This is a genomic window from Streptomyces sp. HB132, assembly GCF_016909575.1.
In the GTDB taxonomy this organism is placed as follows: Bacteria; Actinomycetota; Actinomycetes; order Streptomycetales; family Streptomycetaceae; genus Streptomyces.
This window is the reverse complement of the sequence record NZ_JAFBGA010000003.1, coordinates 54,964-112,347: the sequence shown is the minus strand read 5'-3', so window position 1 is coordinate 112,347 and position 57,384 is coordinate 54,964. Positions and strand designations below refer to the sequence as shown.

Genomic DNA, 57,384 nt, shown 5'->3' with positions numbered 1-57,384 from the left:
CAGGTGCTCAGGGCGCGCACGCGGTGTGCGCGGACGGTGCTGTGCTGCGCGGGGCCGGATGTGCGGACGGCAAGGTACGCGTGGCACGCAGATGTCACGCAACCGCCCGGTGCGGCAACTGCGTGGTCGGCATTCACATGCGTGGACAAGCTAAGAACTCGTGGCGGGCTCCGTCAAGTGTCGCTCCATGTGGGTCGCTCCGCCTCGGGGTTGGCTGTTCGTCTCTTGACCGGCGCCGCGCGACTGGCTTAGCGTGGCGGCGTTCAGAAATATGGACACCGATCATAATTGTGCACGCTGGATCTGCCCAGGGAGCGCCCGTGACCTCAGCCCCCCTTGCCGCCCGACTCACCGATGTCGCCGGGCCGCTCTTCTTCCCCGTCACCGCCTACGGGCCTGACGGCGCCGTCGACCCCGACGTCTTCCGCGCGCACGTGCGCAAGGGGATCGACGCCGGGGCCGCAGCCGTCTTCGCCTGCTGCGGTACCGGCGAGTTCCACGCCCTGGCCCCGGACGAGTTCCGGACCGTCGTCCGGGCGGCCGTCGAGGAGGCCGCGGGGCAGGTGCCCGTCGTCGCCGGTGCCGGCTACGGCACCGCGCTCGCGGTCCAGTACGCGAAGATCGCGGAGGAGGCGGGAGCGGACGGTCTCCTCGCCATGCCGCCCTACCTCGTCGTCGCCGGCCAGGAGGGGCTGCTGGCCCACTACGCCGCCCTCGCCGCCGCCACCTCGCTGGAGACCATCGTCTACCAGCGGGACAACGTGCTCTTCACCCCGGAGACCGTCGTCGCACTGGCCCGGACCCCCGGGATCATCGGACTCAAGGACGGCCACGGCGACCTCGACCGGATGCAGCGCATCGTCAGCGCCGTGCGCACCGCGCTTCCGGGCGAGGACTTCCTCTACTTCAACGGGCTGCCCACCGCCGAGCTCACCGGGCTCGCCTACCGGGGCATCGGCGTCACGCTCTACTCCTCCGCCGTGTTCGCCTTCGCCCCCGACATCGCCCTCGCCTTCTACCGGGCTCTGGAGTCGGGCGACGACGGCCTGGTCAACGCGCTGCTCGACCACTTCTACCGGCCGCTCGTCGAACTGAGGGACAAGGGCCGCGGCTACGCGGTGTCGCTCGTCAAGGCAGCCGTCCGGCTCGAAGGCCTGGAGGTCGGCCCGGTGCGCACCCCGCTCACCGAGCCCCCGGCCGCGCACGTCGAGGAGCTGGCCGCGATCATCGCCGCCGGACGCGCGCTGCTGGAGAAGCACGCGGGGGACGTCAGGTGAAAGCCTCCGCCTTCCTCTACCCCTGGGACGTCGTGGGGGACCCGGGCGCCGCGGACCGCCTCGCGGGTCTCGGCGTCCAGCAGGTGACGCTGGCCTCCGCCTACCACTCCACCCGGGCCCTGACTCCGCGCCACCCCGGCCGCCGGATCGTCACCGCCGAGCACGCGGCGGTGCTCTACCCGCCCGACGCCACGCGCTGGGCGGGGCGTGAGCTGCGGCCCCGCACCCAGTCCTGGGTGGCGGGGGAGGACCCGTACGCCGAGGCCGCCGAGGCCCTGGCGGGCGCCGGCCTCCAGGTGCACTCGTGGGTGGTCCTCGCGCACAACTCCCGCCTCGGCGCGGAGCATCCGGACACCTCCGTCGTCAACGCCTACGGCGACCGCTACCCCTGGGCGCCCTGCATCGCGCGGCCCGCCGTCCACGCCTACCTGGTGGACCTGGCGGCGGAGGCGGCCGTGCGCCCTGGAACGTCGGGCACCGAGCTGGAGTCGTGCGGCTGGTACGGCTTCGCCCATCTGCACGCCCACGACAAGGTCTCCGGGGTCGCCCTCGGGGACGCGGCGCAGTACCTGATGTCCCTCTGCTTCTGCGGGGACTGCCGGGCCGGATACGCCGGTGTCGGGCTGGACGCCGAGGAGCTGCGCGCCGCCGTGCGCCACGCCCTGGAACCAGTCTGGGCCGAATCCGGTTCCGGCGGGCAGGGATGGGCCGGGGTGGAGGAACTGCTCGGCGCCGGCCTGGCCGACGCCACCCTGCGGTGGCGCCGGCAGGTCGCCAGGGGCCTCCAGGAGGCCGCCGTGGCCGCCGTCCGCGCCGCGGCGGCACCGGCACCGGGCTTCCAGGTCCTGCTGCACGCCGACCCGGCCCCCCACCGCACCGGCGCCAACGTCGGGACGGATCCCGCCCACATCCTGGCCGCCGCGGACGGTGTCGTGCTGCCCTGCACCGGCGGCGACGCGGCACGTGAGGCGGTGCTCGGGCCGTTCGCCGGACTGTCCGGGGTGCTGGCCGCGAACTTCAACGTGGTCACCGGCATGGGCGGCAGCCCCGGCACGCTGGCGCGGGACGCCGCGCACGCGGCCTCGCTCGGCGCGAACGAACTGCGCCTCTACCATGCGGGCCTGGCCTCCGGGCCGGACCTGGACGCCGTCACGAAGGCCCTGGCAGCCGTCCGCGGCGGCTGATCCCCGGGCGCCCGGCGCCCCCCAGAAGCGCAGGTCCCCGGCGAGCGGCCGGGGGCCTGCGCCGTTCGCGTCCCGGGCGCCGCGCGGGCGCCCCGGGAGCGTCACGGTTCCGCGTTCGCCGAACTTCTTTCGCCAGAAGCGTTGACGAAACATTCCCACCGCTCTAGCTTCATCGCGTCGTACTTCGTACGTCATATATGAGACGCCATACGCGAGATGCGAGAGCTCTTCACCCATGACCTTTGCGCCTGCCCCGATTCCGTCCAGGACCCAGTACGTGCTGGAGGCGATCAAGCACGCGATCCTCACCGCGCAGCTGAAGCCCGGTCAGGCGCTCGTGGAGACCGAACTCGCCGCGCAGTTCGGGGTGTCCAAGACACCCGTACGTGAGGCGCTGAAGACGCTCGCCGGTACCGGGCTCGTGGTCATGAGCCAGTACAAGGGTGCCACCGTACGGCTCGTGGACGCGACCATGGCGCGGGAGGTGTACGACGTGCGCCTGCTCCTCGAGCCCGAGGCGCTGCGCCGCTCGATCACCCGCAAGAGCTCGCTGGAAGCGGCCCAGGAGGCCCTGGAACGCGCCGACTCGGCGATCGACAAGGCGGACCGGTCGCTCGCCAACCGGGACTTCCACCGGGCCCTCTACCTGCCCTGCGGCAACCCGCTGCTCGCCCGGATGCTCGACGAGATCCGCGACCAGGCGGCACTCGTGTCGACCGTGGCCTGGACGGCCATCCCCACCTGGGAACGCGAGGCGGCGGAGCACCGCGAGATCCTGCGGCTCGCTCTCGCCGACGACGCGGAAGCCGCCGCAGGTGCCCTGCACGACCACATCGCATCGTTCGTACGCCGTGCCTTCCCCGACGAAGAAGACGGGGGTGACACGGCGTGAACCACCAGCTGGACACGGATCACCAGCACCTCGACGAAAGGTCAGTCCGCATGGACTTCTCCCCGCTGAAGGCGGCCCTCGCAGACGTAGTGGCGATCCCGGTGACCCCGTTCGCCGAGGACGGCACCATCGACGTCCCGGCGCACCGCGCCCTGCTGCGACGGCTGCTCGACGGCGGTGTCCGCATCGTCACCCCGAACGGCAACACCGGTGAGTTCTACGCGCTCACCCCCGACGAGCGGCGTACCGTCACCGAGCTCACCGCCGAGGTCGCCGGTGGCCGCGCCACCGTCCTGGTGGGGGTCGGGCACGACGTACCGACCGCCGTCGCCACCGCCCGGCACGCCAGGGATATCGGCGCCGAGGCGGTGATGGTGCACCAGCCGGTCCACCCCTACGTCTCGCAGGACGGCTGGATCGACTACCACCGGGCCATCGCCGAGGCCGTCCCCGAGCTCGGAGTCGTGCCGTACATCCGCAACCCGCTGCTCGCCGGGGAGCGCCTCGCCGAGCTCGCCGACAGCTGCCCCAACGTCATCGGCGTGAAGTACGCCGTCCCCGACGCCGCCCGCTTCGGGGCGTTCGCCCGGGACGCCGGACTGGAGCGGTTCGTGTGGGTCGCCGGCCTCGCCGAGCTGTACGCCCCCTCCTACTTCGCCACCGGCGCCACCGGCTTCACCTCCGGACTCGTCAACGTCGCCCCCGGTGTATCGCTTGCCATGCTGGAGGCGCTGCGGGCGGGCGACTACCTCGCGGCGATGAAGGTCTGGGAGCAGATCCGCCGCTTCGAGGACCTGCGCGCCGACCGGCAGTCCGCCAACAACGTGACCGTCGTCAAGGAGGCCCTGGCCTCCCTCGGCCTCTGCCGACGCGACGTACGCGCACCGAGCCGGGAACTCCCCGAGGAGCAGCGCGCCGAGGTCGCGAGCCTGGTCGCCGGGTGGTCGATGTGACCGGCACCGGCGCGGCGGACCGCCGCATCACCCCCGAGGAGCTGCGCAGCCACCAGTGGTACGGCACGGACGGCCTCCGCTCGTTCAGCCACCGCGCCCGCACCCGGCAGCTCGGCTACCTCCCCGAGGAGCACCTGGGCAAGCCGGTCATCGCGATCCTCAACACCTGGTCCGACATCAACCCCTGCCACGTCCACCTGCGCGAGCGGGCGCAGGCGGTCAAGCGGGGCGTCTGGCAGGCGGGCGGCTTCCCGCTCGAGTTCCCGGTCTCCACACTCTCGGAGACCTTCCAGAAGCCCACCCCGATGCTGTACCGCAACATGCTGGCGATGGAGACGGAGGAGCTGCTGCGCTCCTACCCCGTCGACGGCGCCGTGCTGCTGGGCGGCTGCGACAAGTCGACGCCCGCGCTCCTGATGGGCGCCGCCTCCGTCGACCTGCCGACCGTCTTCGTGCCCGCCGGGCCGATGCTGCCGGGCCACTGGCGCAACGAGGTCCTCGGCTCCGGCACGGACATGTGGAAGTACTGGGACGACAAGCGGGCCGGCCTGATCGGCGACTGCGAGATGGCCGAGCTGGAGAACGGGCTCGCCCGCTCTCCTGGCCACTGCATGACGATGGGCACCGCCTCGACCCTGACGGCCGCCGCCGAGGCGCTCGGCGTCACGGTGCCGGGAGCCTCCTCCATCCCGGCCGTGGACTCCGGTCACGACCGGATGGCGGCGCAGTCCGGGATCCGCATCGTCGAACTGGTGTGGCAGCAGCTGAAGCTGTCGCGGATCCTCACGGCGGACGCCTACGAGGACGCGGTCGCCACCGTGCTCGCGCTCGGCGGCTCGACCAACGCCGTCATCCACCTGATCGCGATGGCGGGCCGCTCCGGGGTGAAGCTCACCCTGGACGACTTCGACCGCATAGCCCGCACCGTGCCCGTCCTCGCCAACCTCCGCCCCGGCGGCAAGTACCTGATGGAGGACTTCCACTTCGCCGGAGGGCTGCCCGGATTCCTGGCCCGGCTCACCGACGTACTCCACCTGGACCGGCCCACCGTCACGCACGGCACGATGCGTGAACAGCTCGACGGGGCGCTCGTCCACAACACCGACGTCATCCGGGAGCGCGACAACCCGCTGGCCGAGGAGGGTGGTGTGGCGGTCCTGCGCGGCAACCTCTGTCCGGACGGCGCGGTCATCAAGCACATCGCCGCCGAACCGCACCTGCTGCGCCACACCGGGCCCGCGGTCGTCTTCGACGACTACAAGGAGCTTCAGCGCACCATCAACGACCCGGCCCTGGCCATCACACCGGACCACGTGCTGGTACTCCGCAACGCCGGCCCCAAGGGCGGCCCCGGCATGCCCGAGTACGGCATGCTGCCGATCCCGGACTACCTGCTGAAGCAGGGCGTACGGGACATGGTCCGGCTCTCCGACGCCCGCATGAGCGGCACCAGTTACGGAGCCTGCGTCCTGCACATCGCACCCGAGTCCTTCGTCGGCGGACCGCTCGCCCTGGTCCGCACCGGTGACCTGATCACGCTGGACGTCGAGGCACGGCTCCTCCACCTCGACGTGTCCGACGAGGAGCTGGAGCTCCGCAGGTCCCGGTGGACCGAACCGCCCGCCCGCTACGGGCGCGGCTACGGGGCGCTCTACCAGGACCAGATCACCCAGGCCGACACCGGCTGCGACTTCACGTTCCTCGCCCGCCAGGGAGAGGTGCCCGACCCGTACGCGGGCTGAACCGGGCGAACAGCATTCAGCGCGCCGCCCCGTCCGGAATACCGAACGGCATGCGGTAAGCGCTTGCACCATGCACCGAAAGAACGGCACATCCAGCACTTTCCAGAGATCGGAGACGCGTCATGGCCCAATCCGCAGCCGTGGCCACACCGCCCCCCAAGGGGCAGGCACCCAAGCGCCGCTCGGCGACCCCCCGCCGTCTGCCGTATCTGCTGATCGCGCCCGCGGGCCTGCTGATGCTGGGCTTCATCGCCTATCCGGTGGTCAGCGTCTTCTACTACAGCCTGCAGAACTACAACGTCACCAAGCCGTGGCGGAACGGCTTCGCCGGCCTCGACAACTTCACCCGGATCTTCACCGAGGACGAGCAGTTCTGGCCGACGCTCGGCTTCAGCGCCCAGTGGGTCTTCACCCAGGTGACGCTGCAGCTCGCACTCGGCCTCGCCCTCGCGCTGATCGTCAACCAGACCTTCATCGGCCGCGGCATATCGCGCGCCATGGTCTTCTCGCCCTGGGCCGTCTCCGGCGTGCTGACCAGCACCATCTGGATCCTGCTCTACAACTCCTCGACCGGCTTCAGCCGCTACCTCGCGGACGCCGGCATCGGTGAGTACGGCACCTCGGTCCTCTCCGACACCGGGACCGTCTTCTGGGCCGCCACCGTCTCCGAACTCTGGCGCGGAGTCCCCTTCTTCGCCATCCTCATCCTCGCCGACCTGCAGTCCGTCTCCAAGGAGCTGTACGAAGCGGCGTCGGTGGACGGCGCCGGCCGGCTGCGGCAGTTCTTCCACATCACGCTCCCGCACCTGCGCGACGCGATCATCCTGGCCACCCTGCTGCGCGGGGTCTGGGAGTTCAACAACGTCGACCTGCTCTACACCCTCACCGGCGGCGGGCCCGCGGGTGAGACCACCACCTTGCCCCTCTACGTCGCCAACACAGGCATCGAGGGCCACGACTTCGGGTACGCCTCCGCGCTCACCACCGTCGCCTTCGTGATCCTCCTCTTCTGCTCGATCGTCTATCTGCGCCTGAGCAAGTTCGGAGGCGACAACAAGTGACCGCCGCACTCGTGGAGAAGAACGACGCCCGCACGCCGGGACCGTCCGGGGGAACCGACCTCCCGCCGCCCTCCTCGCCCCGCCGCACCAAGCGCGAGCGTGCCTTCGACGACGTACCGCGCTGGCAGATCTATCTGCCGCTCGGCATCTACCTGCTCTTCACGCTCATCCCGTTCTACTGGATGTTCCTCTTCGCCGTCCGGCCCGCGGGATCCACCTCGCTGGTGCCCTGGCCGATGACGGGGGACCACTTCTCCAAGGTCTGGAACGAGCGCAGCTTCGCCGTCTTCTTCCAGAACAGCATGCTCGTCGGCGTCGCGACGCTCATCGCCACGACCCTCGTCGCGCTGGCCGGCGGCTACGCCCTGGCCCGGTTCGACTTCAAGATCAAGGGCGCCTTCATGCTGGCGCTGCTCTGCTCGCAGTTCATCCCGGGCGCCCTGATGCTCGTGCCGCTGTTCGAGATCTTCAAGAATCTCCAGATGATCAACTCCCTGGGGAGTGTCGTCATCGCGGAGACCGTCTTCCAGCTCCCCCTGTCGATCATCCTGATCAGCGGCTTCATCAAGAACGTGCCGGTCTCCCTCGAAGAGGCGGCCTGGGTGGACGGCTGCTCACGCTTCAAGGCCTTCTGCTCGGTCGTCCTGCCGCTGCTGCGCCCCGGGCTGATCGCGGTCGGCTCGTTCGCCTTCGTCCACAGCTGGAACCACTTCCTGTTCGCCCTGATGTTCCTCAGCGAACAGGACAAGCAGACGATCCCGGTCGGCCTCAACACCCTGATCGGCGCCGACAGCGTCGACCTGGGCGCGCTGGCCGCGGGCGGTGTCATCGCGGCGGTGCCCGTGGTGATCGTCTTCGCCTTCATCCAGAAGTGGCTCATCACCGGCTTCAGCGCCGGAGCCGTGAAGGGATGACGGACATGACCAGGAAGCTTCGCTGCGGAGAGGGGAGGGCGGACCGTTGAACACCACCACCCCCGTGCCCCTCGTCCTGGCCGGCGCCCGCGGCCACGGCCGCTGGCACCTAGCCAACATCCGCCGGCTCCAGCACCAGGGCCTGGTCAGACTGGCCGGAATCTGCGAACTGAACCCCCTGACCGACGGTGAACTCGACCTGTTCGCCGAGGAGATGCCCGAGCAGTCCGCCGACTTCGGGGCCCTCCTGGACTCCACCGGCGCACGCGCCGCCGTCATCTGCACCCCCATCCCGACGCACACCACCCTGGCCCTGACGGCGGCGGCCCGCGGCGTCCACCTCCTCCTCGAGAAGCCGCCGGCGGCGACCTGGGCCGACTACGCCCGCATGGCCGACGGGGTCCGGGAGGCCGGCATCGCGTGCCAGATCGGCTTCCAGTCCTTCGGCTCGCACGCCGTGCCCGCCATCAAGGACCTCGTACGCTCCGGGGCGATCGGCACGGTCCGGGGCATCGGCGCCGCGGGCGCCTGGGTCCGCGACGACGTCTACTTCCGGCGGGCACCCTGGGCCGGACGCCGCAGGATGGGCGGCACCGACGTGGTCGACGGAGTGCTGACCAACCCGCTGGCACACGCCGTCGCCACGGCGCTCGAACTCGCCGGTCCGGGAACCTCCGAGGACGTGGCCTCCATCGAGACCGAACTCTTCCGGGCCCACGACATCGAGTCCGACGACACCAGCTGTGTCCGGGTCACCACCACCGCGGGGACGCCGGTGACCGTCGCGGTCACCCTCTGCGCGGAGGAGGCCGGCGAACCCTATGTGATCGTCCACGGCGACCGCGGCCGCATCACCTTCTGGTACAAGCAGGACCGGGTCCTCGTCCAGCGCGCCGGACACGGCCCCGAGGAGGCCGTGCACGGGCGGACCGACCTCCTGGAGAACCTCGTCGGCCACCTGGAGCACGGCACCGAGCTCCTCGTACCGCCGGAGCGCACCGGCGCGTTCATGCGGGTCCTCGAAGCGGTGCGCACCGCCCCCGAGCCCACCGCGCTGCCCGCCACCGCCTGGCACACCCGGCCCGCCGACCGGGGCGACGGCGTACGGCGCATCGTGCGCGGCATCGACGGCACCGTCGCCTCCGCGGCCGACACCCTCAGCCTCTTCTCCGAACTAGGCGCCTCCTGGGCGCGCCCCAGCGAGGTGAGCACACCATGAGCACCGCAGTCCTCAGCTGCGCCGGACGCCCCGTCGGCCGCTACAGCTACCGGCCCGGGACGGACGGCCGGCCCTACCTCCACCCCGTCACCACCCTCGCGGGCACCCCCGTCACCGAGGAGCGACCGGCCGACCACATCCACCACCTGGGCGCCTCCGTCGCGGTGCCCGACGTTGCCGGGCACAACTTCTGGGGCGGGCGCACCTTCGTCCGCGACCAGGGCCCCACCGAGCTCGACAACCACGGGACGCAGCGCCACCTCGGCTGGAAGCTCCGCGACCCGGACGGCTTCGTGGAGGAGCTCAGCTGGGAGGCCGACGGCACCGAACTGCTGCGCGAGCACCGCACCGTCGCCGCGAGCGGACTCTCCGACACCGCCTGGGCGCTGGACTTCTCCTTCTCCCTCACCAACCGGGGCGGGACGGACCTCTCCATCGGCAGCCCCGCCACCAACGGCCGCCCCGGCGCCGGCTACGGCGGCTTCTTCTGGCGCGCGCCCAAGGAGGCCGCGCCGCCGGCGGTGTTCAGCGGCACCCTCGACGGCGAGGAGGCCGTGCACGGCAGGGCGGCCGACTGGCTGGCCCTCACCGGGGACGGCTGGACCCTGGTCTTCGCCGGCGCGACCGACGAGACGCGGCGCGACCCGTGGTTCGTACGGACCACCGAATACCCGGGGGTCGGCTCCTCCCTCGCCGCCGACCGCCGCCTCCCCGTCGCCGCCGGAGCCACCGTCGTACGCCGGATCATCACCGTCGTCGCCGACGGACGCCTCGGCCGGGACGCCGCGGCCGCCCACGTCCGCAAGGCGGTCGCCGCATGACGATGCCCTGGAGAGCCGACCTCGGGAACGGCACCTACCGCAACCCGGTCCTGAACGCCGACTGGTCCGACCCGGACGTCGTCCGCGTCGGCGACGACTACTACCTCACCGCCTCCAGCTTCGGCCGCGTCCCCGGACTGCCCCTGCTGCACTCCCGCGACCTCGTCAACTGGGCCCTCGTCGGCCACGCCCTCGAACGGCTCGGCCCGGACGCCGACTTCGCCGTGCCTCGCCACGACTGCGGGGTGTGGGCGCCGTCGCTGCGCCACCACGCCGGACGCTTCTGGATCTTCTGGGGCGACCCCGACCACGGCATCCAGCAGATCAACGCCGAGAACATCCGCGGCCCCTGGAGCGCCCCGCACCTGGTCAAGGCGGGAAAGGGCCTGATCGACGCCTGCCCCCTGTGGGACGAGGAGACAGGTGAGGCCTACCTGGTGCACGCCTGGGCGAAGTCCCGCTCCGGCATCAAGAACCGGCTCACCGGCCACCGCATGAGCCCCGACGGACGCGAGCTCCTCGACGAGGGCACGACCCTCGTCGACGCCGACACGATCCCGGGCTGGTTCACCCTGGAGGGCCCCAAGGTCTACCGCCACGACGGCCACTTCTGGATCTTCGCCCCGGCCGGGGGAGTGGAGACCGGCTGGCAGGGCGCCTTCCGCTCGCGGACGTTCGCCGGCCCCTACGAGGAGCGGGTCGTCCTCGCGCAGGGCAGCACCGAGGTCAACGGCCCGCACCAGGGCGGCTGGGTCCGCACCGCCGCGGGTGAGGACTGGTTCCTGCACTTCCAGGCCCGCGGAGCGTACGGCCGCGTGGTCCACCTCCAGCCGATGCGCTGGGACGGCGAGGGCTGGCCCGTCATCGGCGACGAAGGCGAACCCGTCCTCACGCACCGCCGCCCCGAGGCCCCGGAGCAGCCGGCCGAGGCACCGGCCTCCAGCGACGACTTCCCCGGTGGGCGCCACGGCCGTCAGTGGCAGTGGACGGCCAACCCGCGACCCGGCTGGACGGTCGGCCACGGAGGCGACGGGCTGCGCCTCAGCTGCGTGCGGACCGCTTACGCGCACGATCTGCGCGCCCTGCCCAACGTCCTGGTACAGCGGCTTCCCGCCGAGGAGTTCACCGTCGAGGTGGGCATCGCGCTGGACACCCGCGAACCGGGGGCCAAGGCCGGGCTCGCCGTGCTCGGGGACGCCTTCTCGTGGATCGGCCTGGAGGCCGGGGCCGACGGGGCGACAAGCCTCGTGCACCGGTACGCCGAATCCGTGGCCGAGCACGAGCGGGACGCCGGCCATCCCCGCCCCGCGCCCGACGCCGCCGTCCGCGTCCGGATCGAGGTCACCCGGGGCGCCCGATGCCGCTTCTCCGCGGACACCGGGGACGGGACCGGCTTCCGGCCGACCGGCCAGGTCTTCGCCGCCACCCCCTGGCGCTGGGTCGGCGCGCTGCTGGGCCTCTTCGCCACCGCACCGGCAGGTGGCGGGCCCTCCGGCACAGCAGGCTTCACCACGTTCCGCACCACCGCGAGACCTCGCAGCATCTGACCCCGCACCGCTGGATGGGAGAGCCGCAATGACGCACCTCCGTACCGAGCGCACCAGAGCGAGAACACCGTTCACGGCCGTCGCCCTTGTCATGCCCGCCGCATCGGGCGAGGCGTCGGCGGCCGCGAGGACACAGCCCGTCGCGCACCACGGCGGCGGACCACCCGGCACGCCCCACGGATTCGCCTCGCCGGCGCGCGGCACCACCGGGGGCCGCGGCGGCGAGGTGGTCACCGTCACCGACCGGGCGGGCCCGGAGAGGTACGCCGGTGCGCAGCGGCCCCACGTCATCCGGGTGGCGGGTTCCGTCGCCGTCGAACCCTTCGGCGCGGACATCGACGTCACGTCCGACAAGACCATCCGCGAGGACAGCCAGTACACCGCCGCGCCGCACCGCACACACCACTGACCTCCCCCCACGTACGCGTACAGATCCGAGAGAGAAGAGCCGACATGAACATCTCGAAGACGCTCCGGGGGCGTGCCGCGACCGCGGTGTCCCTCACGGCGGTCCTGGCCCTCGGCGCCACCGCCTGTGGTGACGACGGCAGCAGCTCGGGCACGGAGGGCAGCGGAAAGGGCGAGATCACCTTCTGGGACAACAACGGCGGTCCACGCACCGCCATCTGGACCGAGATCATCAAGGACTTCGAGAAGGAGAACCCTGACATCGAGGTCAAGTACGTCCCGATCCCGATCGCCGACGTCCAGTCCAAGTACGACACGGCCATCGCGGGCGGCGGGCTGCCCGACGTGGGCGGCGTCGGCACCGCGTACCTGGCCGGCATGGTGTCCCAGGAAGCCCTGGAGCCGATCAGCGACCGGCTGGACAAGTCGCCGCTGAAGGGCAAGCTCGTCGACAACATGGTCGAGAGCGTCAGAGCCGCGGCCGGCCGGGGCGAGGACATGTACACCGTGCCGACCTCCGCGAACAACGGTGCGCTGTGGTACCGCACCGACCTGTTCGAGCAGGCCGGCCTGGACGCGCCGACCACCTGGCCCAAGTTCTACGAGGCCGCCGACGAGCTGACCGACGCGAAGAACAACAAGTTCGGCTACACCATCCGCGGCGGCGCCGGCTCCATCGCGCAGGCCCTGGACGCGATCTACGGCCAGACCGGCATCACGGAGTTCTGGGACGGCGAGAAGACCACCCTGAACGACCCGAAGAACGTCGCGGCGCTGGAGAAGTACGCCGCCCTCTTCAAGAAGACGACGCCGGCCGCCGACGTCAACAACGACTTCACCAAGATGGTCGCCCAGTGGGACACCGGCACCATCGGGATGCTCAGCCACAACCTGGGCTCCTACCAGGACCACCTGAAGGCCCTGGGCGAGGACAAGTTCGCCGGGATACCCGCCCCGATCGGTGAGGGCGGTACACGCGTCCAGGTCTCCAACCCCGTCGACGGCCTCGGCCTGTTCCGGTCCAGCAAGAACAAGAACGCGGCCTGGAAGTTCATCGAGTTCGCCGCGTCCCACGAGTCGAACAGCAAGTGGAACGAGTCCGCGGGAGCCATCCCGGCCAACACCGAGGCCGCCAAGGACCCGTGGATCAACGAGACCGAGCCGACCGCGCTCGCCGCGAAGGCCCTCACCGACGGTTCCACCAAGATCGTCGACCTGCCGTACTACCTGCCCGACTGGAACAACATCAGCAAGGCCGACAACGAGCCGGAGTTCCAGAAGCTGCTCCTCGGCAAGGTCACGTCCAAGGACTTCCTGGACAAGATGGCCGATGAGCTGAACGCCGCCCAGAAGGAATGGACCGAACTGGGCAACGGCTGACCCGGTCGTACCACCACGGCGCGGCCACCCCGATGACCGGGGGACCGGCGGCGGTCCGGGTCGCACCCCGCCGCCGGCCCCCCTCCCCACGCACCACCTCACGTGTGTCACCGAGAGAGGCAGTCATCCTGTGTCACTCACCCGCAGACGGACGGCAGCCGCGCTCCTCGCGCTGCCCCTCGCCCTCAGCGCCACCCCCGCGGTCGCACACGGCGGCGGTGGCGGGGGCAGGCCCCGGCCCCGGACACTCCACATCGCGGGCGACTCCACGGCGGCCCGGAAGTACGCCGGTGCCGCGCCCGAGACCGGCTGGGGCATGGCCCTCCCCTTCTTCCTGAGCCGTGCGCTCACCGTCGCCAACCATGCGGTGAACGGACGGAGTTCCAAGAGCTTCATCGACGAGGGCCGCCTCACCGCCCTCCTGGACGGCGTCCGCCCCGGCGATCTCGTCCTCATCCAGTTCGGGCACAACGACGAGAAGACCGAGGACCCCGCCCGCGGCACCGACCCGTACACCACCTACCAGGACTACCTGCGCCAGTACGTCCAGGGCGCCCGCGCCCGGCGCGCGGAGCCCGTCCTGATCACCCCGGTCGAGCGCCGCCGCTTCGCCGAGGACGGCACCGCGAAGCCCACCCACGGCGACTACCCGGCCGCCATGCGCGCCCTGGCGTCCGAGGAGGGCGTCACCCTGCTCGACGTGCAGGCGCTCTCCCTGGCCCGCTGGCAGCAGCTCGGCCCCGACGGGACCCTGGCGTACTTCAACTGGCTCGAGCCCGGCGAGTCGCCGAACTACCCCGACGGCAAGCAGGACAACACCCACTTCCGGCCCGACGGCGCCGTCGACGTGGCCCGGACGACCGCCCGCGCCCTGCTGGACGGGCGCGTACTCGCCCCGCGCGACCTGCGCCGCCTCGACGAGCCGGTGCCCGGAGCGTGGATCACCTGGCCGCAGGCCTGATCGCCTCCGCACCTCCCGCCGTTGCCGCGCCGCCTTCCCCCGCTCACCCGAGCATCTTCCGCGTACGACAGTTAGGGATCCGCCATGCCCGCACGCATGAGACATGTCCGCGCCATCGCCGTCGTGACGGGCTGCGCCTCACTGGCCCTCGCCGTGAGCCTCCCCGCCCAGGCCGCCACCCACCACGGCAAGGGCATCGAGCGTTCCGTGCTCCCGGCCGGTGACGGCTGGGCCTCCGCCGGCGGCGCCACGACCGGCGGCGCCGCGGCCGGCCCCGAGCACGTCTACACCGTCACCGACCGGGCCGAGCTCATCGCCGCCTTCGAGGACGCGGGTGACGCGCCCAAGATCGTCAGGATCGCCGGTACCGTCCACGGCAACTCCGACGCCGCAGGCACCCCGATCGGCTGCGAGGCCTACCAGCAGGACGGCTACACCCTGGAGAAGTACCTCGCCGCCTACGACCCGGCCGTCTGGGGCACGGACGAGGTCCCGGCGGGCCCGCTGGAGGACGCACGGGCCGCGTCCGCGAAGCTGCAGGCGGCGGCGGTCAACGTCAACGTCCCCTCCAACACCACGCTCGTCGGCGTCGGCAGGGACGCCACGATCATCGGCGCCAGCCTCCAGGTGAAGAACGTCTCGAACGTCATCGTCCGCAACATCGCGTTCGAGGACACCTACGACTGCTTTCCCCAGTGGGACCCCACCGACGGTGACCAGGGCGCCTGGAACTCCGAGTACGACAACCTCGTCGTGTACGGCTCCAGGCACGTCTGGGTCGACCACAACACGTTCAGCGACGGCGACCGGCCCGACGCCGGGCAGCCCTCCTACTTCGGCCAGATCTACCAGCAGCACGACGGCCTCTTCGACATCGTGCGCGGCGCAGACCTCGTCACCGTCTCGTGGAACGTCCTCAAGGACCACGACAAGACCATGCTCATCGGCAACAGCGACGGCGCCGGGGCGAGCGACCGGGGCAAGCTCCGCGTGACGCTGCACCACAACCTGTTCAAGGACGTGAAGGAGCGCGCGCCCCGCGTCCGCTTCGGTCAGGTCGACTCGTACAACAACCACTTCGTCGCCACCGCGGGCGCGGCCTACGGCTACACGTACGGCATCGGCGCCGAGTCCGCCCTCGTCGCGGAGCACAACGCGTTCACCGTGCCCAAGGGCCTCGACAAGGCGAAGATCCTCAAGAAGTGGTCCGAGTCCTCCCTCACGGCGGAGAACAACTACGTCAACGGGCGGAAGACCGACCTGATCGCCGTGCACAACGCGGGCGTGCCCGCCGAGCAGCTCACCGAGGGCGCCGGCTGGACCCCGGCGCTGCGCACCGCGGTCAACCACCCGCTCGTCGTCCCGCTGCTGGTGGGCCTGGGCGCGGGCGCCGGCAAGCCGTCCCTCCGCTGACCCCCACCCCGAGACCGGCCGGAGCGGCACCGCACCCTTCCACCACCCCGGAAGGCGCCGCTCCGGCCCGCCCCTCCTTGCAAGGAGTACCGCCATGCCCAGCAGACGCAGTGCGCTGACCCTGTTCGCGGGGGCGGGCGCAGCCCTGGCCCTCGGTGCACCCGCCGCACACGCCCGGCCCGCCCACTCCCGCCCCTTCGGCCGTTACGGTTCACCGTCCCGGCGGCTCGACGCCCGGACGCTGTACGTCGACCCGCACGGCAGGGGCGACCACACCGACGTACGGTCCGCCGTCGAGGCCGCGTCCGGCACAGGCCACACCCTGGTGCTCGCGCCCGGCACCTACCGCGGCACGGTCCTCGTCACCGCGGACCGGACCGGTCTCACGCTGATCGGCGCGAGCGGCGACCCCCGCGACACCGTCGTCGTCCACGACAACGCGGCCGGTACGCCCAGGCCCGACGGCTCCGGCACCCACGGCACCAGCGGATCGGCCACCGTCACCGTCCAGGCCGCGGGCTTCACCGCCCGCGACGTGACCTTCGCCAACGACTGGCTGCGCTCCGACAACCCGGAGTACACCGGCACCCAGGCCGTCGCGATCAAGGTGCAGGGCGACCGCTCGGCCTTCTTCGGCTGCCGCTTCCTCGGCCACCAGGACACCCTGTACGCCGACTCCCCCGCCCTCACCGCCTTCGCCCGCCAGTACTACCGCGACTGCTACGTCGAGGGAGACGTCGACTTCGTCTTCGGCCGCGCCACCGCCGTCTACGACCGCTGCCACTTCCGCGCGCTGACCCGCACCGACCTCGCCTCCGCCCCGTACGGCTTCGTCTTCGCGCCCAGCACCGCCGGAGCCAACCCGCGCGGCTACCTGGTGCTGCGCTCCCGGGTCACCAGCACCGCCCCCGACGCGTACTACAAGCTGGCCCGCCCCTGGGTGCCCTCCTCGGACCTCACCGCTCGTCCCATGCTGACGGTCCGCGACAGCCACCTCGGCGCGGGCATCGACGCGGTCGCTCCGTACGGCACGATGTCCGCGGGTTTCCCCTGGCAGGACCAGCGCTTCGCCGAACACCGCAACACCGGCCCCGGCGCGCGCGTCACCGTCCCCGGCAACCGTCCGCAGCTGTCCGCGTCGGAGGCCCGCGCGCACACCCCGGCCGGCTGGCTGGGCGACTGGCGTCCCTACGCGTGAACCTGGGCATCACCCATCGGGTACTCCCCGCCTTCTACGAGCGGCTCAGGGACGAACTCACCTTCCCGCTCTCCTGGGAGAGGTCCCCGACCCGAGACTTCCCGGCATGGCGCGCCGAGGCGCGCGCCGTGGCCGGGGAGTCGCTGATGCAGCCGGTGACGCCCGGCCCCGAGCCGTTCGACCCGGTGACCGTCGACGAGTCCCCCGCCGGTCCGTACACCGCGCGCACCGTGGAGTTCGCCCTCAGCCGCTACGGGCGGGCGCGCGGCTCGCTGCTGGTGCCCCGCGGGGCGGGGCCCTTCCCCGCGGTGCTGGTCCTGCACGACCACGGGGCCGAGTTCACGATCGGCCGGGAGAAGACCGTACGGCCCCGGTCGGATCCGGACCGCCTCGCACGCGCGACCGCATGGGCGGACCGGCACTACGACGGCCGGTTCATCGGGGACGAACTGGCCGCCCGCGGCTACGCCGTGCTCGCCGTGGACACCCTCGGCTGGGGTGACCGCGGCCCGCTCGCCTACGAGGACCAGCAGGCCCTGGCCGCCAACCTCCTCCAGCTCGGCACCTCGCCCGCCGGTCTCGCCGCCCACGAGGACATCCGCGCCGCGGCCTTCCTCGCCTCTCTGCCCGAGGTGGACGAACTGCGCGTCGGCGCACTGGGTTTCTCCATGGGCGCCTACCGGGCGTGGCAGCTCTCCGCCCTGTCCGACGGGGTCCGGGCCGCGGCTGCCGTCTGCTGGATGACCGGGCTCAAGCAGATGGTGGTGCCGGGCGACAACACCTTGCGCGGCCAGTCCGCGTACTTCACGCTCCACCCGGGGCTGCACCGCCGGCTCGACATCCCGGACCTGGCGTCACTCGCCGCCCCCAAGCCCGCGCTCTTCCACGCCGGTGGCCGCGACCACCTCTTCACCGCGGCCGGTGTGACGGCGGCGTACGCGAAACTGCGCGCGGTCTGGGAGTCGCAGGGAGCGGGCGACCGGCTCGACACCACCGTCTGGCCGGACGTCGGCCATGCCTTCACGTCCGTGATGCAGGACGAGGTGTTCAGCTGGCTGGACACCTGGCTCGCCTGAGATCCGACAGGGCCCCGAGGCGGCCGGCCGCTTCCCACGTCCTACGCGAGGGGCACGCACCCCCCGCGGGCTCCTCGGCCATCGCAACAGCACGGCCGGCAACGCGGATACACATCACGCGGGGGCGCGGACACCACGGTGTCCGCGCCCCCGCACCGCTACCTCCTAGTCGTAGCTGAGGTCCGACGCGGTGTAGCGGCAGTACGTGCCGTCCGGGCCGCTGCCCGTCTCCTTGGGCTCGGCACCGGTGTTGTTGCCGGTGTAGCGGACGCACGGCTTGATCTTCTTGCTGCTGTCACCGTGGATCCGCACCGAACGCAGCGCCGCGGTGTCCCCGTAGTTGGTGTTGATGCCGACCAGGGACTTGCCCGGCGCCGTGATGTCGACGTCGTTCACGATGATCTCGCGCTTGTACTGCTTGGAGCAGTTGCCGCAGGAGCGGACGAGCTTGCCGAAGTCCGCGACCTGGAACTTCGTGACGACCAGCTTGCCCGCGCCGTTGAACTGGAAGACCTTGTCGGAGGCCTTCTTCGCGCCGCCGCCGTACACCGTGTAGACGGAGCCGCTCGACGTGCCCTTGAAGGACGCGGCGTCCTCGCCGACATCCTCCCACCAGACGTTCTGGATGGTGCAGCTGCCGGAACAGTGCACGCCGTCGGCAGCCGGCGAGCCCAGGATGACGTTCTTGAGCGTCGCTCCGTCGGCCAGCTTGAAGATCGGGTCCTGGCCCTCGTCCTGGCCGCCCCCGCCGAGGTCGCCGCTTCCGTGGAAGCGCTTCAGCGAACCGTCGTACGTCCCCGAGACCGCGATGGTCTTCGAGACGGCCTGGGTGCCGGTCGCACTGGGCCAGGCGGGTACGGCGGCCGTCGCCGCGCCCGCGGGCTGCAGCATCACATTGGTCGCCAGAGCGGCACCGGTGAGACCCAGGGCCGCGGTGAGGGCGGCAGCCATACGGCGCCTGCCGGGCCTGCGCCGGTGCGTGTGCGCTCGTTCGCTCATGTTCTTCGGTCCGTTCCTTAGGGGGTGGGGGAGTGTTTCGCGCTCTTGGGTCGCCACCGCCCGGGAAAGGGTTGCCGTGTTCCTCACCTGTTTTTCGCCGCGGACCCATCCGGCCCCCGGCGGGGCCGCCCCGCCACGCCGCCGTCCGCGAGCCGCGCCGCCGTGCGATCAGCGCGTCCTCGCGAAGCCGCCGCCCACCGAGGTCTGTTCGCCCGGGGTCTGCCCATGTGCCGTGTAGTCGTCCCGCTCCGTGCCCCGGTCGCCCTCCGCGTGGTTGTACTGCCCCGCGAAGGTGTGCGTACCGGCCGGCACGCTCCGTCCCGGTTTCAGGTTCCAGCGGTAGACCAGGAAACCGTCCTCCTCGCGTGCGGACGCCGTGAAGTCCCGCTCGGGCAGGGAACGCCAGGAACCGGTGGAGTTCACCCCGCCGGTCAGCGCGACCCTGAGCTCGACGGTGAGCCCGGACAGCGGCCGGGTGGTTCTGATCGTCACCTCGCTCTGCGCCCAGTAGCCGTTGCTGTTCGGATTCACCGAACCGTCCGACCGCAGCGGACCCTTGGCGGCGGGCAGTGCGACGCCGCGGCCCGGGGGCGGCGACGCCGGGGCGGGCGACGCGGGCCCCGCCGCCACCCGCTGCCCGTCCTTCGGCCCCACCCGGTCCGTGGACGTGACCGCGAAGGCGCCGGCCGTGAGCACCCCGCACACCGCCGCCGTCGCCCCGGCGATCCGCAGCCACGGCATCGGCGTGCCGGGGGCGCGCGCGCCCCGGGCGGGCGGTTCCCGGGTCATGCCGCGCTCGATCCGGGCCAGCATCCGCTCCCGGTCGGGGCGGTGCGAAGCGGCAGCCGTGCGCAGCCGCTCCCGCAGGTCCTCGTCCATCACTGCCTCTCCGCGGTGGGCCGCCCGGCGGCCGCCACCTGTACCTGGGCCGCCGGGGTCTCGGGACCGAGCAGCCGCTGCAGTTCCGCCACACCGCGCGAGGTCTGGCTCTTCACCGTACCCACCGAGACCCCGAGGACCAGAGCGGTGTCCCGTTCGGACAGGTCGAAGGCGTGGCGCAGCACCACACACGCGCGCTTGCGGAACGGCAGCCGGCGCAGGGCGCCTTGGACGTCCACCACGGCCGAGACGTCGGGGCCGTCCACCGCGTAGCCGTCCCCGGTCCCGCGGGGCGCCCAGAACAGCGCGATCCTCCTGCGCTCACGCACCGCGCTGCGGATACGCGTACGGGCGAGGTTGGCTACGACGCCCCTCGCGTACGCCGCCGGGTGGTCGGCGCCCCTGACACGGTCCCAGCGGTGCCAGAGCGCCATGAGCGCGTCGGCGGCCAGGTCGTCCGCCGCATCGGCCTCGCCCGTCAGCAGATGGGCGAGCCGGGCGAGTTCGGCATAGTGCGCCTCGAAGAACGCACGGAACTCGGCGGCAGCAGCATCATCCACGACTGTGCCCACGGGTACCTCTTCTCTGCACGGGATCCCTGCGCGCTCGAACGGGTTGTGTACGTTCCCAACTCCGTTCGCGGGGCGAGAGCGTACCAACGCGCACCCCGGAAGCGCTTCGACGCGTGTGCCTTTCCCAGTAAGGCGTAACGCGGCGAAAACGTGAACCCCTGGTGCCGGAGCAACCGTTCCGTTCGCGCGGAACCGGCCTCGGCGAGCCACCGGGCGCGCAGCGCGCCGTACGGGCGGTTGCCCCCGCTCCGTCAGCGTCCCAGGGCCGCCTTCATCATCTTCTGCGCGATCGGCGCGGCCAGGCCGTTGCCGCTGACCTCGGAGCGGGCCGCCCCGGAGTCCTCGACGACCACCGCGACCGCGACCTGCTTGCCCGTCGAGTCGTCCTTCGCGTACGAGGTGAACCAGGCGTACGGGGTGTTGCTGTTGTCCACGCCGTTCTGCGCGGTTCCCGTCTTGCCGCCCACCTCGGCGCCGTCGATCCGCGCGTTGCTGCCGGTCCCCTTGTCCACGACGGTCACCATCGCGCTGCGCAACTGCTCGGCCGTCGACTCCTTCACCACCCGCTCGGTGTCTCCGTCCGGGTACTGCTGGAGCGTCGAGCCGTCGGAGTCGGTCACCTTCGCGACCATGTGCGGTGAGGCGAGCTCGCCGCCGTTGGCCAGGGCCGCCGAGACCATGGCCATCTGCATCGGGGTCGCGGTCACCTCGAACTGGCCGATTCCGGTCAGGGCGGTCTGGGCCTCGTCCATACCGGTCGGATACACACTCTCCGAGGCCCGCACCGGTACGTCGAGCTTCTCCGTGTCGAAGCCGAAGGCGTCCGCCATCGCCTTCAGCCTGGCCTGTCCGAGATCGGCCGCCACCTTCGCGAAGACGTTGTTGCAGGAGTACTGCAGCGCGGTGCGCAGCGTGGCGTTCTCGCAGGGGGCCGAGGGGTTCTCGTTCGACAGGACCGTGCTCGTGTTCGGCAGGGTGTACGGATCCGGGCTGTCCGTGGGTTCGTCCACCGATCCGTACAGGCCGTTCTCCAGCGCGGCCGAGGCCACCACCAGCTTGAACGTCGAGCCGGGCGGCAGCGGCTGCCTCAGCGCCCGGTTGACCAGTGGCTTCTTCCCGTCGTCGAGCAGCTTCTGCCAGGCGTCGCCGTCCGACGTCCCGCTGATGCCGGACGGGTCGTACGAGGGCGAGGACACCATCCCCAGGATCCGCCCGGTCTCCGGATCCATGGCGACCGCGGCACCCTGGTCGTCCCCGAGCGCCTGGAAGGCGGCCTTCTGCACGTCCGGGTCGATGGTCGTCAGGACGTCGCCGGGGGCCGCCTGCTCGCCGGTGAGAAGATCGGTGGGGCTCTTCAGGCGGTCGTCGGTGCCGTCGAGGACATCGCTGTAGATGCCTTCGAGCTGGGTTGCGCCGTAGGCCTGCGAGCTGTAGCCGGTGACCGCCGCGTACAGCTCGCCCCGGGGGTAGGTGCGTTTGTAGCGGAGGTCGTCGTCGTCCGTCTCCTTCGAACCGGTGACCGGGGAGCCGGCCACGATGATGTCCCCGAGCGGCTGCGCGTACTGCGCGATGGTGTTCCGCCGGTTGTGTTCGTCGTCTGCGAGCGCCTTGCCCTCGTACGCCTGCACCCAGGTCACCCGCACCAGCAGGGCGAGGACCGTCAGCAGGCAGAAGACCGAGGCGCGCCTGATCGTCTTGTTCATCCCGCTGGAGGACGAACGGGGACACCGGGGGCGTTCCCGTCCGTGTTCCTTCTCACCGTATTCGAGGGTGGGCTCTTCGAAGGTGGGCGGGCGGCGGTGCGAGAGGTGTCCCTGCCGTGCCCCGGCCTCCAGGGTGAGGACCTCCGGTGCTCAGAGCCTGCGGGTCGCAAGGGTGAGCCGGTCGCGGGCGTCGAACAGGGCGTCCTTGACCATCTGCTCGTGCGCCGGTGTGAGCCGGGCGACCGGGACCGAGCAGCTGATCGCGTCGCGCGCCGGAGTGCGGTACGGGATCGCGACGCCGAAGCAGCGCAGCCCCAGCGTGTTCTCCTCGCGGTCCACGGCGTACCCCTGCTCGCGGATGACGTGCAGTTCCTCGATCAGTTTCTCGCGGTCGGTGAGCGTGTGCTCCGTCAGGGCCGGGAGCGTCTCGGGCAGCATCTTGCGGACCTGCTCGTCGCTGTGGGTCGCCAGCAGCGCCTTGCCGAGCGAGGTGGAGTGCGCGGGCAGCCTGCGGCCGACGCGGGTGAAGGGGCGCAGGTAGTGCTGGGACTGCCGGGTGGCGAGGTAGACCATGTTCGTCCCGTCCAGCCTGGCCAGGTGGATGGTCTCCGTGGTGTCGTCGGAAAGCCGGTCCAGGGTCGGCCGGGCGGCGGCGACCACCTCGTCGCCGTCGATGTACGAGGTGCCGACGAGCAGGGCGCGCACACCGATGCCGTACCGCGTGCCCGTGGCGTCGGTCTCCACCCAGCCGAGCTCCACCAGCGTGCGCAGCAGCATGTAGAGGCTGGACTTGGGGTAGCCGACGGCTTCCTGCACGGCGGCCAGCGAGTGCATACCGGGCCGCCCCGCGAAGTATTCGAGGAGTTCCACCGTCCGTACAGCGGACTTGACCTGCGCCCCACCGGACTCGCCAACCGACATGCCTGATGCCCCTTCCAGCCTTCTTGTACGACCCTGCGACTTCTTGCCAACACCGAGCGCCCGGAAATAGAGTTCCCGTGTATTCACGATCAGGAACTCTGTTCAGAATACCGAACAACTTCTCCTGTGTGGCAGTGGACCGGAAAGGAAACACGGTGGCAGCAGCACCAGTCTGGAGCGTCGACCCCCGAACCGGGAACCCGCGTGAGCAGGTTGCGGTGGAGGCTACAGCGGAGGAGGTCGACCGCGCGGTCCGGGCGGCGAACTCCGTGCGCGGAGCGCTGGCCGACCGCACCGTCCGCGCCGCGTTCCTCCGTACCGCGGCCGACCTGCTCGCCGAGGCCCAGGAACACGTCATCGAGGCCGCCGACGCGGAGACCGCGCTCGGCCCGGCCCGGCTGACCGGCGAACTCGCCCGCACCGCAGCCCAGCTGCGTGCCTTCGCGGAGGTCGTCGACGAGGGCGCCTACCTCGACATCCACATCGACCACGAGGACGGCAGCCGGACCCCGCCCTGGCCCGACCTGCGCCGCTACAAGATCCCGCTCGGTGTCGTGGCCGTCTACGCCGCCAGCAACTTCCCGCTCGCCTTCTCCGTCCCCGGCGGCGACACCGCGAGCGCCCTGGCCGCGGGCTGCCCGGTCGTCGTCAAGGCGCACCCCGACCACCCGGCGACCTCCGAGATCTGCGCCTCGCTCCTGCGCAGGGCCGCGGCGCAGCACGGTCTGCCCGAGGACGTCCTGACCGTGGTCCACGGCTTCGAGGCGGGTGTCGAGCTGGTGAAGCACCCGCTCGTCTCCGCCGCCGGTTTCACCGGTTCGATCCGCGGGGGCCGCGCACTGTTCGACGCCGCGGCGGCCCGGCCCACGCCGATCCCCTTCCACGGCGAGCTCGGCTCCCTCAACCCCGTCGTCGTCACCGAGGCGGCCGCGGCCGAGCGCGCCGAGCAGATCGGCGCCGGACTCGGCGGCTCGATGACCATGGGCGCCGGACAGTTCTGCACCAAGCCCGGCTTCGTGTTCGCCCCTTCCGGCGAGGCGGGCGACCAGCTGCTGAAGTCGCTGACCGAGACGGTCAGCGGCACGGGCGCCGGGGTCATGCTCGACCACCGGATGCGTGACGCCTTCGTCCATGGAGTGGCCGAACGGGCCGCGCTCCCCGACGTCGAGGCCCCCGTCACCCCCGGCGCGGGCGGTGAGCACACTGTCTCCGCGGGGTTCCTCACCGTGCCGGCCCGGCGCCTGGCCCAGGAAGGACCGCACGACGCGCTCCTGGAGGAGTGCTTCGGCCCGGTCACCGTCGTGGCCCGCTACGACTCCGCGGACGAGATCACCGCCGTGCTGTCCCGCCTGCCCGGGAACCTCACCGCCACCCTCCACATCGCCACGGAGGAGGCCGACGGCAGCGCCGCCGGCGTGCTGGCCGAACTCACCCCGGTGGCCGGACGCGTCCTGGTCAACGGCTGGCCGACCGGCGTCGCCGTCGCCCCCGCCCAGCACCACGGCGGCCCCTACCCGGCCACCACCTCCACCTCCACCTCGGTCGGCGCCACCGCGATCGAGCGCTGGCTGCGCCCCGTCAGCTACCAGTCGACGCCCGAGGCACTGCTGCCGGCTGAGCTCCGCGAGGACAACCCGCAGAACCTGCCGCGCCGGGTCGACGGGCGCCGGGCATGACGGCGCTGCGGATCGACGAGCTCCCCTTCCCCCTGGAGCCCTTCGGGCCCGAGGGCGGGTGGGTGTACGAGGAGGGCGCGCTGACCGGTTCGGCGGGCCCGAAGCAGGACCGTTTCGTCCCGCCGGGCGGCGACGCCCTGGAGCCCGCCTCCGACGCCCCGCGTCTGCTGGGCGCGGCGCCCGAGGGGGACTTCCAGCTGATCGCCCGGGTCAAGGTCGGTTTCGCCGGCGCCTTCGACGCGGGCGTGCTCTACCTCCATGTCGGCGAGCGGGAGTGGGCGAAGCTCTGCCTGGAGCTCTCCCCGGAGCGTCCGACCGTCTGCACCGTGGTCACCCGGGGGCAGTCCGACGACGTGAACTCCGCCGTCGTGGACGGCGACACCCACTGGCTGCGGCTCAGCCGCACCGGGGGTGCCTTCGCCTTCCACGCCTCGGCGGACGGTGAGCGGTGGACCTTCGTCCGGCTGTTCACCCTCGGCACGGAGGAGGAGCGGGCGGCGGCCCGTATCGGCTTCCTCGTCCAGTCACCCACCGGTGACGGCTGCACGGTGACGTTCGACCGGATCGCTTTCCGGCCCACCGGCCCCGGCGACCTCCGCGACGGCGGCTGACGGAGCCATCCACCAGCGGGGCGCGCGGACCCTCCCGGATCCGCGCCCCCGCTCGGAGGTCATGAGCGAGCAGCACCCGCCTGTCCTCGGTGCGCCCGCGTACGCCGTCGCGTGTCAGTTCTCGGCGGCGTTCGCGGGCGCGGGGCGCGCGGCCGTCCCACGTGCCCCGGTTCGCAGGCGAGAACTCCGAGGAGTGCCGCGACTCCAGGCGTCCCTCGCGTCAGTGATTCGTTCCCGCGGCCCAGAGCACGACATCGCCGTCGACGACGGTGATGTTCCCGTCGCTCTGGAGTTTCAGCACCGCGTTCTCGTGCCCATCGGTCTGGCTCGCCCACACGGCCTGCTCCTCCGCGTTGTAGAGGACGAAGTTTCCGTCGGGCTGGAAGTCGGCCCGCGTGCCGGGGCCGCTGGCCCAGGTGTCCCAGCGCGCCTGGTTCGCCTCGTCGTAGGCGACAAGACCGCCGTCGCGCTGGAAGACCAGCCGGATCCTGGCCGCGGAGATCTCCTCACCGGGCTGCAGTCTCATCAGCGAGTCGATCACCCGTTCCTCGGGCAGTTCCTCTTCCTTCTCGTCCTCCGCAACGTTGTCAGCCGGCGCGTCCGCGTTGTCGTCCGGGGCGGCGGCCGCCGCCTCCGACGGCGTCGCTCCTGCCTTCGCCCCGGCCTTCGTCCCGTCGGTCCCTTCCGTGCCGTGCCAGGGCTGAAACACCTGCAGGGCCGCGCCGACCGCGCACACGACCGCGACAGCGGCCACGGCCACGGCGATCCCGCGTCGCCGCCGACGGTTTCCGCCGGCCTCGCCGGGCGGCACGACGGGGGGCGCTGACTGGGGGGATGCCACCACGATGTCGGTCGGCTGCACTGCCGTCGGCACCGGCGGCGGTGTGGGTGCCGAACGAGCGGTGGCCGGGTGTGTCGGAGCCACCGCGAGTGTGACGCCCGGGGAATCCGAAGGGGCGTCCAGGACCGTGGAGGCAGGGGGGAGAGCAGGCGGGCCGTCCGTCGGGTCGGAGGCGGCGATCCGTCGGTAGGCCGGATCATTCGCCAGGGAGGTGTGCGACTGGCACATCTCCACGATCTCCTCAGGCGCCGGCCTGCGGGCCGGGTCCCGCTGTGTGCAGGCCGTGATGATTTCGGCCAGTCCGGCGTCGACCCCGCCCATGTCGCCGTGCACGGTGCGGTAGGCGATCGCCGGGAAGGACCCGTCACCGTACGGGGGGCGGCCGGTGGCCGCGAAGGCCAGGGTGGCACCCAGCGCGAAGACGTCGGCGGCCACGCCGACTTCCTCTCCCTGCAGCGCCTCGGGGGATGTGAAGCCCGGACTCCCGGCAGTGTGGCCGACCTGGGTCAGAGCGGCCTGCCCGGTTTCCCGGGCGATGCCGAAATCGATGAGCTGCGGGCCGACCGGAGAGAGGATGATGTTCTGCGGCTTGACATCCCGGTGCAGGATTCAGTGGACGTGGATGTCCGACAGCCCCTCGGCCAGCGCGGCCATGAGACCGCGGCAGAGCTGGGCGGGCAGCGCGCCGGACGCACGCACGGCGGAGTGCAGGGTCCGGCCGGGCACGTACTCGGTGGCGAACCAGTACGGCGGGGCGTCCAGACCGGAGTCGATGAGCGAGGCGCTGTAGGCGCTGCGCATGGTGCGCAAGGTGCCCACCTCGCGGCGGAACCGCTCCAGTGCCTGTTCCTCGTACTGGAACTGGTCACTGATGACCTTGATGGCGACCGGTCGGCCGCCGGGTGTGCTGCCGAGGTAGACGGAGCCCATGCCTCCCGCCCCGAGGCGGCCGGCGAGACGGTAGCGACTGATCCGGGCCGGATCTGAGTCGGTGAGGGGTTGCACTGAGCGGATTCCTCCTGGGTACCCTGCCGGAACGCACCGCTACCGCCCGGGTCTCGGACGGGCCGGGTGCCTTCGTGGAGAGCGGGCCACCCGCGCTGCAAGCTGCGTGGCTGTCGGGCCGCACCCTCGCGGAGCGGCCATTTCAACGGATCATACGACAGCGTTCGGCACCCGAAGTCCCCACCGCACGGGGGGCGGTGGCACGGGCCCCGGGTGAGTGGTACCCGACAGGACCCGTGCCGGCGCGGACAACTCCGCCCGCGCACCGGTACTCGGCGTAAGGCCTGCGTCGAGGCCCCGGTGACGTTCCGGTGTGCCGTTCACCTTCCTGATGATCTTCGTCCGCACCGCGCGTGCCCGTCCCCTTATGCTCGTCACGACGGGCTGCCGTCCCCGAGCGGCCCGGTACGGACACGCGTGTGTGGCCCAGGCCGGCCTCGGGAATCCCGAACGGCAGCGGAAGGTTGAATGACGCACGGAGGGTCCTCCGTCCCGTGCGAACCGGAGTGGGAGAGTAAGAAGAGTCATGCGCGTCGAGATATGGAGCGACATCGCCTGTCCGTGGTGCTATGTCGGAAAGGCCCGCTTCGAGAAGGGGCTCGCCGGGTTCGCCCACCGTGACGAGGTCGAGGTGGTGCACCGGTCCTTCGAGCTCGACCCGGGCCGGGCCAAGGGCGACACCGAGCAGGTGATCGACATGCTGGCCCAGAAGTACGGGCGCACCCCCGAGGAAGCCCGGGGCATGGAGGCCAACGTCGCGGCGAACGCGCAGGCCGAAGGGCTCGGCTACCGCACCGAGGGCCGCGACACCGGCAACACCTTCGACATCCACCGGCTGCTGCACCTCGCCAAGGCCCGCGGCCGCCAGGACGAGCTGCTGACCCTCGCCTACCGGGCGAACTTCGCGGAGGAGCGCTCGGTCTTCGACGGCGCGGTGCTCGCCGACCTCGCTGTCGAGGCGGGGCTCGACGGCGACGAGGCCCGTGCGGTGCTGGCCGACCCCGAGGCGTACGCGGACGACGTACGGGCCGATGAGCGCGAGGCCGCCGAACTCGGCGCCAACGCCGTGCCGTTCTTCGTGTTCGACCGGCGGTACGGCATCTCCGGCGGGCAGCCCGCCGAGGTCTTCGCCCAGGCGCTGGAGCAGGCGTGGAAGGACCGCCAGGTGCCCGGTCTGACCCAGGTCGGCGGGGACGCCGCCGCCTGCGACGCGGACGGGGCCTGCGAGGTGCCCGGAGCCGGGGTGTCCGACCAGCGAGTATAAGGATTTCTTTGGCGGGCGCTCAAGTCTATGTCGTTGACGTGGAGGTAAGCGCCCGTCAGGCTGTTCCGCATGGAGACTTCTGCGATCGACCAGGCCAGGGCCACCGAATTCGCGCCCGGGACCACCTACCTGAACACCTCCACCTGTGGTCTGCTGCCCCGTCGGGCCGTCGAGGCCGTCAAGGCGCTGGCCGACGACAGCTCCGCGGGCGTCCGCGGCGGCGTGGGCCGCTCCTCGTCGGTGGCGTCGGTCCGTGCCGCCTTCGCCGGGATCGCCGGCGTCGCGCCCGCGCGGGTGGCCCTTGGCGGCTCGGTCGCCGCGCATGTGGGGATCGTCGCGGCCTCGCTCCCGGCGGGCTCCGAAGTCCTGGCGCCGACGGGGGAGTTCAGCTCTGTCGTCAGCCCCTTCGCGGTACGTGGCGACCTGAAGATGCGCTACGTCCCGCTGGCCGGGCTGGCCGAGGCGGTCCGGCCCGGCACCGCGGTCGTCGCCTTCTCGGCTGCGCAGTCCTCGGACGGCCGGGTCGCCGACCTGGACGCGGTCCGTGCCGCGGCGGCCGCGCACGGCGCGCGGACGATGCTCGACGCCAGCCAGTCGGCCGGATGGCTGCCGCTGGACGCCGGTGCGTACGACTACACCGTCACCGCCGGGTACAAGTTCCTGATGTGCCCCCGGGGTACGTCCTTCCTGACGGTGACCGAGGAGGCGCAGGGCACCCTGCCGGCGCTCTACGCGGGCTGGGTCGCGGCCGAGGACCCGTGGAACAGCACCTACGGCCCGGTCGAGAAGCTCGCTGCCGACGCCCGGCGCTTCGACGAAGCCGTCTCGTTCTTCTCCTACCACGGGGCCGAGCAGTCCCTCGGTCTGCTGGCCGAGGTCGGGGTCGACGCGGTGTACGCCCACGCCACCGGGCTCGCCGCGCGCTTCAGGGAAGGGCTCGCGTCCCTCGGGCACGAGGCGGTGCCCGGAACCTCCTCGACCGTCGCCGTCCCCGGCCTCGGTGACAGGGAGCCCGACCTGGCGGCCGCCGGGGTGATGGTCTCGGCCCGTGCCGGGAATCTGCGGGCGGCCTTCCACCTCTACAACACCGGCGCGGACGTCGACCGCGCCCTGGACGTGCTGTCCGGCTGAGCCGGACCGGGCCGGGGCGGCCTCGCACCCGGCCCGGTCACGTTCCGGGCGGCAGGGGCTGCAGCTCGACCGGCTCAGTTGACAGGGCCGGTGAACCGAGGGCCCGCGTGATAAGGCGAAAGCTGGATTTCCTGAACCCCAACCTCCAGTCGATGAGAGTTCGCATCCGTGTCCAGTGGGGACATCGAAGGAGACCGCCGTGCGGAAGGCCTGGATCGCCCGCACCGACACCTTCCTGTCCGGGACCTGGCCGGGCCAGGGTGCTCGCCCGCGGGGTCGGCTGACACCCCGGCCCCGCTCACGCCGAGTCCGGGGCGTCCGGCCCCGCTCACGCCGAGTCCCGGCGTACCAGCTCTGTCGGAAGGATTACCGCGGCCGGGTCCTCCCCACCGATCTGCGCCAGCAGTACCCGCACCATCTCCGCGCTGATCCGGTCCCACGGCTGACGCACCGTCGTCAGCGCGGGACGTGCCGCGAGCGCGGCGGGGGAGTCGTCGAAGCCGCCGACCGCGATGTCCTGCGGCACCCGCCGGCCGGCCCGCTCCAGCGCGGTCAGCACCCCTTGTGCCATCAGGTCCGAGGCGACGAACACCGCGTCCACGTCGGGCGCCCGCTCCAGCAGCAGTGTGGCCGCCGCCTCCCCGCCCGCCCGGCTGTAGTCACCCGGCACGATCAGAGCCCCGTCGGCCGGCAGCCCGCACTCGGCGAGCGTCTCGCGGTAACCCGCAAGCCGGTCCACACCGCCCGGGGTGTCCAGCGGTCCGGTGACCGTGGCGATCCGGCGGCGCCCCGACCCGTGGAGGAAACGGACCATGTCACGGGCGCCGTCGCGGTCGTCCGCCGCCACATAGCTGACCTTGGACCCCTGCCCGAGTGGCTTCCCGCAGGCCACCAGCGGTACGCCGGCCTCGTGCAACTGGGCGGCCACCGGGTCGCCGGAGTGGTTGGAGACCAGAAGCACCCCGTCCACGTGCCCGGCGATGTACCGCATGTTGCGGCGCCGCTCCGCCTCCGTACCCGCGATCATCAGCAGCAGCGGGATGTCGTGCGCCGCGAGCGCGGTGGTGCAGCCGCGCAGCAGCACATTGAAGTTCGGGTCCTCGAAGAAGCGTTCCTGGGGCTCGGTCAGCAGGAACGCCACCGAGTCGGAGCGCCCGGTGATCAGGGACCGGGCATGCCGGTTCACGGTGTAACCGGTCCGTCTGATGGCGGTCTGAACCGCGTCGAGCGCGGCCGGGCTGACGTTGTGACCGCCGTTGAGCACCCGGGAGACCGTGCCCCGGGAGACCCCGGCCTCCCGTGCGACGTCGTGGATCGTCGGCGGCCGGCGGCGTCCCGTGCCGTTCTGTTCTGTGCGGCTCATGAAGCATGATCTTTCATCAAGGGAAGCCCTGTTGAGGAGCTGTCAGGACTTTACGGCGCCGGAGAGCAGGTCGAGGCTCCAGAACCGCTGGATCACGAGGAACAGCGCGATCAGCGGGATGATCGCCAACAGCGCGCCCGTGATGACCAGTGTGTAGAGCGCCGGGGTGTTCGAGCCCTGCTGCAGCAGCGTGTAGAGCCCCAGGGTCACCGGGAACTTCTCGTCGTCGCCGAGCATGATGTACGGCAGGAGGAAGTTGTTCCAGACCGCCACGAACTGGAACAGGAAAACCGTCACCAGACCCGGCAGCATCATCGGCAGCGCGATGGTCCGGAAGATCCGCCACTCGCCGCCGCCGTCCATCCGGCCGGCCTCGATCACGTCGGCCGGCACGGCGGCCGACGCGTAGATCCGGGCGAGGTAGACGCCGTACGGGGAGAGGATCAGCGGCAGCAGCACCGAGAGGTAGGAGTCGGTCATGTCCACCTCGGCCAGCAGCAGGTACTGCGGCACGGCGAGGATCACCGGCGGCATAAGGACCCCGGCGAGCAGGATGTTGAAGACGGTCTCCTTCCCGCGGAAGCGGTACACGGCCAGCGCGTACCCCGAGACCGCGGACACCGCGGTGGAGAGCAGGGCGCCCGCCCCGGCGTAGAAGGCCGAGTTGGCCATCCACCTCCAGTACACCCCGTCCCGGTACTCGGTCAGCTCGGCGACGTTGTCGGTGAAGCCGGAGCCGGGCAGGAAGGTGAAGGTGGAGAACAGCTCGCTGCCGGACTTCGTCGAGGCGACCAGGACCCAGGCGACGGGCAGCAGGCAGTACAGGGCGCCGAGGAGCAGCGCGGCCGTGGGGACGAGCGGCCGGCGCCGGCGGCCGGGGGCGGCGGGGGACTGCGTACTCATCGGGAGTCTCCCTGCTTCGTACGGGAGTTGGCCGCCTTGAGGAAGCCGAAGGACAGGGCGAGGGTGGCGACGGCGATGATGACCGCCTGGGCCGCCGCCGCGTGGATGTCGTTGTTGACGAAGGCGTCCTGGTAGACCTTCATCAGCGGACTCCACGTGGTGGAGAGCGAGTTGGTCAACGGCTTCAGGGTGGTGGGCTCGCTGAAGACCTGGAGCGTCGCGATGATCGAGAAGAAGAAGGTCAGGATCAGGGACGGCGCCACCATCGGGATCTTGATCCGCAGCGCGATCTGCAGCTGCGAGCAGCCGTCGATCCGCGCGGCCTCGAAGATCTCGGCGGGGATCGCCCGGAGCGACGTGTAGATCACGATCATGTTGAAGCCGGTACCGCCCCACACCGCGATGTTGGCGAGTGAGAGGTACAGCGGCCCGCCGTCCAGCAGATCGGGCTGCGGAAGCCCCATCGCGTCGAGCAGGTACAGGAAGGGGCTGACGTCCGGCAGGTACAGGAAGCCCCACATCAGCGCGGCGATGACGCCGGGGATCGCGTACGGCAGGAAGATCGCCAGCCGGGTGAAGCCACGCGCCCGGAGCCCGTCGGTGTCCAGCAGCAGGGCGAAGAGCAGGGCGAGGCCGAGCATCACCGGGACGACGATCGCGCCGTAGCCGAGGATGCGCAGCGCTCCGTCCAGCAGCTCCGAGTCGCTCAGCGCGTCGGTGTAGTTGGACAGGCCGGCCCAGACCTCGTCCCGCGCGTCCTTGCCGAGGCCGAGTCCCTTGACCTCGGTCCTGCGGAAGCTGAGGTGGACCGCGTAGCCGATGGGCAGGGCGAAGAAGAGCAGGAACAGGAGGGTGGCGGGGACCAGGAAGGCGTACGGGGCGCTCTTGACCCCGTACGCCTTCCGGCGCGGTGTGCGTGTCACTCCGAGACCCCGAAGCCCTGCTTCTTCAGGTCCGCGACGGTGGCGTCCTGCATGGCGGTCAGCGCGGGGCCGAAGTCCGACTTGTTCTTGGCGGCCGCGGCGAAGTTGTCCTTGAAGGCGCTGTACGCGACGTTGACGTTCGGGCCCCAGGCCGCGGGGGCGGTGCCCTGGGCGATCTTGGCGGCCTCGGTGTAGAAGGCGGGCTGGTTGGAGAAGTAGTCCGGAGCCTTCGACAGGGCACCACCGGTCTGGGCGGCCGTGGCGGCGGGGTAGATGCCGCCCTCCTTCACCAGCGCGGCGAGTGCCGTCGGATCCGTGTTCAGCCACTTCGCGAAGGTGGCGGCGGCCTTCTTGTTCTTGGAGTCGTTGGTGACGGCGGTGGAGGAGCCGCCCCAGCTGCCGGTGACGTTCTCACCGGTGTTCCACTGGGGGAGCGGGGCCATCGCCCACTTGCCCTTCGTCTCGGGAGCGGCGGTGGTCAGGGTGCCGGGCGCCCAGACGGCGCTGACCCAGGCGACCTGCTTGCCCGTGTTGAGCGCCTTGTTCCAGGCGGGGGTGTACATCGGCTGGTTGTCGATGGCGCCCTCCTCGACCAGACCGCCCCAGAAGTCCGCGACCTTCTTCGTGGCCGGGTCGTCGATCGCGACCTTCCACTTGTCGCCGCCCGTGGTCCACCACTTCGCGCCCGCCTGCTGGGCGAGGCCCGCGAAGAGGCCCGAGTCGTTCGAGGAGAAGGTGGTGAGGTCCTTGTCCGGCGCCTTCTTCTTCAGCGCGCGGGCGGTCTCGGCGAACTCGTCCCAGGTGGTGGGCACCGTCAGGCCGTACTGCTCGAACAGGTCCTCGCGGTAGTAGAACATCAGCGGGCCGGAGTCCTGCGGCAGGGCGTACAGGGCGTCCGAGCCGAGCGTCGCCTGCTGCCAGACACCGTCGGCGAACTCGCCCTCGACGTCGCCCGCCTCCTCGGATATGTCCGCGAGGACGTCGTTGGAGACCAGGGTGGGGAGCGCCTGGTACTCGGCCTGGACCAGGTCAGGGGCCTTGTGGGCCTTCGCCGCCGTGATGATCTTGGTGACCAGGTCGTCGCCCGAGGCTTGCTTCTTCACCGTGACGGTGATGCCGGCCTCCTTGCCGGGGCCCTCGTTCCAGATGTCCGCGACCTTGTCCAGGCCGGGCGCCCACGCCCAGTAGGTCAGCGAGGCGGGCCCGGACGCGGCCGGCCCGTCGCCGCCGTCGTCCGTGCCGCACCCCGAGAGCAGGGCGGTGGCGGCGAGAGCGGCGGCGGTGGACACCGCGACGGTGCGGTATTTCATGGTTTCTCCCCTGACGAGACGAACAGACGCATCGGCGGACTGGCCGGAAGGCGCTGTGAGCGTTCACAGTAGAGAAACGAAACCGACACTTGTCAATGGTTGTTGCTGTGCGGTTATGTTGGGCCTGCGCCGCCGAGAATGTGTGTGCACGTTCCCAGAAGTTGTCCCGAAGAGCCAGGAGCTGTCCATGCCGCACCCAGAACCCGCTCCCTACCCGGTCGGCCTGTACAAGCTCGCCTTCGGTGGCGACTACAACCCCGAGCAGTGGCCCGAAGATGTCTGGCACGAGGACGTGCGCCTCATGAGGGAGGCCGGCGTGACCATGGTCAGCGTCGGGATCTTCTCCTGGGCGCTGCTGGAACCCGAGCCGGGCACCTACGATTTCGGCTGGCTCGACCGCCTCCTGGACCTGCTGCACGTCAACGGCATCCGCGCCGACCTCGGAACGCCCACCGTCGCCCCGCCGGCCTGGTTCTACCGCGCCCACCCCGAGGCCCTGCCGGTCAGCCGGGACGGGGTCCGCTACGCCTTCGGATCACGCGGCGCCATCTGTCACAGCTCCGTCCCCTACCGTGCGGCGGCGGCGAACATCACCGAGCAGCTCGCCCGCCGCTACGCGAAGCACCCCGCCCTCGCGATGTGGCACGTCCACAACGAGTACGGCGTCCCCGTCAGCGCCTGCTACTGCGACAGCTGCGGCGCGCACTTCCGCCGCTGGCTCGCCGCCCGGCACGGCTCCGTCGAAGCGGTCAACAAGGCCTGGGGCACCGCCTTCTGGGGCCAGCGCTACCGGAGCCTCGACGACATCGACCCGCCCCGGACCACGCCGACCGTCGGCAACCCCGCCCAGCAGCTGGACTACGCCCGCTTCGCCGACGCCACCATGCGGGAGAACTTCACCGCCGAACGCGACGTCCTGCACCGGCTCGCCCCCGGCATCCCGGTCACCACCAACTTCATGACCGCCCTCAGCCAGTGCGAATCCGTCGACTACTGGGCCTGGGGCCGCGAGGTCGACCTCGTCACCAACGACCACTACCTGATCACCGACGGCCGCCGCACCCACGTCAACCTGGCCATGGCCGCCGACCTCACCCGCTCGGTGGCGGGCGGCGCGCCCTGGCTGTTGCTCGAGCACTCCACCAGCGGCGTCAACTGGCAACCCCGCAACCCCGCCAAGCGTCCCGGCGAGATGGCCCGCAACAGCCTCTCCCACGTCGCCCGCGGCTCCGAGGGCGCGATGTTCTTCCAGTGGCGGCAGTCCCGGCGCGGCGCCGAGAAGTTCCACTCCGCGATGGTCCCGCACGCCGGCACCGACTCGCGGATCTGGCGCGAGGTCAGCGCGCTCGGCGCCGGACTCGGCCTGCTGGAGGGTGTCCGGGGCACCCGGACCGTCGCCGACGTTGCGATGCTCTGGGACTGGCAGTCCTGGTGGGCGCAGAGCCTGGAGTGGCGCCCCAGCGAGGAGCACGACGCCCGCGAGCGCGCCGACACGTTCTACGCCTCGCTCTTCGACCGCCACCTCACCGTCGATTTCGCCCACCCCGACGCCGACCTCTCCGGCTACCCCCTGGTCGTCGTCCCCGCCCTCTACCTCGCCACCGAGGAGACCGGACGTAACCTGCGCCGGTACGTCGAGGAGGGCGGCACCCTCGTCGTCTCGTACTTCTCCGGAATCGTCGACGCCGACGACGCCGTGCACCCCGGGGCCTACCCGGGCCCGCTCCGGGACGTGCTCGGGCTGACGGTCGAGGAGTTCTCCCCGCTCGGCGAGGGCGCTACCGTCCGCCTGATCACCCCCGGGGGCGCACCCGAAGGCCCCGAGCTGACCGGCGACCTCTGGTCGGACGTCGTGATCCCGCGCGGCGCCGAGACCCTCTGGTCGTACGCCGACGGCATCCCGGCCGGCCGGCCCGCCGTCACCCGCAACCGCCTCGGCCGGGGCACGGCCTGGTACATCTCCACCCGGCTCTCCGGTCCGGACCTGGACGCCGTCCTGGACCGCGCCGCCGCCGACGCCCGCATCGAGCCCCGCACGAGCCTGCCGTACGACGTCGAAGTCGTACGCCGCACCGGCGACACCGGCAGCTACCTCTTCGTGATCAACCACACCGACGCCGAGGCCACGGTCGCGCTGGACGCGCCCGGCACCGAACTCCTCACCGGCGAGCCCGCCGTGGACGGGCTCGCCGTTCCGGCGGGCGCGGTCCGTGTCGTACGGCTCGACGGCTGAGGCGCACCCCCACAGGGAATCCCGCACAACTGTCGAAGGGACATCGACGATGTACGGAAAGACGCACACCCGCGCGAAAGCGGCCGGGGCGGTGGCCGCACTCTCCGGCCTCGTGTTCGCCGCGCTCCCCGCCCAGGCCGCCCACGCGGCCACCGCCCCCGTCAACACCGGCTTCGAGTCGGGGGCCAACGGATGGTCGACGTACTCGGCCGGAGGCCAGAACGCCGCCTCCTTCACGGAGGCGGGCGGCCACGGCGGCAGCAACAGGCTCAGCCACTGGTCGGCCTCGGCGTACAAGGTCGAGACCTACCAGTACCTGAGCGGCCTGACCGACGGCACGTACACCCTCAGCGCCTGGGTGCGCTCGGGCGGCGGCCAGAACTCCGTCCACATCGCCCTGCGCAACTGCGGCAGCGCCGAGCAGCGCACCGACCTGCCCCCGACCGCGAACGGCGAGTGGATCCGGCTCGTCACCTCCGTCAGGGTGACCGGCGGCGCCTGCACGATCAGCCTCAACTCCGACGCGCACGCGGGGGAGTGGGCGAACTTCGACGACATCACCTTCACCCCCGGGAGCACCGGGCTGGGCGTCAGGGGCGGCGACCTCTCCACCCTCCCGAAGAACGAGGCGCACGGAGCCACGTACCGCGACGCGAGCGGCACGGCGGGGGACGCCATACGCATCCTCCAGAGCTCCGGGATGAACTACGTACGCCTCAAGGTGTGGGTGAACCCGGCCGACGGCTACAACGACAAGGCCCGCGTCCTCGCCATGGCCAAGCGCGCCAAGGCCCTCGGCATGAAGACGCTCATCGACTTCCACTACTCCGACGCCTGGGCCGACCCCGGCAAGCAGAACAAGCCCGCCGCCTGGTCGGGGCACAGCTACACGCAGCTCCGCGCGGACGTCTACAACCACACGTACGACGTGCTGAACGCGCTCAAGGCCCAGGGCACCACGGCCGACATGGTGCAGATCGGCAACGAGATCAACGGCGGAATGCTCTGGCCGGAGGGCTCCACGGACAACTGGTCCCGGCTGGCCGGTCTGATCACCTCCGGGGCGAACGCCGCGAAGGCGGTCTCCCCCGGCACGAAGGTGGCGCTGCACCTCGCCGAGGGCGGCGACAACGCGGGCACCCGCTGGTGGTTCGACAACGCCGTCGCCCACAAGGTGCCCTTCGACGTCATCGCCCTGTCCTACTACGGCTACTGGCACGGCCCGCTGTCCGAGCTCCAGACCAACCTCGACGACGCAGCCTCCCGTTACGGGAAGCCGGTGCTGGTCGCCGAGACCGCCTACGCCCACACGCTCGCCGACGACGACGGCCTGGAGAACAACGTGGCCACCGCCGGCCAGCTCGTCGCCGGCTACCCGGCGACCCCGGCCGGCCAGGCGGCGAACCTCCGCGACGTCATGAACGTCGTCGAGGCCGTCCCGAACGGCCGGGGCCTGGGAGCCGTGTACTGGGAGCCGGCCTGGACCGCGGCGAAGGGCAGCGGCTGGGACCCGGCCGACCCGTCCTCGGGCAACGCGTGGGAGAACCAGGCGGTGTTCGACTACGACGGCAAGCTGCTTCCGGCGGCCGCCTGGTTCTCGCACAGGTAGCCCGTACCGCCGGGCACCCGGACCGTGGCACCGGCGGCAGCGGAGCAAGCGTTCAGAGGGGGCGTGAGCCCTCGACGTTGGCCACCATCGTCCGGAGGACCTTGAGCGCGGCCACGTACTCCGCGTCGCTGATCCCCTGGTGGACCTCGGCGCGGAGACCGGTCGCCAGCTCACGCAGCCGCACCCGGGCGGCCTCGCCGTCACCGGTGAGGTGCAGTCGCCCGTCGTCCCCGCTGCCGAGCCAGCCGCGGTGGAGCAGCTGGGCGACGACCCTGGAGATGTCGTGCGGTCCGTCGGCGAGGGGAGTGAGCTGGGTGACGACCTCCTCACGGGTGGGTGCGGCCGGCCCGCCATGCACCCGGTTGAGCACCCAGTACTGCGGCTGCGTGACGTCGATCCTGGCCATGGCGTCCCGCAGATGGCGGGTGACGGCCGCGTGGGCCAGGCCGCTCCAGTATCCGATGGGCTGGGTGACCAGCGCGTCGTCGGTGGCCGCGGGGTCTGCCGGCGCCTGATCGGTGAGGGCGGTGCTGGTCGGCTGTTCCACGGCTGGGACGCTACCCGAACTTCCCGCCCGGACATCGCCGGGCGGGTCAACCGGCCGCGATGTGGCCGAATTCCGTCAGCTCAGCGGTCCAGCGGCGCACCGTGCCACTTCCACGACGTGACACGGTCGCGGCCCGGCAGATCGGCGCGGCCGGTGGACCAGAGCAGCACGGTCCACCGGTCCTCGTCGTCCGGGGCGTCGGGGAAGAGCCGTGCCAGCACCCGGTCGCAGAGGTCCCGGGGCGGGGTCCAGGGGAGCGACAGCCCGGCGGCGACGTCGTGGGTGTGCACCAGGGTCTCGACGATGCCCATCGCGGCGAAGCCCTCCGGGTCCGAGAGGCCCCAGGCATGGTGGGAGCGCACATCAGCGGGGGTCGTCCGCACCATGGCGCCCAGCAGGGAGCCGCTCGCCTCCAGCGTCTGGAGCAGCCCGGTGCTTCCCGCCTCCGGATCGGCGAACACCATGTTCCAGGGGCCGCCCTCGCGCCGGGGGGCGAAGTGATACGGCACCAGACGGTCCTGCGGCGGCTTGCGCGGGCCGAGCTGGACCGCGTACGAGAACAGGTCGTCGCTCAGGTGCTCGACGGTCTCCCAGCAGTCCCACTCCAAGGTCCCCGCGGGGTTGCGCCAGCCGTCCCCGGGAGCCTGCGCCATGACGTCCACCGCGAGCCGTACCGCCAGCGTCACGTCGTCGGCGGTGACGGGCAGCCGGGCTCCGGTCAGTGCGGCGCGTTCCCCCGCACCGCACTCCACACAGAACTCGTTGCCCTCGGGGTCGGCGAGCGTGGCCCAGCCCCGGCCGTTCGGCTTGCGGTGGTCGGCGACCAGGGTGGCCCCGATGGCGAGCAGCCGCTCGACCTCCTCGTCGCGGGTCCGGTCGTCGGGGCGCAGGTCAAGGTGGACGCGGTTCTTGGCGCGCTTCGGCTCCGGAACCGTGACGAAGAGCAGCGTGCCCCGGGGCGTCTCGACCAACGCCTCGGGGTCACCGGGCTCGTCGTCGTCGGCCAGGGAGGAACCGAGCACCTCCGCCCAGAAGAGGGCCAGTTCGTAGGCGTCGGCGCAGTCGATGGTGATGTGCTGTACGAGCGAAGTCATGGGCGCCACTTTCGCCGCTGACTCGCGCCCCGGTCCAGCGAGTTGAACGGCCGGGCGGGCTCGTGCACGGCCTTCAGCGGCCGACTGCCGATCACGCCGTGCCGAACGCTCCTGCCCTGATGCCGTCCACGAAGGAGGCGAAGGAGGCGGCGGGGAGGTTCAGGACGGCGCCGCCCGGGTTCTTGGAGTCACGGACGGGGACCACGCCGTAAGAACGGGCGAGGTCGGCGGCGACCTCGACGCAGTTGCCGCCGTTCGAGCTGTAGGAGGACTTGTGCCAGCGAGGCTCGTCAGTCACGGAACTGTCCCTTTCATCACCTGGATCATGGCCACGGAAGCCGCTTGCGACAACGCTTCGGCCTGTAGGTGATGGTAGGCCGTCAACATGGAGAGGACGTACGTGGTTTCGCGGTCCAGGTGCCCCTGCGCCTGGGACTCGGCGTAGCCGACCATGCTGCGGTCAGCCATGGTGAGCAAGTTGACCGGCAGGTTGAACGCCCGCCTCGCACCCACGTCGAACGGTGACACCTGTAGCACCGTGTTGGGCAGCGCAGCGAAGTCGGCCAACCGCTGAAGCTGCGTGGCCATGACCCCGGCGCCGCCGACCTGGTGCCGGATGCAGCTCTCGTCCATCACCACAAGCATCATCGGCGGCTTGCGTCGTGTCAGTGCTGCCTGACGCTCCGCGAGGAACGAGAGTCGTTCGTCGGCCTGTTCAGGAGTGATGGCGCCACGCTGAACCTCTCCCTGCGCCAGCGCCCGGGCGTACTGCGGTGTTTGCAGAAGCCCCGGAACGAGGCCGATCTCGAACAGGCGGATCTCGACCGCGCGTCCTTCGTACCCCACGTACTCAGGGAACCCTTCGAGCAGCGAGCCGTTCCGGATCTCGGCCCACTCGCGTTCGAAGCTGTCCTTCGTACCTCCGACACCGAAGGCGCGGTCGGCACTCCGCGAGAAACGCAGAGTCGGAACCTTGCGGCCGGTTTCCACCGCCGAGATGTGTGTACTCGAATACTCAACGAGTGCCGCGAGGTCTTCCTGCTTCCACCCGCGGGCCTCGCGTGACCTGCGTAACCGTGCACCGTAGGCGGCCTGTGGGCTGCTCCCGGGGTGCAACTCCTTGACGTTCAACCGGCTGCTACCAACTTTCCGCTCACGGATGACACGTTGAAGAGAGCCTGACTCCAGGCCACGCTGAGCCGCCTTGGTAGCGAGACGACTACGGAGTGGAGTCAAGATGGCTGGGGCGTACAGCACTGTAAGTGGACAGAACCCCCCGCACACCCCGGCCCTCGGCACCCTCGTCGTGGACACGGTCCGTGATGACCGGGTGGGGGAGTTCCGAGGAGTCGCCGGCCCCTACTGGTCACTGCGCCCGGTCCGGGGCGGGGCCGAATGGGAGGTGGACCCGGCGTCCGTACGACTCGCGACGCCCATGGAACGCCTTCGCGCGGAGAACGCGCGGTGCAACGCCCGAAGCGAAGGACGCTTCCTGTGAGCCGCCGGGACGACGACCCGTTCGACTCGTTCCCGCTGAGGGCCCCGGAGCCCGTACCCGGGTGTCCCGAGTGCGACCGTCTCGTACGCTCCGAGAAGTCGGCCCGAGTACGGGCCGACCTGTCCGGAGCGACGGACGAGCGGGTCAGGCTCCGCACGCACCTGGAAGTCGCGCACCGTGTTCCGTCCCGTGCCGGATGCACCGGACGCGGAAGGGGCGGGACACGTGGTGCGTCCCGCCCCTTGTGACCGTCGTAAGCGCCTACTTCACCGGTGTGAAGTCGCGTGCCCCGATGAATTCGGGGCGGCGGATCGGAGCCGAGAAGGGCTCCTGTGCGGTGTTGTCGACGCTGTTGAACACGATGAAGACGTTGCTGCGCGCGTAGGGGGTGATGTTGTCCCCGGAGCCGTGCATGGCGTTGCAGTCGAACCAGGTCGCCGAACCGGCGCTGCCCGTGAAGAGCTTGATGCCGTGCCGGTCGGCCAGCTGTGTCAGGACCTCGTCGGAGGGGATCCCGGCGTCCTGCATCTGCAGGGACTTCTTGTAGTTGTCCTTCGGCGTCTCACCCGCGCAGCCGACGAACGACTTGTGGGAGCCGGGCATGATCATCAGCCCGCCGTTGGTGTCGAAGTTCTCGGTCAGCGCGATCGAGACGGACACGGTCCGCATGTTGGGCAGACCGTCCTCGGCGTGCCAGGTCTCGAAGTCGGAGTGCCAGTAGAAGCCCGAGGCCCCGAAGCCGGGCTTGACGTTGATCCGTGACTGGTGGACGTACACGTCGGAGCCGAGGATCTGGCGGGCCCGGCCCACCACCCGCTCGTCGCTGACCAGCCCGGCGAAGATCTCGCTGAGCTTGTGGACCTCGAAGACGGAGCGCACGCTTTGCGACTTCGGCTCGATGACCGAGCGTTCGTCGGCACGCACCCGCGGGTCGGCGACCAGCCGGTCCAGCTCGGCCCGGTAGACGGCCACCTCGTCGGGGGCGATGAGCTGGTCGACGGTGAGGAAGCCGTTCTCCTCGAAGCCCTGGAGGTCCTTCGCGGTGACCGGGCCCGGCGCGCCCGGCGCGGACCAGATGACCGGGTCCTGGCGGGGAGTGGTCATCTCGGCGGCGCCGCGCGAGGGGTACAGGTCGGCGCGTACATCGGTGGTCATGGTTCAGCCCTCCTCTGTCAGCAGTGGGTATACACCGTTCTCGTCATGGTCCTCCCGTCCGGTGACGGGGGGATTGAAGACGCACACGCAGCGGAAGTCGGTCTTGGGCCGCAGGGTGTGGTGCTCGTGCCCGTTCAGCAGGTACATCGTGCCGGGGGAGATCCAGTGCTTCTCGCCGGTCTCGTCGTTGGTGAGCTCGGCCTCGCCCTCGGTGCACAGAACGGCCTCGATGTGGTTCGCGTACCACATCGACGTCTCCGTGCCCGCGTAGAGCACGGTCTCGTGGAGCGAGAAGCCCACCTTCTCCTTGGCGAGCACGATGCGCTTGCTCTCCCAGGTACCTGAAGCGGACTTGATGTGCCGGTCGGTGTTCTCGATGTCACTGAAAGATCGGACGATCACGGTGCGATGGTGCCTTTCTCTACTGTCCTGCTCATCGGTGCCTGCGCGGGGGTGTGCCCCGCTCAGGCGGTCTCGCGGACGGACCGGGCCAGCGTGCGCAGGCCCTCGTCCAGCTCTTCGGGGGTGATGGTCAGCGGCGGGAGCAGCTTCACGACCTCGGACTGCGGGCCGGAGGTCTCCAGGAGCAGACCCAGCTCGAAGGCGCGGGCACAGACGGCGGACGCGCGCTCGGGGTCGGTGAACTCCAGGCCCCAGACGAGGCCTCGGCCACGGAACTGCGCGGTCTCGTCCTCGCCGCAGATCGCCAGGAGCGTCTGCTCGACCTGCTCGCCGCGGGCCAGGGTCTGCTTCTCCATCTGGCCGTCGGCCCAGTAGGCGTCGAGCGTGGCGGCGGCGGTGACGAAGGCCGGGTTGTTGCCGCGGAAGGTGCCGTTGTGCTCGCCCGGCTCCCACACGTCCAGCTCGCCCTTGAACAGGCACAGCGACATCGGCAGGCCGTAACCGCTGATCGACTTCGACAGCGTGACGATGTCCGGGACGATGCCGGCCTCCTCGAAGGAGAAGAAGCCGCCGGTGCGGCCGCAGCCCATCTGGATGTCGTCGACGATCAGGAGCATGTCCTGGCGGTGGCACAGCTCCTGCAGCGCGCGGAGCCACTCGGCGCGGGCGACGTTGATGCCGCCCTCACCCTGCACGGTCTCCACGATCACCGCGGCCGGCTTGTTCAGCCCGGAACCCTGGTCCTCCAGGAGCCGCTCGAACCACAGGAAGTCGGGGACCTGGCCGTCGAAGTAGTTGTCGAACGGCATCGGGGTGCCGTGCACCAGCGGGATCCCGGCACCCGCACGCTTGAACGCGTTGCCGGTCACCGCGAGCGATCCCAGCGACATGCCGTGGAAGGCGTTCGTGAACGAGACGACGGACTCGCGGCCCTTGACCTTGCGGGCGAGCTTCAGCGCCGACTCGACGGCGTTGGTGCCCGTCGGGCCGGGGAACATCACCTTGTACGGCAGGTCACGGGGACGCAGGATGACGTTCTCGAACGTCTCCAGGAAGGCCCGCTTGGCCGTCGTGGCCATGTCCAGGCCGTGGGTGATGCCGTCGCGCTCGATGTAGTCGATCAGCGCGCGTTTCAGCACCGGGTTGTTGTGGCCGTAGTTCAGCGACCCGGCACCGGCGAAGAAGTCCAGGTACGAGTGGCCGTCCTCGTCCGTGAGCCGGGCGCCCTGCGCACGGTCGAACACCGCGGGCCAGCTGCGGCAGTAGCTGCGTACTTCCGACTCAAGACTCTCGAAGACACTCAGGGCGGGCGGGGTGATGGTCACAGCGAATCTCCTGCTCGAGGGGGGTGTGACGGGCGGCGGGTCAGGCGTGCCCAGGGGATCCGCGCCCGGGCGGGGCGCGGAGGGGGCGTCGGAGGCCCTAGAACGGACCGATGCGGTACAGCACTTCCGGCAGGTGCGTTCCCTCGGGGAACAGGGCACCGTCGAAGAGCACCTCCTGCTCCAGCGGCACGTCGTGGCGCTGGGCGAATGAGGTGAACAGCCGGTCGGAAGCGGTGTTGTCCGGAGTGATGGTCGTCTCGACCGAGGCCAGACCCTGCTCGGAGGCGACCCGGGTGGTCAGGGCGTCCAGCAGCGTGGCCGCCAGTCCCTTGCCCCGGTGGGCCTTGTCGACAGCCACCTGCCAGACGACGAGCGTCTCGGGCCGGTCGGGGCGGATGTACCCGGTCACGAAGGCGATGGGCGCGCCGTTCTCGTCGCGGGCGACCACAGAGGTCGCCGCGAAGTCACGGCACCACAGGAGGTAGCTGTACGAGGAGTTGAGGTCCAGGACCTCGGAGTCGCGGGCGATGCGCCAGATCGCGGCTCCGTCCTCCACTCGCGGGGTGTCGATTCTCAGGAATTCGCTTCGGGCACGTGCAAAATCTGCTGGTGCGGCGGTCATGCGAATTGAATTTACCCAGCAAAAATCAAAATTGCATCGTCGCGAGGGGTTGGGTGAGAGGGTGTGCTGTGTTATCACGCGGGCGCGGGCTCGCCGTGACCGGGCGGTGAATTCAGTGCATTTGTCCAGGATTTATGTGGCATAACGGACGCGATGTGGGTTCAGTCACATCCTTGTAACTCTCGTGACGCCTGTTCGGATTGTGTGGATCCGCTCGACAGGGACTGCCGCGTTTAGGGTCGGAGAACCGGGGAAGAAGAATGCGGGGAGCTACTTTCGATAAAGTAGCTCCCCTTTTCGCGCCGATTAAACCGGCCGGGGTGATGCAGAAATGAATTCAGCTGCTCGGCCAGGTTTCCGCGACGGCGTCGCGGGCAGCGTCCACATCGGTGCTCCCGCCCGCGCGGGCCAGCGCGGCACCGAGGGCTTCCAGCGAGGACAGCACGGCGTCCCGCGTCGCGTCCGCGCCGTAGTGGTTGACCCGGATCATCTCCTTGGACAGCGCCCCGCCTCCCGCGATCAGCGGCAGCGACGGATCGGCCGTCAGCGCGTCGGCCACCAGTTCCGCCGCGTCGACACCCGCCGGGGTGCGCAGGGTCGTGGCGACCGGCGCCGCGTCCTTCGCGTCGAGGACGTACGGCTCGAGGCCGCCGCCGAGTGCTGTCGCGCCCGCCCTGGTCGCCGCGGCCGCCGACGCGTGCCGCGCCATGACGGTGTCCAGGCCGTCCGTCCCGATCCGCTCCAGACACGCCTCGAGTGCCAGCATCTCCAGCTGGGCGGGAGCGTGCGGCAGTGCCCTGCGGCCCCCGTCGATCCAGCGGGCCTTCCAGTCCAGCAGGGAGAGGTACGACTGACGCGGGGCCCGCGGGTTGGCTGCCATCCGCTCCCACGCCCGCGGACTCACCGACACCGCGGACACCCCGGCCGGGCCGCCCATGGCCTTCTGTGCGCCGATGACGCACAGGTCCACGCCCCAGGCGTCCACCAGCAGCGGCTCAGCACCCACCGACGCGACGGCGTCCACCATGAACAGCGCGCCGTGCGCCCGGACCACCTTGCCGATCTCCGCGACCGGATTGGTGTTCCCCGTCGCCGCCTCGGCGTGCACGAGTGACACGAAGTCGATCTCGGGGTGCCCGGCCAGCGCCTGTTCGACCTGCTCGGCGGTGACCGCCGAGTGGAACGGCACCGCGAGGTCGACGACCTCGGCGCCGCAGTCACGCAGCCAGTTGCCGAAGGTCTGGCCGTACGGTCCGGTGACGATGTTCAGCGCGGTCGAACCGGGCCGGGCACCGCCCCGGATGCAGCCTTCGAGGGGCAGCAGCGCCTCGCCCTGCATGATGACGACGTCCTGCCCGGTGGCGAGGAGGGAGGCCACCCGCCGCTCGATCGCCGCGAAACGGTCGGCGGTGAGTGGGGCGAGGTCGAGGAACGGGTGCGTCACGGTGGTGCTCTCTTCGGGTCGGCCGGTGCGCGGTCAGCGCATGCGTCGAGGGTACCCAGCGCCCCCTGCCGCCCGGGTGGACCGCCCGGGCGCCTCGTACAGTGCTGTCCTTGACTTCCTCCCCCTCGCGAGCAACGGGGGAGCCCGCGGTTCGCGCCGCGGGTTCTCCTGGTTCGTCGCCGACCGCCATCCCGGAGTGCTCCGTTGACGTCCGACACCAGCTCCACAGACAGACACCGCCGGCCCGGCGGCCGGAAGCCTGTCCGTCGCGTCCCCGTCACCGTCGTGCGTCGTGCCGCAGCCCTGCCCGGCAGGCGACCGTCTCTCCCCTGCGAGCGGGAGGCACCCCCACGCCGCCATGAACGACGGAGTATCCACGGAGGAAACCGATGAGTGATCACGAGGCGGCGCCGGTGCTGCGGGTCAAGGGGCGGGTGCTCGTAGGGCCCGACGAGGTCAGGGAGGAGCTCTGGGCGGTCGGAGGCCGGATCACGTACGAGAGGCCGCCGGGCGACGTCGTGACGCTCACCGGATGGGCGCTGCCCGGCCTCGTGGACGCGCACTGCCACGTCGGACTCGGCCACCAGGGTCCCGTCGACGCGGCGACCAGCGAGAAGCAGGCCCTCGCCGACCGGGAGGCCGGCACGCTGCTCATCCGGGACGCCGGATCGCCCTCCGACACGAGGTGGGTGGACGCACGCGAGGATCTCCCGAAGATCATCAGGGCGGGGCGGCACATCGCCAGGACCCGTCGCTACATCCGCAACTTCGCCCATGAGATCGAGCCCGGTGACCTCGTCGCCTACGTGGCCCAGGAGGCGCGGCGCGGCGACGGCTGGGTGAAGCTGGTCGGCGACTGGATCGACCGCGACGCCGGGGACCTGTCCGCCTGCTGGCCCCGCGGCGAGGTGGAGGCCGCGATCGCCGAGGCGCACCGGCTCGGCGCCCGGGTCACCGCCCACTGCTTCGCCGAGGACGCGCTGCGGGACCTGGTGGAGGCCGGGATCGACTGCATCGAGCACGCGACGGGGCTGACCGAGGACACCGTTCCGCTCTTCGCCGAGCGTGGCGTGGCGATCGTCCCGACCCTGGTCAACATCGCCACCTTCCCCGACCTCGCGGCAGGCGGTGAGACGAGGTACCCCCGTTGGTCCGCCCATATGCGGCGCCTCCACGCGAGCCGCTACGACACCGTGCGCGCGGCGTACGAAGCGGGGATCCCGGTCTTCACCGGCACGGACGCGGGCGGTTCCCTGGCCCACGGGCTCATCGCGGAGGAGGTCGCCGAACTGGTGAAGGCCGGCATCCCGGCCCTCGACGCACTCTCCGCGACGGCCTGGGGCGCGCGGCGGTGGCTCGGCAGGCCGGTGCTCGAGGAAGGGGCCCCGGCGGACCTGGTGATCTACGACGAGGATCCGAGGGCCGACGTACGGGTGCTGGCGTCCCCGCGGAGGGTGGTGCTCAACGGGCGGGTGATGGGCTGATCACCGGTTGACCTCGGAACGGGCGCCGTGTTGACCGGCGGTGACCCCGGGCCCCGCCTCTCGTTGAACCACTTCCGCGCGTCGCTCACGACGACCGGTGCGTGCGTCCCGTGCGCAGTGAAACGGGTGAAACCGAGGAACTCCTGTGCCGTTGGATTCGAATGTGCACGCGGAAACCCCTCTTTGGAGTGAACTCGCTTTAGGTGTCTGCCGGTTCACTCTCTGTGCGTAAAAATTCACGGAGTCGAGGCCGCCGGTGCCCGCGATGTCCCCCATCGGACGGGCGCCGGTGGCTCCATGTCTCATGTGGGGGTTCCACCGTCTTGAACAGCAACACCTTCCGCCCGGCCGCCCTGGCGCTCGCCGCCGCACCCGTCGCCCTGCTCCTCGCCGTCCCCGCGCAGGCAGCACCCGCGACGAACCCGGCCACTTTGGCCGGGGGCCACGGAAAGGCGAGCGCGGTCGTGCTCCGCGCCGGGCTCGACGTCTCGCTCCTGGACAAGTCGGTCCAGGTGCCGCTCCGGGCCACGCTCAACGAGGTGCACGCGCCCGCGAGCGCGGAGAGGACCGCACTCGCCGTCGAGCTCGACGGCGCCGAGAAGGGGCGTCCCATCCGTGTGCTGAAGGCCGAGGTGGCCAAGGCGAAGGCCACGGTCGACGAGCACGGGGCGAAGGGTTACACGCGTCTCGCCGAGGCGCGGGTGCACGTGCCGGGGCTGCCGCTGCTCTCGCTGATCGAGGTGCAGGAGGTCACTGCCGAGGCGGCGTGCGAGGTCGGGCGCAAGCCGGTCGCCGAGTCGAACGTGCTGGGGCACGTGACGGTGCTGGGCAAGAGGATCCGGCTCACCTCGGGCGGCACGACGGAGGTCGAGGTGCCGGGAGTGGGCGACGTGACGCTCGACCTGTCGGAGACCGTGACGACCACGCGGAGCGCCGCTGCCACTGCGCTGCGGCTGAGGGTGTCCGTGAACCCGCTGAAGCTGAACGTCGCCGAGGTGGAGGGCGAGGTCACGCTGGCCGGAGCGACGTGCGAGACGCCCCGTGGCGGCGGTCCGGACGATGGCGGACCGGACGACGGAGGTTTCAACGGTGGCTCGCAGAACGCCGGTTCCTCCGGCAACGGCGGATCGACGGGCGGAGACGACGGCTCCGGCGGCAACGGTTCCGGTGACGGAGGCGCCGGCGGCAAGGAGGAGCCCGCCGACGTGAAGCCCCGGGCCGGGACGGACCCCGCCCCGGCCTCCGGCGCAGGTGACCTCGCCGAGACCGGATCCAGCTCCGCGACCCCGTACATCGCGGGCGCCGCGGCGGTCCTGCTCGCGGTCGGCGCCGGTGCCACGGTGATCGCCCGCAGGCGCGCCCAGGACTGACCGCGTCCCCGGGGCGCGGTGTCCGCACGGCGGGACACCGCGCCCCGTGCCGGGGAGCCGTCAGCCGACGGCTCTCCGGGGCAGTCCCTGCACGGCCAGGTCGAGCGCCTGCAGGAACCGGTTGGTCGTCACACGGTCGCGGACGGCGATCCGCAGCCACTCGGCTCCCAGCCCGGGGAACGTGTCCCCGCGCCGTGCCGCGAATCCACGCGAGCGCAGCAGATTGCGCACCTCGTCCGCCCGCTCCAGCCGCAACAGCACGAACGGCCCGGCGGCCGGCTCCACCACCCGTACCTCGCTGAACTCCGCCAGCCCGGCCAGCAGATGCGTCCGGTCCACCGCGATACGGTCCGCCGCGTCCGCCGCCTCGACCAGCGCACGCGGCTCCATGCACGCCTCCGCCGCCGCGAGCGCGGGGGAGGACACCGGCCACAGCGGCTGCGCTTCCTGGAGCAGGGCGACCGTCGCCGGATCGGACAGCACGTAACCGATCCGCAGACCCGCGAGGCCCCAGGTCTTGGTCAGGCTGCGCAGCACGACGAGCCCGGGAACGTCCTGGCGCGCGCACAGTGCCTCACGTTCGCCCGGAACGGCGTCCATGAACGCCTCGTCCACCACCAGCGTCCGCCCCGGCCGTGCCAGTCGTTCCAGTACGTCCGCGGGGTGGAGCACGGACGTCGGGTTGGTCGGGTTGCCGACCACCACCAGGTCGGCGTCCTCGGGCACTGCCGCCGGATCCAGCCGGAAGCCGTCCTCGGGACGGAGCAGAACCCTCCCGACCTCGTGCCCCGCAGCGCGCAGGGCCGCCTCCGGCTCGGTGAACTGCGGGTGCACGACGACCGGCCGTCGTGCGGGCAGCGCCCTCGCGATCAGCACGAACGCCTCGGCCGCGCCCGCCGTGAGCAGCACCCGCTCCTCGGGCAGCCCGTGCCGTCCGGCGACCGCCGCCCGTGCGGGCCGCCCGTCCGGATAGGCGGCCAGCGATCCCAACGACGCGGCTATCCGCTGCCGCAGCCAGTCGGGGGGTGTGCCGGTCCGTACGTTGACCGCGAGGTCGGTCAGGTCCAGGCCGCGTACTTCCGCGTCGCCGTGGTGCCGCAGATCGGGCCCGGCGCTCTCGGTGTGCTTCGTGGGGGGCAGCATGGCAGCCATGGTGGACGGCTCGGCGCCATTCGTCGATGCCGAGGTGACGTCCGTCGGCCACCGGCGGGCCACCGCGCAGGTCGCCGAGGCCGACCTCCGCTTGGGAACCAGCAGTTCACGGGCGTCCATGAGGGCCGCCGCCTCGGCGACCGACCCGGTTCCCACAGCCGTACGCGGCGCCGTCGAGGGATGGGGGACGGGGACCTCGGCCAGCACCGCGGCCGTGTACGACCGCACGGGCACCCCCAGGCGTGCCGCGGCGCCGGTGATTCCCGGCTCGTCCGCCCTGGTGTCGAGCGTCGCCAGCTCGACGACGTCCCCGGCCGCGCACCCGGCCTCCTCCAGCGTCCTGCGGATCAGCCCGAGCACCTCCTCGGCCGGGACGCCGCGACGGGCACCGACACCGACGACGAGCGCGGCTCGGGTCATGGGAGCAGGTCCTTTCGGGCAGAGGGGCGAGGGGCACCGGTAAGGCGGCCCTGAGGTGCGGGCGGCGGGTTCAATCCGCTAGCAAGGGCGCATGGCGGTATTCGTCGCGCTCGGCGCGTTCCTGATGACCCTGGCGGGCGGCTGGGTCGCGCAACGCGTCAGCGACCGACGTCACCTCGTGCTCGGCTTCGCCGGCGGACTGATGCTGGGCGTCGTCGGTCTCGACCTGCTGCCCGAGGCGGTGGAGGCCGCGGGCGGCTCGGTCTTCGGTGTCCCCGCCGCCCTGCTGCTCTTCGTGGGCGGCTTCCTGACGGCCCATCTCGTCGAGCGTTCGCTGGCCGTACGCCAGGCGGCACACGGGGCCGGCGAGGAACGGGTGCCGCAGGTCGGGCTGACCGCGGCGGCCGCGATGGTGGGCCACAGCCTGATGGACGGCATCGCGCTCGGGGCCGCGTTCCAGATCGGCGGAGGAATGGGAGCCGCCGTCGCGCTCGCCGTCATCACCCATGACTTCGCCGACGGGTTCAACACGTACACGATCACCAGCCTCTACGGGAACGCCCGCCGCAAGGCCCTCCTGATGCTGTACGCCGACGCCCTGGCCCCGATCGTGGGCGCGGCGACCACGCTGCTGTTCACCCTTCCGGAGGAACTGCTCGGCTGCTATCTCGGCTTCTTCGGCGGGGCACTCCTCTATCTCGCCGCGGCCGAGATCCTCCCCGAGGCGCACCACGACCACCCGGCCCGCTCGACGCTGCTGTGCACGGTCGCGGGGGTGGGCTTCATCTGGCTGGTGGTCGGCATCGCGGAGTGACGTCACGCCCGGCGCCGCTCCACCGGAACGGAACGGCGTCACCCCCGGCACTGCTCCACGAAACGCCGCGCGATCCCGGGCGCCGCCGCCCAGTGCGTGTGCAGATAGCTCGCGTGCACGCCCCCCTGTACGAAGCCCTCCACCCGCCGCTCCGGCTGGTGCAGCCCCCAGGCGGGCGTCGTGCCGGCCCCGGGCTCCAGCACCGTCCGGTGGAACTCGTGCCCGCGCAGCCGCGTCCCGGCCACCGCCAGCACGCTGTCGGACACCGCCACCGCCTGCCGGTAGCCGAGCGTCAGCCGCTCGGACATCCGGGCCGAGGCGTCCAGCACCCCGCACATAGGGCGGTCGTCCAGCTCACGGGCCAGATAGAGCAGACCCGCGCACTCCGCCGCCACCGGGGCGCCGGAGCGGGCGAGTCCGGTCACCGCCCGGCGCAACGGCTCGTTCGCCGAAAGCTCCGGCGCGTACACCTCGGGGAAACCGCCGCCGACGACCAGCCCCGCCGTGCCCGCGGGAAGCTTCTCGTCGCGCAGCGGATCGAAGACGACCACCTCGGCGCCCGCGGCGGTCAGCAGCTCGGCGTGCTCCGCGTACGCGAAGGTGAACGCCGCGCCGCCCGCCACGGCCACCACCGGCCGGGTGCCCGGTGCCGGATGCCGCTCCGGCTCCCACGCCTCGCCGGGCAGATCCGGTGCCGAGCGGGCGAGCGCCATCAGGGCGTCCAGGTCGCAGCCCTCGCGCACCCGGTCGCCCATCGCACCGACGGCGTCCAGGGCATCGGTCTGCCGCTCGGCCACCGGGACCAGGCCCAGATGGCGCGAGGGGGTCGCGACCTGCGGTGCCCGCCGCAGCACCCCGAGGACCGGCAGCCCCGACTCGTCGAGGGCCTCCCGCAGCAGCGCCTCATGACGGTCGGAGGCCACCTTGTTCAGGATCACCCCGCCGATCCGCACCTCCGGGTCCCAGGAGGCGAATCCGTGCACCAGGGCCGCGACCGAACGCGACTGCGAGGACGCGTCGACGACCAGCACGACGGGAGCCCGCAGCAGCTTGGACACCTGGGCGGTCGAAGCGAGTTCACCCTGCCCCGAGGCCCCGTCGTACAACCCCATCACCCCCTCGACGACTGCCAGGTCGCAGCCGCTCGCACCGTGGGTGAACAGCGGGGCGATCAGATCGGGTCCGCACATGTACGCGTCGAGGTTGCGCCCCGGGCGGCCGGTGGCCAGCGCGTGGTAACCCGGGTCGATGTAGTCGGGCCCCACCTTGTGCGGGGACACCGCGAGGCCACGCCCCGCGAAGGCCGCCATCAGGCCCGTGGCCACCGTGGTCTTGCCGCTGCCCGAGGCGGGTGCGGCGATGACCAGACGAGGAACACTCACCACTCGATGCCTCTCTGGCCCTTCTGGCCGGCGTCCATCGGGTGCTTGACCTTCGACATGTCGGTCACCAGGTCGGCGGCCTCGATCAGCTTCTGCGGAGCGTTCCGCCCCGTGATCACCACGTGCTGCGTGCCGGGACGGTCACGCATGACCTGGACGACCTCATCGGTGTCGATCCAGCCCCAGTGCATCGGATAGGCGAACTCGTCGAGCACGTACAGCTTGTACGTCTCGGCGGCCAGGTCACGCTTGACCTGCTCCCAGCCCTCCCGGGCCTTCTCCTCGTTGTCCAGCTGGTTGTCTCTCTGGACCCACGACCACCCCTCGCCCATCTTGTGCCAGTCGACGCTGCCGCCCTCGCCGCTCGCGCCCAGCACCTTCAGGGCGTTCTCCTCGCCGACCTTCCACTTCGCCGACTTCACGAACTGGAACACCCCGATCGGCCAGCCCTGGTTCCAGGCCCGCAGCGCCAGCCCGAAGGCCGCCGTCGACTTGCCCTTGCCGACGCCCGTGTGGACGAACAGCAGCGGACGATTGCGCCGCTGACGTGTCGTCAGTCCGTCGTCCGGTACCGATACCGGCTGTCCCTGTGGCATTAAGCGGCCCTCCCGGCAGCAGTGATGTCCTTGACCAGCCCGGTGATCGAGTCGGCGCGCAGCTCGTCGAGCGTGACCGCGCCGCCTCCCAGCTCCCGGGCGAGCTGTGCGGCGAGACCGAGGCGCACGAACCCCGACTCGCAGTCCACGACGACGGAGGCGGTGCCCTCGGAGGCGTGCAGCCTCCCGGCCCTGGCCGCCAGCGCCACCGGGTCGACGCCGCCGGTCGCCCGGCCGTCCGTCACCACGACGAGCAGCGGCCGCCGCGACGGATCACGCAGCCGTTCCACCCGCAGCACGTCGTGCGCCTTGAGCAGCCCGGCAGCCAGCGGCGTGCGTCCGCCGGTCGGCAGCGACTCGAGCCGCGCGGCCGCCGCGTCCACCGACGAGGTGGGGGGAAGCACCACCTCGGCGTCCCTCCCCCGGAAGGTGACCAGGCCGACCTTGTCACGCCGCTGGTAGGCGTCCAGCAGCAGCGACAGGACCGCGCCCTTCACGGCACTCATCCGCTGCCGGGCCGCCATCGAACCGGAGGCGTCCACGACGAACAGCACCAGATTGCCCTCGCGACCCTCCCGCGTCGCCTGCCGAAGATCGTCACGCCGTACGACGAGGCCCCGCCCCGACCGCCCCCGCGCCCGCTGGTGCGGTGCCGCCGCCCGCACGGTCGCCGCCAGGTGCAGCTTCGTCAGCGCCCCCTCGGGTCGCCGCGACCCGGTGGTCCTGCCGTGCTCGGTACGCGCCCGGGACCGCCGCCCGGCCGCGCCCTCGCCCAGACCGGGCACGCTCAGCATCTTCGTACGGAACGGCTCGCCGGCCCGCGCGGGCTGCTGTTCCCCGGCACCGCCGCCCGGTGCGGGCGCGTCGCCGCTCCCGGCCTCACCACGGCCGGGCGCGTCGGGGCCGCCCGTGTCCGTGCCGCCGTCGTCGTGACCACCCGCGTCCGTGCCGCCGTCGTCGGAGCCACCGCCCTGCGGAGGCACACCCCCGCCGGGCCCGTCGGGGTCCGGGTCGTCGTCGCCCCCGCCCTGCTCGTCCGCCGCGTCCTCAAGGGTCTGGTCCAGCTTGTCCTCGTCCAGCCCGGGCGCGTCGAACGGATTGCGCCGTCGCCGGTGGGGGAGAGCCAGGAGCGCGGCCTGCCGTACGTCCTCCGCCACGACCTCCTCCCGCCCCGCCCACGCGGCCAGCGCCGTCGCGGTGCGTGCCATGACGATGTCGGCACGCATGCCGTCGACCTCGAACGCCGCACAGGTCGCCGCGATCTGCCGCAGCACGCCGTCGCCGAGCACCACGTGGGGGAGCAAGGACCGCGCGGCGACGATCCGCTCACGCAAAGCGGCCTCCTCGTCGGCCCACCGCGCGGCGAAGCCGGCCGGGTCGTCGTCGTGGGCGAGCCTCCGCCGCACGACCTCGACACGCAGGTCGGTGTCACGCGAGGCGGCCACCTCGACGGTCAGCCCGAAGCGGTCCAGCAACTGCGGCCGGAGCTCGCCCTCCTCCGGGTTCATCGTCCCGACCAGCAGGAAGCGTGCCGCGTGGCGGACCGAGACACCTTCGCGTTCGACGTACGAGGCACCCATGGCCGCCGCGTCGAGCAGCAGGTCCACCAGGTGGTCGTGGAGGAGATTGACCTCGTCGACGTAGAGGATGCCGCGATGGGCGTCGGCGAGGAGCCCCGGCTCGAAGGCCTTCACCCCTTCCGAGAGCGCCCGTTCGATGTCGAGCGCCCCGACGAGCCGGTCCTCCGACGCGCCGACCGGAAGCTCCACGGTCCGCGCCGGACGCGACGCGCCCGTACCCGCCTCGTGGGGGCCGTCGGGACACGCCGGATCGGGTGCCCCCGGGGCGCACGAGAAGCGGCACCCCGCGACGACCTCGACCTCGGGCATCAGCGCGGCGAGCGCCCGAACGGCGGTGGACTTGGCGGTCCCCTTCTCACCCCGCACGAGCACCCCGCCGACGGCCGGACTGACGGCGTTGAGCAACAGCCCGAGCCGCAGATCGTCCTGCCCGACGATGGCGGTGAAGGGATAGGGCGTATTCACGGAGTCTCCTCTTTAGCGACCACAACTGCATGACCGAGCCCGGCCGGCGTCCCAGGAGCCGGCTCCGGCGCAGGCGTCGGCGGCGCACCCGGAGCGATGAACGGCAGACCCCGTGGCGCGCCCGTCTCGATGAGCCGCCACAAGGCGTCCGTGTCGGCGTGCTCCTCGACCAGGTCCCCCAGCCGGTCCAGCTGTTCCTCCCGCAACGCCTCGAAGCTCGTGTCGGGCGCCGGGACGAACCGCCGCCCCGCGGCCCGCGCGACCTCGACCAGGAACGCCCTCCGGAACGCGTCGCTCTCCAGCGACCCGTGCCAGTGCGTCCCCCAGACCGAGCCCACCCGGCACCCGTCCAGGAACGGCTCGCCGCCGTTCACCTCGGCGACCCCGTGATGGATCTCGTACCCCTCCACCGGCTCCCCGAGCGCCGAACCGACGGGCCGCCCCAGGATCTTCTCGCGGCCGAAGCGGACCCGCACCGGCAGCAGCCCGAGCCCCTCGACCAGACCCGCCCGCGACTCGACGTCGTCCTCGATGCGCTCACCCAGCACCTGGAATCCGCCGCAGATCCCCAGCACCGGCCGGCCCTCGGCGGCCCGCCGCAGCAGCGCCCCGGCCAGTCCCCGTTCGCGCAGCCACGCCAGGGCCTTCACGGTGCCCCGGGTCCCTGGCACGACCACGAGGTCCGCGTCGGCGAGTTCCTCCGCCCGGTCCACGAACCGCACCACCACACCCGGTTCGGCCGCCAGGGCGTCCACATCGGTGAAGTTCGACATCAGCGGTACGGCGCACACCGCGACCCGCAGCACGTCCTCGCCGTGCGGCGGCGCCACGACCGACTCCCGTACGGTGCCGCGCATCGACACCCGCAGCCCGTCCTCCTCGTCGATGCCCAGCCCGTGGGCGTACGGCAGGACCCCGTACGTCCGCCGGCCCGTGAGCCCGAGGAGCATGTCGAGACCGGGCTCCAGCAGCGACACGTCGCCGCGGAACTTGTTGACCAGGTATCCGGCGACCAGCGACTGGTCCTCGGGGCTCAGCAGCGCCGTCGTACCGAAGAACGAGGCGAAGACACCGCCCCGGTCGATGTCGCCGACCACCAGCACGGGGAACCGGGCGGCCCGCGCCACGCCCATGTTCACGATGTCCGTACGCCGCAGATTGATCTCGGCCGGACTGCCCGCCCCCTCGCAGATCACGGCGTCGTACGTGCCCCGCAGCTGCTCCAGACAGTCCACGACCGTCCCGAGCAGCGCCTCCTGGCGTCCTCCGTGGTACCCGCGCGCACTCATCTCGCCGACCGGCTTCCCCATCAGGACGACCTGGCTCGACCGGTCGCCCCCGGGCTTGAGCAGCACCGGGTTCATCAGCGCCGACGGCTCCACCCGGGCGGCCTGCGCCTGCATCGCCTGCGCCCGGCCGATCTCCGCGCCCTCACGGGTGACGAACGAGTTCAGCGACATGTTCTGCGCCTTGAAGGGGGCGACCTCCACCCCCCGTCGCACCAGCCACCGGCAGATGCCGGCCGTGACGACGCTCTTGCCCGCGTCCGACGTGGTTCCCGCGACCAGCAGCCCGCCGCTCATCCGACTCTCCGTCCCATGGCCAGCCGCCCCGCCGCACACACGGCGAGGGCCAGCACACTCACCCGGCGCGACAGCCGCACCGCGCGTTCGATGTCCGTGACCCGCACGTCCCGCCCGGCCCCGCCGTTGAGGACCGGCCGGTGCTCGACCCGCCCGCCGTACGCCAGGGTGCCGCCGAGCCGCACGCCGAGCGCTCCCGCGAACGAGGCCTCCACCGGGCCCGCGTTGGGGCTTGGATGCCGGCCCGCGTCGGCCCGCCAGGCCCGTACGGCCTCGCGCGGACGTCCGCCGGCGGCCACGGCCAAGGCTGCGGTCAGCCGGGCCCCCGGCCATCCGGCGACGTCGTCGAGCCGGGCCGAGGCCCAGCCGTAGCGCCGGTGGCGGGGTGACTTGTGTCCGACCATGGCGTCGAGCGTGTTGACCGCCCGGAAGCCCACCAGCCCGGGCACCCCGCCGATCGCG

50 protein-coding genes and 1 pseudogene (1 of these 51 only partly in view) are annotated in these 57,384 nt (G+C 71.5%); 26 read left to right on the top strand and 25 right to left on the bottom strand.

Annotated features, from left to right (window positions below; all coding sequences use genetic code 11):
* Window positions 1-320 precede the first annotated feature (320 nt).
* From JOC24_RS08200 to JOC24_RS08125, 16 genes are all read left to right on the top strand, one after another.
* Complete coding sequence (locus JOC24_RS08200) at window positions 321-1,277, top strand: 5-dehydro-4-deoxyglucarate dehydratase (RefSeq protein ID WP_205019466.1); 957 nt, start codon at window positions 321-323, stop codon at window positions 1,275-1,277.
* Window positions 1,274-2,461 (top strand): hypothetical protein, encoded by a 1,188-nt coding sequence (locus tag JOC24_RS08195; protein WP_205019465.1) that lies wholly within the window; start codon window positions 1,274-1,276, stop codon window positions 2,459-2,461. Before JOC24_RS08200 ends, JOC24_RS08195 begins: the two co-directional genes overlap by 4 nt.
* Window positions 2,462-2,696: 235 nt before the next feature.
* Window positions 2,697-3,353 (top strand): GntR family transcriptional regulator, encoded by a 657-nt coding sequence (locus tag JOC24_RS08190; protein WP_205019464.1) that lies wholly within the window; start codon window positions 2,697-2,699, stop codon window positions 3,351-3,353.
* Between the two features lie 50 nt (window positions 3,354-3,403).
* The gene (locus JOC24_RS08185) at window positions 3,404-4,306 is read left to right on the top strand and encodes a dihydrodipicolinate synthase family protein (protein WP_205019996.1); all 903 of its coding nucleotides are present in this window, start codon (window positions 3,404-3,406) and stop codon (window positions 4,304-4,306) included.
* The gene (gene araD, locus JOC24_RS08180) at window positions 4,303-6,048 is read left to right on the top strand and encodes an L-arabinonate dehydratase (RefSeq protein WP_205019463.1); all 1,746 of its coding nucleotides are present in this window, start codon (window positions 4,303-4,305) and stop codon (window positions 6,046-6,048) included. The genes JOC24_RS08185 and araD overlap by 4 nt, the downstream gene beginning before the upstream one ends.
* A gap of 122 nt (window positions 6,049-6,170) precedes the next feature.
* Window positions 6,171-7,109, top strand: a complete 939-nt coding sequence (locus JOC24_RS08175; protein WP_205019462.1) for a carbohydrate ABC transporter permease — start codon at window positions 6,171-6,173, stop codon at window positions 7,107-7,109.
* Window positions 7,106-8,023 carry a carbohydrate ABC transporter permease gene (locus JOC24_RS08170; RefSeq protein WP_205019461.1) on the top strand — a complete coding sequence of 306 codons (918 nt, stop codon included), beginning with the start codon at window positions 7,106-7,108 and terminating at the stop codon, window positions 8,021-8,023. The genes JOC24_RS08175 and JOC24_RS08170 overlap by 4 nt, the downstream gene beginning before the upstream one ends.
* Window positions 8,024-8,069: 46 nt before the next feature.
* On the top strand, window positions 8,070-9,242 hold the full coding sequence (locus JOC24_RS08165) for a Gfo/Idh/MocA family protein (protein ID WP_205019460.1): 1,173 nt from the start codon (window positions 8,070-8,072) through the stop codon (window positions 9,240-9,242).
* Complete coding sequence (locus JOC24_RS08160; RefSeq protein ID WP_205019459.1) at window positions 9,239-10,063, top strand: DUF6807 domain-containing protein; 825 nt, start codon at window positions 9,239-9,241, stop codon at window positions 10,061-10,063. Before JOC24_RS08165 ends, JOC24_RS08160 begins: the two co-directional genes overlap by 4 nt.
* Window positions 10,060-11,610, top strand: a complete 1,551-nt coding sequence (locus JOC24_RS08155) for a glycoside hydrolase family 43 protein (protein WP_205019458.1) — start codon at window positions 10,060-10,062, stop codon at window positions 11,608-11,610. Before JOC24_RS08160 ends, JOC24_RS08155 begins: the two co-directional genes overlap by 4 nt.
* Window positions 11,611-11,638: 28 nt before the next feature.
* On the top strand, window positions 11,639-12,019 hold the full coding sequence (locus JOC24_RS08150) for a hypothetical protein (protein WP_205019457.1): 381 nt from the start codon (window positions 11,639-11,641) through the stop codon (window positions 12,017-12,019).
* A gap of 44 nt (window positions 12,020-12,063) precedes the next feature.
* A complete protein-coding gene (locus tag JOC24_RS08145; protein ID WP_205019456.1) occupies window positions 12,064-13,398 on the top strand; it encodes an ABC transporter substrate-binding protein in 1,335 nt (444 codons plus the stop codon).
* 130 nt (window positions 13,399-13,528) lie between these two features.
* Window positions 13,529-14,359, top strand: coding sequence for a rhamnogalacturonan acetylesterase (locus JOC24_RS08140; protein WP_205019455.1), 831 nt, complete (start codon window positions 13,529-13,531; stop codon window positions 14,357-14,359).
* 84 nt (window positions 14,360-14,443) lie between these two features.
* Entirely contained in the window at window positions 14,444-15,772 is a 1,329-nt protein-coding gene (locus tag JOC24_RS08135; RefSeq protein WP_205019454.1) for a pectate lyase family protein, read from the top strand.
* Window positions 15,773-15,866: 94 nt separating this feature from the next.
* Entirely contained in the window at window positions 15,867-16,970 is a 1,104-nt protein-coding gene (locus tag JOC24_RS08130) for a pectinesterase family protein (RefSeq protein ID WP_205019453.1), read from the top strand.
* Entirely contained in the window at window positions 16,967-18,046 is a 1,080-nt protein-coding gene (locus JOC24_RS08125) for a dienelactone hydrolase family protein (protein WP_205019452.1), read from the top strand. Before JOC24_RS08130 ends, JOC24_RS08125 begins: the two co-directional genes overlap by 4 nt.
* A gap of 165 nt (window positions 18,047-18,211) precedes the next feature.
* Here the strand turns inward: JOC24_RS08125 and JOC24_RS08120 are convergent, their stop codons facing one another.
* The 5 genes from JOC24_RS08120 to JOC24_RS08100 form a co-directional block, all read right to left on the bottom strand.
* Window positions 18,212-19,045: a pectate lyase gene (locus tag JOC24_RS08120; protein WP_205019451.1), complete on the bottom strand. Its 834-nt coding sequence runs from the start codon at window positions 19,043-19,045 to the stop codon at window positions 18,212-18,214.
* Window positions 19,046-19,213: 168 nt separating this feature from the next.
* Entirely contained in the window at window positions 19,214-19,924 is a 711-nt protein-coding gene (locus JOC24_RS08115; RefSeq protein WP_205019450.1) for a hypothetical protein, read from the bottom strand.
* The gene (locus tag JOC24_RS08110) at window positions 19,924-20,496 is read right to left on the bottom strand and encodes a SigE family RNA polymerase sigma factor (protein ID WP_205019449.1); all 573 of its coding nucleotides are present in this window, start codon (window positions 20,494-20,496) and stop codon (window positions 19,924-19,926) included. Before JOC24_RS08110 ends, JOC24_RS08115 begins: the two co-directional genes overlap by 1 nt.
* A gap of 251 nt (window positions 20,497-20,747) precedes the next feature.
* Window positions 20,748-22,199 carry a peptidoglycan D,D-transpeptidase FtsI family protein gene (locus tag JOC24_RS08105; RefSeq protein ID WP_205019448.1) on the bottom strand — a complete coding sequence of 484 codons (1,452 nt, stop codon included), beginning with the start codon at window positions 22,197-22,199 and terminating at the stop codon, window positions 20,748-20,750.
* 150 nt (window positions 22,200-22,349) lie between these two features.
* Entirely contained in the window at window positions 22,350-23,120 is a 771-nt protein-coding gene (locus JOC24_RS08100) for an IclR family transcriptional regulator (protein WP_205019447.1), read from the bottom strand.
* Window positions 23,121-23,275: 155 nt separating this feature from the next.
* Here JOC24_RS08100 and JOC24_RS08095 point away from each other — a divergent pair, with 155 nt between their 5' ends.
* Together JOC24_RS08095 and JOC24_RS08090 are read left to right on the top strand one after the other, a co-directional pair.
* Window positions 23,276-24,796 carry an aldehyde dehydrogenase (NADP(+)) gene (locus JOC24_RS08095; RefSeq protein ID WP_205019446.1) on the top strand — a complete coding sequence of 507 codons (1,521 nt, stop codon included), beginning with the start codon at window positions 23,276-23,278 and terminating at the stop codon, window positions 24,794-24,796.
* Window positions 24,793-25,407, top strand: coding sequence for a DUF1349 domain-containing protein (locus JOC24_RS08090; protein ID WP_205019445.1), 615 nt, complete (start codon window positions 24,793-24,795; stop codon window positions 25,405-25,407). The genes JOC24_RS08095 and JOC24_RS08090 overlap by 4 nt, the downstream gene beginning before the upstream one ends.
* 220 nt (window positions 25,408-25,627) lie before the next feature.
* Here the strand turns inward: JOC24_RS08090 and JOC24_RS08085 are convergent.
* Window positions 25,628-27,253: pseudogene (locus JOC24_RS08085) on the bottom strand (protein kinase).
* Window positions 27,254-27,779: 526 nt separating this feature from the next.
* Here JOC24_RS08085 and JOC24_RS08080 point away from each other — a divergent pair.
* Both JOC24_RS08080 and JOC24_RS08075 read left to right on the top strand, forming a co-directional pair.
* Entirely contained in the window at window positions 27,780-28,517 is a 738-nt protein-coding gene (locus JOC24_RS08080; protein WP_205019444.1) for a DsbA family oxidoreductase, read from the top strand.
* Window positions 28,518-28,586: 69 nt separating this feature from the next.
* Window positions 28,587-29,648 (top strand): aminotransferase class V-fold PLP-dependent enzyme, encoded by a 1,062-nt coding sequence (locus JOC24_RS08075; RefSeq protein WP_205019443.1) that lies wholly within the window; start codon window positions 28,587-28,589, stop codon window positions 29,646-29,648.
* Window positions 29,649-29,976: 328 nt separating this feature from the next.
* On the opposite strand, the gene JOC24_RS08070 is transcribed toward JOC24_RS08075, so the two are convergent.
* The 4 genes from JOC24_RS08070 to JOC24_RS08055 are packed head-to-tail and all read right to left on the bottom strand — an operon-like array spanning window position 29,977 to window position 34,147.
* On the bottom strand, window positions 29,977-31,011 hold the full coding sequence (locus tag JOC24_RS08070; RefSeq protein ID WP_205019442.1) for a LacI family DNA-binding transcriptional regulator: 1,035 nt from the start codon (window positions 31,009-31,011) through the stop codon (window positions 29,977-29,979).
* A gap of 42 nt (window positions 31,012-31,053) precedes the next feature.
* Complete coding sequence (locus JOC24_RS08065; RefSeq protein WP_205019441.1) at window positions 31,054-31,914, bottom strand: carbohydrate ABC transporter permease; 861 nt, start codon at window positions 31,912-31,914, stop codon at window positions 31,054-31,056.
* Window positions 31,911-32,837, bottom strand: a complete 927-nt coding sequence (locus JOC24_RS08060; RefSeq protein ID WP_205019440.1) for a carbohydrate ABC transporter permease — start codon at window positions 32,835-32,837, stop codon at window positions 31,911-31,913. Before JOC24_RS08060 ends, JOC24_RS08065 begins: the two co-directional genes overlap by 4 nt.
* Window positions 32,834-34,147 (bottom strand): extracellular solute-binding protein, encoded by a 1,314-nt coding sequence (locus JOC24_RS08055; protein ID WP_205019439.1) that lies wholly within the window; start codon window positions 34,145-34,147, stop codon window positions 32,834-32,836. The genes JOC24_RS08060 and JOC24_RS08055 overlap by 4 nt, the downstream gene beginning before the upstream one ends.
* A gap of 187 nt (window positions 34,148-34,334) precedes the next feature.
* Here JOC24_RS08055 and JOC24_RS08050 point away from each other — a divergent pair, with 187 nt between their 5' ends.
* Both JOC24_RS08050 and JOC24_RS08045 read left to right on the top strand, forming a co-directional pair.
* A complete protein-coding gene (locus JOC24_RS08050) occupies window positions 34,335-36,380 on the top strand; it encodes a beta-galactosidase (protein ID WP_205019438.1) in 2,046 nt (681 codons plus the stop codon).
* A 49-nt stretch (window positions 36,381-36,429) separates the two neighbouring features.
* On the top strand, window positions 36,430-37,989 hold the full coding sequence (locus JOC24_RS08045) for a glycoside hydrolase family 53 protein (protein ID WP_205019437.1): 1,560 nt from the start codon (window positions 36,430-36,432) through the stop codon (window positions 37,987-37,989).
* 52 nt (window positions 37,990-38,041) lie between these two features.
* Here the strand turns inward: JOC24_RS08045 and JOC24_RS08040 are convergent, their stop codons facing one another.
* From JOC24_RS08040 to JOC24_RS08025, 4 genes are all read right to left on the bottom strand, one after another.
* Window positions 38,042-38,536, bottom strand: a complete 495-nt coding sequence (locus tag JOC24_RS08040; protein WP_205019436.1) for a MarR family winged helix-turn-helix transcriptional regulator — start codon at window positions 38,534-38,536, stop codon at window positions 38,042-38,044.
* 80 nt (window positions 38,537-38,616) lie between these two features.
* Entirely contained in the window at window positions 38,617-39,630 is a 1,014-nt protein-coding gene (locus tag JOC24_RS08035) for a VOC family protein (protein ID WP_205019435.1), read from the bottom strand.
* Window positions 39,631-39,721: 91 nt separating this feature from the next.
* On the bottom strand, window positions 39,722-39,928 hold the full coding sequence (locus JOC24_RS08030; protein ID WP_205019434.1) for a DUF397 domain-containing protein: 207 nt from the start codon (window positions 39,926-39,928) through the stop codon (window positions 39,722-39,724).
* A complete protein-coding gene (locus JOC24_RS08025) occupies window positions 39,925-40,761 on the bottom strand; it encodes a helix-turn-helix domain-containing protein (protein ID WP_205019433.1) in 837 nt (278 codons plus the stop codon). Before JOC24_RS08025 ends, JOC24_RS08030 begins: the two co-directional genes overlap by 4 nt.
* A 106-nt stretch (window positions 40,762-40,867) precedes the next feature.
* Between JOC24_RS08025 and JOC24_RS08020 the strand changes: the two genes are divergently transcribed.
* Window positions 40,868-41,128, top strand: coding sequence for a hypothetical protein (locus JOC24_RS08020; protein ID WP_205019432.1), 261 nt, complete (start codon window positions 40,868-40,870; stop codon window positions 41,126-41,128).
* A 261-nt stretch (window positions 41,129-41,389) separates the two neighbouring features.
* Here JOC24_RS08020 and thpD read toward each other — a convergent pair whose 3' ends face one another.
* From thpD to JOC24_RS07995, 5 genes are all read right to left on the bottom strand, one after another.
* The gene (gene thpD, locus JOC24_RS08015; RefSeq protein WP_205019431.1) at window positions 41,390-42,283 is read right to left on the bottom strand and encodes an ectoine hydroxylase; all 894 of its coding nucleotides are present in this window, start codon (window positions 42,281-42,283) and stop codon (window positions 41,390-41,392) included.
* A 3-nt stretch (window positions 42,284-42,286) separates the two neighbouring features.
* Window positions 42,287-42,685 carry an ectoine synthase gene (locus JOC24_RS08010; protein WP_099176037.1) on the bottom strand — a complete coding sequence of 133 codons (399 nt, stop codon included), beginning with the start codon at window positions 42,683-42,685 and terminating at the stop codon, window positions 42,287-42,289.
* A 62-nt stretch (window positions 42,686-42,747) separates the two neighbouring features.
* Window positions 42,748-44,010 carry a diaminobutyrate--2-oxoglutarate transaminase gene (gene ectB / locus JOC24_RS08005; RefSeq protein WP_205019430.1) on the bottom strand — a complete coding sequence of 421 codons (1,263 nt, stop codon included), beginning with the start codon at window positions 44,008-44,010 and terminating at the stop codon, window positions 42,748-42,750.
* A 97-nt stretch (window positions 44,011-44,107) separates the two neighbouring features.
* A complete protein-coding gene (gene ectA / locus JOC24_RS08000; protein WP_239580039.1) occupies window positions 44,108-44,632 on the bottom strand; it encodes a diaminobutyrate acetyltransferase in 525 nt (174 codons plus the stop codon).
* Between the two features lie 337 nt (window positions 44,633-44,969).
* Window positions 44,970-46,076 carry a pyridoxal-phosphate-dependent aminotransferase family protein gene (locus JOC24_RS07995; protein WP_205019428.1) on the bottom strand — a complete coding sequence of 369 codons (1,107 nt, stop codon included), beginning with the start codon at window positions 46,074-46,076 and terminating at the stop codon, window positions 44,970-44,972.
* A 389-nt stretch (window positions 46,077-46,465) separates the two neighbouring features.
* Between JOC24_RS07995 and JOC24_RS07990 the strand changes: the two genes are divergently transcribed.
* Both JOC24_RS07990 and JOC24_RS07985 read left to right on the top strand, forming a co-directional pair.
* Window positions 46,466-47,560, top strand: a complete 1,095-nt coding sequence (locus JOC24_RS07990; RefSeq protein WP_205019427.1) for an amidohydrolase family protein — start codon at window positions 46,466-46,468, stop codon at window positions 47,558-47,560.
* 323 nt (window positions 47,561-47,883) lie between these two features.
* On the top strand, window positions 47,884-48,930 hold the full coding sequence (locus tag JOC24_RS07985; RefSeq protein ID WP_205019426.1) for an SCO1860 family LAETG-anchored protein: 1,047 nt from the start codon (window positions 47,884-47,886) through the stop codon (window positions 48,928-48,930).
* A 60-nt stretch (window positions 48,931-48,990) separates the two neighbouring features.
* Here the strand turns inward: JOC24_RS07985 and cobC are convergent, their stop codons facing one another.
* Complete coding sequence (cobC, locus tag JOC24_RS07980; RefSeq protein ID WP_205019425.1) at window positions 48,991-50,502, bottom strand: Rv2231c family pyridoxal phosphate-dependent protein CobC; 1,512 nt, start codon at window positions 50,500-50,502, stop codon at window positions 48,991-48,993.
* A 91-nt stretch (window positions 50,503-50,593) separates the two neighbouring features.
* Here cobC and JOC24_RS07975 point away from each other — a divergent pair, with 91 nt between their 5' ends.
* A complete protein-coding gene (locus JOC24_RS07975; RefSeq protein WP_205019424.1) occupies window positions 50,594-51,316 on the top strand; it encodes a ZIP family metal transporter in 723 nt (240 codons plus the stop codon).
* 38 nt (window positions 51,317-51,354) lie between these two features.
* Here JOC24_RS07975 and JOC24_RS07970 read toward each other — a convergent pair whose 3' ends face one another.
* The 5 genes in view from JOC24_RS07970 to JOC24_RS07950 are tightly spaced (each overlapping or abutting the next) and all read right to left on the bottom strand, a layout consistent with a single transcriptional unit that may run on beyond the window.
* Window positions 51,355-52,701, bottom strand: coding sequence for a cobyrinate a,c-diamide synthase (locus tag JOC24_RS07970; protein WP_205019423.1), 1,347 nt, complete (start codon window positions 52,699-52,701; stop codon window positions 51,355-51,357).
* The gene (gene cobO, locus JOC24_RS07965; protein ID WP_205019422.1) at window positions 52,695-53,294 is read right to left on the bottom strand and encodes a cob(I)yrinic acid a,c-diamide adenosyltransferase; all 600 of its coding nucleotides are present in this window, start codon (window positions 53,292-53,294) and stop codon (window positions 52,695-52,697) included. The genes JOC24_RS07970 and cobO overlap by 7 nt, the downstream gene beginning before the upstream one ends.
* A complete protein-coding gene (locus JOC24_RS07960) occupies window positions 53,294-55,339 on the bottom strand; it encodes a putative cobaltochelatase (RefSeq protein ID WP_205019421.1) in 2,046 nt (681 codons plus the stop codon). The genes cobO and JOC24_RS07960 overlap by 1 nt, the downstream gene beginning before the upstream one ends.
* Window positions 55,336-56,922 carry a cobyric acid synthase gene (locus JOC24_RS07955; protein WP_205019420.1) on the bottom strand — a complete coding sequence of 529 codons (1,587 nt, stop codon included), beginning with the start codon at window positions 56,920-56,922 and terminating at the stop codon, window positions 55,336-55,338. Before JOC24_RS07955 ends, JOC24_RS07960 begins: the two co-directional genes overlap by 4 nt.
* Window positions 56,919-57,384: the 3' portion of a cobalamin biosynthesis protein gene (locus JOC24_RS07950; RefSeq protein WP_205019419.1), read on the bottom strand. Its footprint extends 479 nt past the window's final position; only the last 466 of its 945 coding nucleotides appear in the window; its start codon lies off the right edge, out of view; its stop codon occupies window positions 56,919-56,921. The genes JOC24_RS07955 and JOC24_RS07950 overlap by 4 nt, the downstream gene beginning before the upstream one ends.

Coding starts and splice junctions, on each gene's coding strand:
- JOC24_RS08160 (WP_205019459.1), top strand. CDS start 9,239: ATGAGCACCGCAGTCCTCAGCTGCGCCGGACGCCCCGTCGGCCGCTAC.
- JOC24_RS08090 (WP_205019445.1), top strand. CDS start 24,793: ATGACGGCGCTGCGGATCGACGAGCTCCCCTTCCCCCTGGAGCCCTTC.
- JOC24_RS07975 (WP_205019424.1), top strand. CDS start 50,594: ATGGCGGTATTCGTCGCGCTCGGCGCGTTCCTGATGACCCTGGCGGGC.
- JOC24_RS08175 (WP_205019462.1), top strand. CDS start 6,171: ATGGCCCAATCCGCAGCCGTGGCCACACCGCCCCCCAAGGGGCAGGCA.
- cobC (WP_205019425.1), bottom strand. CDS start 50,502: ATGACCCGAGCCGCGCTCGTCGTCGGTGTCGGTGCCCGTCGCGGCGTC.
- JOC24_RS08185 (WP_205019996.1), top strand. CDS start 3,404: ATGGACTTCTCCCCGCTGAAGGCGGCCCTCGCAGACGTAGTGGCGATC.
- JOC24_RS08055 (WP_205019439.1), bottom strand. CDS start 34,147: ATGAAATACCGCACCGTCGCGGTGTCCACCGCCGCCGCTCTCGCCGCC.
- JOC24_RS08105 (WP_205019448.1), bottom strand. CDS start 22,199: ATGAACAAGACGATCAGGCGCGCCTCGGTCTTCTGCCTGCTGACGGTC.
- JOC24_RS08050 (WP_205019438.1), top strand. CDS start 34,335: ATGCCGCACCCAGAACCCGCTCCCTACCCGGTCGGCCTGTACAAGCTC.
- JOC24_RS08080 (WP_205019444.1), top strand. CDS start 27,780: ATGCGCGTCGAGATATGGAGCGACATCGCCTGTCCGTGGTGCTATGTC.
- JOC24_RS08145 (WP_205019456.1), top strand. CDS start 12,064: ATGAACATCTCGAAGACGCTCCGGGGGCGTGCCGCGACCGCGGTGTCC.
- JOC24_RS08130 (WP_205019453.1), top strand. CDS start 15,867: ATGCCCAGCAGACGCAGTGCGCTGACCCTGTTCGCGGGGGCGGGCGCA.
- JOC24_RS08150 (WP_205019457.1), top strand. CDS start 11,639: ATGACGCACCTCCGTACCGAGCGCACCAGAGCGAGAACACCGTTCACG.
- JOC24_RS08135 (WP_205019454.1), top strand. CDS start 14,444: ATGCCCGCACGCATGAGACATGTCCGCGCCATCGCCGTCGTGACGGGC.
- JOC24_RS08120 (WP_205019451.1), bottom strand. CDS start 19,045: ATGAGCGAACGAGCGCACACGCACCGGCGCAGGCCCGGCAGGCGCCGT.
- ectA (WP_239580039.1), bottom strand. CDS start 44,632: ATGACCGCCGCACCAGCAGATTTTGCACGTGCCCGAAGCGAATTCCTG.
- JOC24_RS07955 (WP_205019420.1), bottom strand. CDS start 56,922: ATGAGCGGCGGGCTGCTGGTCGCGGGAACCACGTCGGACGCGGGCAAG.
- JOC24_RS07990 (WP_205019427.1), top strand. CDS start 46,466: ATGAGTGATCACGAGGCGGCGCCGGTGCTGCGGGTCAAGGGGCGGGTG.
- cobO (WP_205019422.1), bottom strand. CDS start 53,294: ATGCCACAGGGACAGCCGGTATCGGTACCGGACGACGGACTGACGACA.
- JOC24_RS08020 (WP_205019432.1), top strand. CDS start 40,868: ATGGCTGGGGCGTACAGCACTGTAAGTGGACAGAACCCCCCGCACACC.
- JOC24_RS08065 (WP_205019441.1), bottom strand. CDS start 31,914: ATGAGTACGCAGTCCCCCGCCGCCCCCGGCCGCCGGCGCCGGCCGCTC.
- JOC24_RS08115 (WP_205019450.1), bottom strand. CDS start 19,924: ATGGACGAGGACCTGCGGGAGCGGCTGCGCACGGCTGCCGCTTCGCAC.
- JOC24_RS08100 (WP_205019447.1), bottom strand. CDS start 23,120: ATGTCGGTTGGCGAGTCCGGTGGGGCGCAGGTCAAGTCCGCTGTACGG.
- thpD (WP_205019431.1), bottom strand. CDS start 42,283: ATGACCACCGATGTACGCGCCGACCTGTACCCCTCGCGCGGCGCCGCC.
- JOC24_RS08190 (WP_205019464.1), top strand. CDS start 2,697: ATGACCTTTGCGCCTGCCCCGATTCCGTCCAGGACCCAGTACGTGCTG.
- JOC24_RS08035 (WP_205019435.1), bottom strand. CDS start 39,630: ATGACTTCGCTCGTACAGCACATCACCATCGACTGCGCCGACGCCTAC.
- JOC24_RS08075 (WP_205019443.1), top strand. CDS start 28,587: ATGGAGACTTCTGCGATCGACCAGGCCAGGGCCACCGAATTCGCGCCC.
- JOC24_RS08155 (WP_205019458.1), top strand. CDS start 10,060: ATGACGATGCCCTGGAGAGCCGACCTCGGGAACGGCACCTACCGCAAC.
- JOC24_RS08070 (WP_205019442.1), bottom strand. CDS start 31,011: ATGAGCCGCACAGAACAGAACGGCACGGGACGCCGCCGGCCGCCGACG.
- JOC24_RS08045 (WP_205019437.1), top strand. CDS start 36,430: ATGTACGGAAAGACGCACACCCGCGCGAAAGCGGCCGGGGCGGTGGCC.